Origin of the sequence: Hallella mizrahii (assembly GCF_009695775.1) — a bacterium.
Taxonomy (GTDB): domain Bacteria; phylum Bacteroidota; class Bacteroidia; order Bacteroidales; family Bacteroidaceae; genus Prevotella; species Prevotella mizrahii.
In genome coordinates this window covers 1-42,043 of the sequence record NZ_VUNG01000036.1, presented here as the reverse complement: position 1 = coordinate 42,043, position 42,043 = coordinate 1, and the positions used below count along the sequence as shown (strand labels likewise).

At 50.6% G+C, this 42,043-nt stretch carries 21 protein-coding genes and 1 pseudogene; 13 read left to right on the top strand and 9 right to left on the bottom strand.

Annotated elements, in window-relative coordinates:
- Window positions 1–441: 441 nt before the first annotated feature.
- Window positions 442–3,021: a xylan 1,4-beta-xylosidase gene (gene xyl3A / locus FYJ73_RS12120; protein WP_154534986.1), complete on the bottom strand. Its 2,580-nt coding sequence runs from the start codon at window positions 3,019–3,021 to the stop codon at window positions 442–444.
- 399 nt (window positions 3,022–3,420) lie between these two features.
- Window positions 3,421–4,608: an ATP-binding protein gene (locus FYJ73_RS12115; protein WP_154534985.1), complete on the bottom strand. Its 1,188-nt coding sequence runs from the start codon at window positions 4,606–4,608 to the stop codon at window positions 3,421–3,423.
- A gap of 546 nt (window positions 4,609–5,154) precedes the next feature.
- Between FYJ73_RS12115 and FYJ73_RS12110 the strand changes: the two are divergent.
- Window positions 5,155–5,313: pseudogene (locus FYJ73_RS12110) on the top strand (glycoside hydrolase family 97 C-terminal domain-containing protein); the annotation flags it as partial.
- 241 nt (window positions 5,314–5,554) lie between these two features.
- Here the strand turns inward: FYJ73_RS12110 and FYJ73_RS12105 are convergent.
- The 5 genes from FYJ73_RS12105 to FYJ73_RS12085 all read right to left on the bottom strand — a co-directional run bounded on the left by FYJ73_RS12105 (window position 5,555) and on the right by FYJ73_RS12085 (window position 13,620).
- Window positions 5,555–6,145 (bottom strand): DUF4840 domain-containing protein, encoded by a 591-nt coding sequence (locus tag FYJ73_RS12105; protein WP_154534983.1) that lies wholly within the window; start codon window positions 6,143–6,145, stop codon window positions 5,555–5,557.
- Window positions 6,146–6,147: 2 nt separating this feature from the next.
- Entirely contained in the window at window positions 6,148–7,818 is a 1,671-nt protein-coding gene (locus FYJ73_RS12100) for a C10 family peptidase (RefSeq protein WP_154534982.1), read from the bottom strand.
- A 78-nt stretch (window positions 7,819–7,896) separates the two neighbouring features.
- Window positions 7,897–8,709, bottom strand: a complete 813-nt coding sequence (locus FYJ73_RS12095) for a hypothetical protein (RefSeq protein ID WP_154534981.1) — start codon at window positions 8,707–8,709, stop codon at window positions 7,897–7,899.
- Window positions 8,710–8,733: 24 nt separating this feature from the next.
- Entirely contained in the window at window positions 8,734–10,350 is a 1,617-nt protein-coding gene (locus tag FYJ73_RS12090; protein ID WP_154534980.1) for a RagB/SusD family nutrient uptake outer membrane protein, read from the bottom strand.
- Window positions 10,351–10,371: 21 nt separating this feature from the next.
- Window positions 10,372–13,620, bottom strand: a complete 3,249-nt coding sequence (locus tag FYJ73_RS12085) for a SusC/RagA family TonB-linked outer membrane protein (protein WP_154534979.1) — start codon at window positions 13,618–13,620, stop codon at window positions 10,372–10,374.
- A 271-nt stretch (window positions 13,621–13,891) separates the two neighbouring features.
- Between FYJ73_RS12085 and FYJ73_RS12080 the strand changes: the two genes are divergently transcribed.
- The 7 genes from FYJ73_RS12080 to FYJ73_RS12050 all read left to right on the top strand — a co-directional run bounded on the left by FYJ73_RS12080 (window position 13,892) and on the right by FYJ73_RS12050 (window position 24,455).
- Window positions 13,892–14,149 (top strand): hypothetical protein, encoded by a 258-nt coding sequence (locus tag FYJ73_RS12080; protein WP_154534978.1) that lies wholly within the window; start codon window positions 13,892–13,894, stop codon window positions 14,147–14,149.
- Window positions 14,146–14,562, top strand: coding sequence for a PIN domain-containing protein (locus FYJ73_RS12075; protein WP_154534977.1), 417 nt, complete (start codon window positions 14,146–14,148; stop codon window positions 14,560–14,562). The genes FYJ73_RS12080 and FYJ73_RS12075 overlap by 4 nt, the downstream gene beginning before the upstream one ends.
- 72 nt (window positions 14,563–14,634) lie before the next feature.
- A complete protein-coding gene (locus FYJ73_RS12070; protein ID WP_336509604.1) occupies window positions 14,635–15,567 on the top strand; it encodes a tyrosine-type recombinase/integrase in 933 nt (310 codons plus the stop codon).
- 441 nt (window positions 15,568–16,008) lie between these two features.
- Complete coding sequence (locus FYJ73_RS12065; RefSeq protein WP_154534975.1) at window positions 16,009–19,002, top strand: SusC/RagA family TonB-linked outer membrane protein; 2,994 nt, start codon at window positions 16,009–16,011, stop codon at window positions 19,000–19,002.
- Between the two features lie 30 nt (window positions 19,003–19,032).
- Window positions 19,033–20,592 carry a RagB/SusD family nutrient uptake outer membrane protein gene (locus tag FYJ73_RS12060; RefSeq protein ID WP_154534974.1) on the top strand — a complete coding sequence of 520 codons (1,560 nt, stop codon included), beginning with the start codon at window positions 19,033–19,035 and terminating at the stop codon, window positions 20,590–20,592.
- A gap of 79 nt (window positions 20,593–20,671) precedes the next feature.
- On the top strand, window positions 20,672–22,369 hold the full coding sequence (locus tag FYJ73_RS12055) for a C10 family peptidase (protein ID WP_154534973.1): 1,698 nt from the start codon (window positions 20,672–20,674) through the stop codon (window positions 22,367–22,369).
- A gap of 334 nt (window positions 22,370–22,703) precedes the next feature.
- A complete protein-coding gene (locus FYJ73_RS12050) occupies window positions 22,704–24,455 on the top strand; it encodes an AAA family ATPase (RefSeq protein ID WP_154534972.1) in 1,752 nt (583 codons plus the stop codon).
- Window positions 24,456–25,498: 1,043 nt separating this feature from the next.
- Here the strand turns inward: FYJ73_RS12050 and FYJ73_RS12045 are convergent.
- Window positions 25,499–29,623 (bottom strand): hybrid sensor histidine kinase/response regulator transcription factor, encoded by a 4,125-nt coding sequence (locus FYJ73_RS12045; protein WP_154534971.1) that lies wholly within the window; start codon window positions 29,621–29,623, stop codon window positions 25,499–25,501.
- A 166-nt stretch (window positions 29,624–29,789) separates the two neighbouring features.
- Between FYJ73_RS12045 and FYJ73_RS12040 the strand changes: the two genes are divergently transcribed.
- Window positions 29,790–31,469 carry a glycoside hydrolase family 5 protein gene (locus tag FYJ73_RS12040; RefSeq protein WP_154534970.1) on the top strand — a complete coding sequence of 560 codons (1,680 nt, stop codon included), beginning with the start codon at window positions 29,790–29,792 and terminating at the stop codon, window positions 31,467–31,469.
- Between the two features lie 286 nt (window positions 31,470–31,755).
- Here FYJ73_RS12040 and FYJ73_RS12035 read toward each other — a convergent pair whose 3' ends face one another.
- The gene (locus FYJ73_RS12035) at window positions 31,756–32,139 is read right to left on the bottom strand and encodes an Abi family protein (RefSeq protein WP_154534969.1); all 384 of its coding nucleotides are present in this window, start codon (window positions 32,137–32,139) and stop codon (window positions 31,756–31,758) included.
- A 489-nt stretch (window positions 32,140–32,628) separates the two neighbouring features.
- On the opposite strand from FYJ73_RS12035, the gene FYJ73_RS12030 reads away from it, so the two are divergent.
- From FYJ73_RS12030 to FYJ73_RS12015, 4 genes are all read left to right on the top strand, one after another.
- Window positions 32,629–35,808: a SusC/RagA family TonB-linked outer membrane protein gene (locus FYJ73_RS12030; protein WP_154534968.1), complete on the top strand. Its 3,180-nt coding sequence runs from the start codon at window positions 32,629–32,631 to the stop codon at window positions 35,806–35,808.
- Between the two features lie 49 nt (window positions 35,809–35,857).
- The gene (locus FYJ73_RS12025; RefSeq protein ID WP_154534967.1) at window positions 35,858–37,612 is read left to right on the top strand and encodes a SusD/RagB family nutrient-binding outer membrane lipoprotein; all 1,755 of its coding nucleotides are present in this window, start codon (window positions 35,858–35,860) and stop codon (window positions 37,610–37,612) included.
- A 79-nt stretch (window positions 37,613–37,691) separates the two neighbouring features.
- On the top strand, window positions 37,692–38,690 hold the full coding sequence (locus tag FYJ73_RS12020; RefSeq protein ID WP_154534966.1) for a hypothetical protein: 999 nt from the start codon (window positions 37,692–37,694) through the stop codon (window positions 38,688–38,690).
- A gap of 426 nt (window positions 38,691–39,116) precedes the next feature.
- Window positions 39,117–41,576, top strand: a complete 2,460-nt coding sequence (locus FYJ73_RS12015) for a glycoside hydrolase family 31 protein (RefSeq protein ID WP_154534965.1) — start codon at window positions 39,117–39,119, stop codon at window positions 41,574–41,576.
- Window positions 41,577–42,043: the final 467 nt, after the last annotated feature.

Here is a 42,043-nt window from a genome sequence, read left to right as displayed (position 1 = left end):
GTCATCAAATGTACATCCAACGTAGGGGTGGGGTTTATCCCCACCCTAACCCCGCAAAACATATGATTGGGTCGATATAGTCGCCTGTCTTGGAATTTGGTTGTCCTACTGACGAAAACAAGAAAGAGCACAAAAAGACTTCATGCCCCAAAATGGAGCATGAAGCCTAATTTGTCGTCTTGTTTAATCGCACTACATCGCCACTTGTTTCAGATTCTCCTGTTTTCGCCACTTTTTCGAGATCAAGAGATTAGTTATCATGCGGGGGGTAGGGTGGACGATTAGTTACCACCCTAACCCCGCAAAACATATAATTGGGTCGATATAGTCGCCTGTCTTGGAATTTGGTTGTCCTACTGGCGAAAACAAGAAAGAGCACAAAAAAGGCTTCATGCCCCAGAATGGAGCATGAAGCCTAATTTGTCGTCTTGTTTAATCGCACTACATCGCCACCTGTTTCAGGTCTTTCTCCATGGAGCTGGTGCCGCAGTAGATCGAGTAGTGGTGCTCAGGATTCCAGCGCATGGTATTCGTGGCGGCATCCCAGAGCTCGAAGGTACGCTCGTTGAGTGGGATGACGACCGTCTTCTTCTCCCCAGCTTTCAGGCTGACGCGCTGGAAGGCACGCAGACTCTTGATGGGGCCGTCGGTATCGTCGTTGTCACGAACGTAGACCTGTACGGTCTCGCCGCCGTCGCGCTGGCCCGTGTTCTCGACATCTACGATGAGCTTGCCGCCGATCTTACCCGACTTCTCCAGTCGTGGCTGTCCCAAACGGAACTGGGTGTAGCTCAGTCCGTAGCCGAAGGGATAGAGGGCGTCGCCCTTGAAGTAGCGATAGGTGCGGTCTTTCATGTCGTAGCTCTCGAAAGGCGGCAGCTGAGAAGTGCTGCGATAGAAGGTCACGGGGAGCTTGCCCGAAGGGTTCACCTTGCCGAAGAGCACGTCGGCCACTGCCGTGCCGCCCTCCTGGCCGGGGTACCATGCCTGGAGAATCGCCTGACAACGGTCGGCTTCGGGAGCCAGTGCGATGGCAGCGCCCGAGCAGTTGACCATGATGATCTGCTTGCCGGCATCGTGCAGGGCGGCGATCAGTCCGCGCTGTACTTTCGGCAGCTCGATATTTGTGCGGTCTCCACCGGTGAAGCCCTCGATGTGCACGGGCATCTCCTCGCCTTCGAGAGCCGGCGAGATGCCGCCGACGTAGATCACCTTGTCGATGCCCTTGAGTTGTTTGATCGTTGCGGTGTAGTCTACCGGCTTCTCGATACCGAAGTTGATCTTTAGGTCAGCGTTCCATGTCTTCACATAGTTGAAGTCCACACGGATGTCGTAGCTCTTGCCCGCCTCTACTTTCAGCACGGTATGGGTGGGCATCGTGCGCCAAGTGTGCATCTGTTGCTTGCGCTCGCCGTTGACATACACCTCGAAGTGACCACAGCCCTCAACGTCAAGCGCCACCTCGCCGCTCTGCTTAGGATAGAACGTCGTGGAGTAGCGGGCAGAGAAATCCTGGACTTTCACGCCCGGCGCAAAGTTGTGCATGCCCGCTGTGGTCACGGCGATGGGCTGAGTATAATACTGTGTGGAGACAGCTTTGCCCTCGCGCTCGGTGTTGTTCCAGAACTCGCCTTTGAGTCCTGTGGTCTTTCCGGCACGGCACTGGGTGAACAGCGGGTCGATGACCTTGTCGGCGGTGAGGTCACAGCCTTTGATATAGACCAGATTTTTATAGTGGCTGCGCAGTCCGTCGAGGATGTCGATGGTGTGTGTCGGCGTGCCATTGTAGTTGCCCCACATCATCGGGCGGTTGTCGGCGTTGGGTCCGATGACGGCGATGCGCTCATGGCTCTTTGGGTCGAGGGGCAGGATGTTGCCGCTGTTCTTCAACAGCACGAGCGACTGTCGTGCCATGTCGAGCGAGAGCTGGGCGTGCTGCTTGCTGGATACGACGGAGAAGGGGATGCGGCTCCACGAAACGAGTTTCTGATCGTCCATCTCACCGAGGTCGAAGCGTCCTTCGAGCAGGCGGATCACATGCTTGTCAACCTCCTTCTCGCTGATGAGTCCTCGGCGCACGGCGTCGGGCAGACTCTTGTAGGCATAGTTGTATCCGCACTCCACGTCGGTGCCAGCGAGTGTGGCGCGTGCCGAGGCGTGGGTGGCGTCGCTCGACACCTTATGGCTTGACCAGATGTCGCTCACGGCACCGCAGTCGCTCACCACGATGTGCTTGAATCCCCACTCATCGCGCAGGATCTGTTGCAGCAGGCGGTTGTTGGAGCAGCAGGGCTCGTCGTCGACGCTCTGATAAGCACACATCACCTCGCGCACGTCGGCATCCTGGACGAGCGACTTAAACGCGGGCAGATAGGTCTCCCACAGGTCGCGTGGTGAGACGTCGTTGATGTTGGCCGTGTGGCGTGTGCTTTCGGGACCGCTGTGTACGGCATAGTGCTTGGCGCACGCCCAGAGCTTGCGGTAGCGCGCCGAGTCGGGACCTTGCAGACCGCGCACGACAGCACAGCCCATCACGCTTGTCAGCCACGGATCCTCGCCGTAGGTCTCCTGACCACGGCCCCATCGTGGGTCGCGGAAAATGTTGACATTCGGTGTCCAGACCGAGAGACTGTGGAACTTCTCCACGTCGCCGCCCATGGCCAGCCGGTGATGATATTGTGCCCGCATCTCGTCGCTGGTGGCTGAGAAGACACGATAGAGCAAGTCGGGATTGAAAGATGAGGCCATGGCGACCGGTTCGGGAAAGACCGTCACGCCACCGAGGTTGGCGACACCGTGGAGTGCTTCGCTCCACCAATAAAACTTCTTGATGCCCAACCGCGGGATGGCGGGACTCTCGTCGAGCATCAGTGAGGCTTTCTCCTCAAGGGTCAGACGGCCACAGAGATCCACGGCACGCTGGTGGGCAGAGAGGCTGGGATCTTGATAAGGGAGCTTTTGGGCGCTCACGCTTGCCGCGCAGAGGCAAACGACTCCCAACAGAATGTGTTTTAGTGTCATGTCTTTAGTTGTTATGGTTATTTTTCTTGATTGCTTCTGCAAAGATAGCTGTTTTTTGCCAAACAGCTCTTGTCCCATGTAACCAATACTTTGCGCAGTGTTGCATGTAAGACAGATGTCTATGTGTTATGCAAGACCGTGTTATTATTCTTCCACAAGTCTGCACGAATGCGTAGCTATTCAGCTGCCATATCGCCCTTTGGCGATAACAAGTTGTTGATATAACTGGAGATTTTTAGTTATATAGAAGCGAATTCATTTCGGTGGTTGGTATCCACATCGTTTTGGTGTTATTATCCTGTTAATGGCGCGGCAGGCGGTGAAGCGTAGGGGCGGGGTTTATCCCCGCACTCTTTTGGTGAAGAACGAGGAGATAATGGAATATTAATTAGTAAAGGACTACCTAAACAGCTCTTGAAGGTCCATGCTTAGGAATGTCTCGGCAGGGATACCATTCTGTCCGACAATCACTGACTGCACTGGATGATACTTCTCTTGGAACATATGTAGTCCATGTGTGTCTGATTCGCTATTGCTTTTTACTTCTATTGCTACCGTCTTATCCAATTTTCTTAACACAAAATCAACCTCGTCAACACCATCTCGCCAGTAGTACAGGGACCATCGATGGCGGAAGGCTTCGTTCATCAACCAACTACCTACGGCTGATTCGAATATTCTTCCCCATAATTTCCTGTCCATTTGCACATCTTGGAAACTTTTGTCCACATAGATGTCCTTCAAGGCATTGTTGTACACCTGGTATTTGGGTATACTTGCACGCTTACGCGCTTTGTCCATGGCATATTTCTGCAAGCCACTGACCAGCCCACTTTGTGACAACAGGTTGATGTAACCTGCCAGTGTGGTTGTATTGCCTGCATCCTGCAATTGTCCCAACATTTTGGTTAGAGAGACCATCTCGCCCGAATAAGCCGCGCACAACTCAAAGGTCTGTCGGAGGAGGGCTGGCTTTGTAATGACTGTGTTCTGAAGGATGTCCTTGTTGATAGTTGCGTCAACAATAGAGGAGAGAATATAGTCGCGCCAGCGGAGCTCGTCGCCAATGAGAAGAGCACTCCCCGGATACCCGCCATAGAAGATATATTGTTCAAGACTCCAACCAAACGCATCGCGCATTTCTGTATAGCCCCAATGACTCATGCGTATCTCTTCATATCGTCCGGCCATGGAATCAGCCAATCCGCGTTCAAGCAGCACACGAGAAGAACCAAGGAGTAATACTTTGACGGGCAAATCATGGTATGTGTCTGAATCCCATTCTTTCTTCACGGTCTCGCTCCATCCAGACAGTTTCTGTATCTCGTCGATGACGAGCACCAATTGACTGAGTGCTTGTCCCTTCACTATCAGTCGGGCTTGTGCCCAACAATCACTAATCCATTTGCTCTGGCTTGTGGGAACATCATCTGCTGCATAAAAAAGATGAGGGATAGGCAAATCCTTCAACACTTGCTTGACCAACGTAGATTTTCCTATCTGGCGTGGACCCATCAAGACCTGAATAAAGTGGCGCGGCTCTTCCAAGCGCTGCTTCAGTAAGACATATTCCTTTCTCGTATACATACTATTTTATCAATCTGATGTATTATCTATGCGATTTAAAATAAACTGAATATCAGTATATTATCTACACATTATGGATTTTGCTCAACGCCCTGCGTAAAATTACTCAATGCATTGAGTAAATTTACTCAGGGCACTGAGTAAATTCAGAATCCACCTGCAAAGTTAGTGAAAACGAGTGGAATAGGAAATAAAATCTTGCTTTATTTGCTATTCCTAAGTGTATACGCCTTACGCTACATAATTGCAGCCCATGCTCCACAGCACGCAGCTCCGCCCATCGGACCTCAGATCAAAGGCTACGGCTTGGTGAACTACAAGGAAGTAAAGGTATAATATTAGCTTCGTATGATGCACTTACCAGCATTGCATTCTATCGAAGTTTTGCTAATTTCTTATTGTGCATTCAATACAATATTACCACAACTTCCTCAGACCAGATAGCTGGGGGCATAGCGTAGACCTGCTGCTGATCACCATTGCCAATGAAGAGCAACTGACAGTTAAAGGACATTCGATAAACGTGATGCCGGCAGGTTTCTCAAGAAAGGCAAGAAGTATGTCGCGGAGCTATATACCGACGATCCCACGATGAAACCCCGCACCAACGTCAGAACACAAACACTGAAGGTGAAGGGCGGCAAGCAGCTGAGACTGACGTTGCTGCCCTCCGGCGGCGCAGCCATGAGGATACACCAGCAATAGCTATTGGCTTATGAACCGACGAGAGCAGCAAGCAATCTTCTTTTCGGTGTTTAACTTGTGGAGAGTATAAGAGGGCTGACCGATTCTGCTTCCATAGTTCTTTGACAGTAATAATGTGACGAGACGGTTGGTGACAGTGCAGCAGGGGAGGACTTCATGACCTCCCCCGCACTGGAATTTTTGGCAAGCCTGTCAAACTTAGTCTTGGAAAGTAACAATAAGGAGAAGTTCTCAGCAGTGATCAGCCATGGACATGTATCATTTGCTCCTTGTCAGCACTATTGGAAAAATAGAAAACCTGTGACTCCTTGAGCAGATTCTCGCCATTTGCTCCCAAGGAAGCTGACTTTACTTTAACTTGAATCATGAATATGTTTGTCGTAAAGTCATATGCTAAGAAGTTCTCAGAGCTGGTGTTGTCGAAGCGGATGGTCAGCGTCGTACTCTTGCCTTGAGACGAAACAGGAAGACTGATGTCATCAACAGCAATATGATAGAGGTTTGGATTGGAATGATACAGTGACAAGGTTCCCTGTAGTGGAACATAAGCGAGCTGTTCGAGCTGTTCTTTGATTTCAGCATCAATCCTTTGGCCTGCTATCCAGGCTGGCCGAAAAGATGCTATTCGAAGTATGTTCTGTGACAAAGACCAGTTAGAAGAGACGGTATCATTCTTGGCTTCCACATTGTTGTAGTATATCATCCAACCCTGATAATCGCCGTTCAAATCGGCCGACGCACTTTCTTTGGAATCGCTGTCGCCACAGGCACTCAAGCCGAACAAAGCGACAACGATCCACAAGCCTGCTAAACGAAAGATGATCTTGTTCATGATTATTTGACCACTTTATAGGTTTTCTGTCCGTCTTTGACAATCAACAATCCCTTTGCCGGGATATCTTCAAGGCGGAAAGCAGCTGCCGAAGACACGTAAATACGTCTGCCAAGACTATTGTATACTGAAATCAAATCGGAGAGACATGAAGACCGGAACACCGACGAAATGCCTGTCCAAGTATCTGATGTCTCTGGAGTGACGGTAATATGATTGTCTTGATCGACGGTGACCTGATAAGCGGAGCAGACAGACGAATTGCTCACATTGTCGTTTCGAACCAATTGCCAATTTTTCTCACGGTCTGCTTTTGAGACAAGGTAAACGCGATAAGTCACCCCAGGAGTTTTCACCCAATTGGACTGGAATGATAGATTACTGCTCGAGTAGGTGCGGCCGTTCTTGTATTCCTGTAGTGACAATCGTGTTGCTTTCATGACCACGGAATCACAGGTGGACAGATTAACCCACGTCATGCCAATGAGGCCGTCGAACTGAGTAGTGCCCATATTGATAAAGCTGCCGGAAAGTGTGATACGGGTGCTTGTGGCGTTCATCTTTAAATCAGAAGACGTAATCTGTGACTGATATTCATTCCCGATATCTTCAGACGTCAGTCCTACTATCATCCCTTGTTGCAAGGAGAATGCATAGTTTGCGGGATTGAGTTTGGCAATGTCGTAGTAGCCGTCTTCCGAACCGTTCCATCCCCAGTTGATATGTACCAACCCATCGCTATCGTAACCATCGAGCACGAAAGCATGACCGCCGTTGGTCGCATCCACGCCCGTATAGAGTATAGGACGCTGGGCGTCGATCTCCTGGTAGACCATCTTCATCCACGATTCCTCGGAATAATAGTCACGGTTGTAGAGCTGAGCGTCCTTATATCCGAAATTGTTATTGAAGGCTTTGCAGGCTTCTACGTCAAAAGCACCACTGCCCGTGGCGGTATACTGCATATTGATGGCAGCACCGCAATGCCACATCAGAGTAGCTACCGCCGTTGCCTGCGCATCGGTATAGCTTTTGGAGTAGTTGTCGATCATATTGTCCCAGTCGTAGGTAGTCTGGCTGAAGTCTGCCTTATAAATCTCGCCGTTGAAGGAATACTGATTGGAGCCTGTGCCCTTTGTGGGATATTTCCAGTGGTACATAATCTGCGCCATGGCGGTAGCCTGACAGCCAGTGGGATAATGGCCGGATCCCATGCCAGGGCAATCATTATTAAAAGGTGAGCCTTGTCCCCAAGTAGAGGTGATCATCGGCTCCACCGACTTGCCGTTCTCAGGCTTGACGACGCGCTTCAACGTGGCATTGCCCTTTGCTTTCTCTGCTTCCAGTACTCGCGTCATGGTGTTGAGCCACCATTTAAACTGAGGATTGTCTGAGGAAGAGGAACGAAACGAGTAGCCAAGCACAGCATCGGTGGCATCGTCGTTGCTGATGACCACCAAACCAGCTTGTTGCGATCCCATCACAGTGAGCACGTCGTTTTGTGACAGTAGCTCGACCTGCAAGGAAGTCGTCTTGCCTTGTGCCTTTGCCTGGCTCACCTTCGAGGAAAGCACGGAGGCGGCAATCTGCCTCATCTCCTCCAGGCTGCGCTCAGCGGCATTCACGCCATAGGCGCCGAACACGCATAGTAGTAAGAGTATAACCTTTTTCATCTTCTATAAAAAATAAAAGCCATATCCCCTCCCTCGAAATGAAAGAGAGGAAATATGGCTGTCTTACGTATTGTCTAATTACTCATCAGGAAGGGTGATGGTCCAATCATCATACCAGCCCGGTGTGAGTTGTCCATCTTCGATAATACATAGATATCCCTTCATCGTTATCACATTGTCCTCTTGTGAAATAGATTTGCAATAATGGTATGTTTTACCATATTTCTTATCGACATATCCTGAATAAGCGGTAGCAAAAGCACCGCCCTTCTTCAAAGAAGGATCCACGAGGATCTCATAGTCATTCTCTCCAGCCTCATCAAGATTATTTTCTGCAACAACAGAGTGGAATGGACTATAGAGCTTGTAAAGCCCTGGCTTCTCCTTGGCTTGCGCAATCACGATTGGCGCATTTTCCGGACCGAAGTACGAATTAGTGAACAATGCCTTGTCCTTGAACTTCACCCAAGTATAGTCACGAAGGATGGAGATCCTCAAACTGTCCACGCCATACTGATAGGCGTTTTCCGGTGCCAAGACGATGCAAACGTCCTGTGAGGTACCTATCTCCATGTCGAAGGTCATGTCCACCGTCTTAGTTCCCTCACCGGCTGCGAAGGAAACGGTAGAAGGAACTTTGAACTTGCTGTTGTCGCAGCTCAGGGTGATCGTTGCTGCCTGTGTGGAATCAGGACGCCCCACCTTAATGGTCAGCTTCTGTTCCATGTCCGGCAGATAGGTATAAGAACTTTCTCCATCTGCTGTGTTCAGGAAAGCCTGGTTGGAAGTAGCATCCTTCACTGCCGGATCATAGCTATAGTCATCGGTACAGGACGTAAACCCTGCAACCACGACCATGGCGAGGAAAGCAAAATGAAATATCTTTTTCATATTTTCTTCTTCTTTTGATGTGAATTATTTACCTGTCCAAGGTGTATAGGTATCAGATGGATCAGGGTTGTTATACTCAGTGACGGCCTTGTTGTTATTACCCTCTGTCTGGACGATACAGTAGTTCATCCAAGCTGGGCGGCCATTGGTATTGAAACGCTGCACGTCGCGCCAATTGGTGTCTGCATAGCCACGGGTCACGGAATAGTTGAGTCGCTTGATATCGAAGAACGTCTGGCCTTCGCCAAAGAGCTCCACACGCTTCTGGAAGACAATCTCCTCAATGATATCTGCTTGCGAGGTTGCTTTGCAGGTATAGCTGGGGTTGCGATATTTCTTCATGAACTCCTCCAAAAGTTGTTTGCCTTTGTTGGCGTCCTGATGGGCAGCTGCTTCTGCCTCAATGAAATACATCTCTTCCACACGCATGATCGGATAAGCGGTAGCTGCACCGGTGTTAGGGTCGTCGCTATTGCCTTCGCCTGGACGGAACTTTAGTGAAGTATAGGGAGGGAAAATCGCGCCGTTGGCGTCACTCACATAGAGATTCTTGCCATCTAAGGCAGATCCTTTAGGTGCTTTGAACCAGAGCTTGCGCCAGTCGTTGTTGCTGATACGGTCATACATGTTCTTGTCGATCTCATTATAAGTGCCGGTTCCCGTACCGCAGTAGCCGAAACTTGACTCGTCACTGACGAAAGACGTCCAGTTAATGATACCGGAAGTAACAGTTCTGTTCTCTGAAGTCTGCTGTGCGCCCCACATCCAAGGGTCAACGACATTGAAGCCTGTCTTGGTGTTCAGAGCCTGTGTTTCCGTCATCGGTGACAGATGTGACTCATTAATGGCCAATCGGGCATATTTCTCTGCGTTGGCATAGTCTTCGTTCCACATATAGAGACGGGCCTTCAAACCGTAGACACAAGCCAAGTTAGGCAGGGTCTTGCCATTCGTATTGGTCAGATGGACGATATACTTCTCGGCGTTGTCCAAGTCACCAAGGATGAAAGCGGCCATGGTCTTATGGTCTACACGTGGGTTGGAGCGTGCGCTGTCCTGACTCATGCCTGCCTTGATGATAGGAACAGTGAGGCCAGTCACGTCATGACCATAGCTGTTGATCGCACTGGTCTTGTCATTGGGAAGGAACTCAAAGCTGCGTGCCAGATCGAGATACAGCATCGCACGGAAAGCATAACCGGCTCCTAAATAGCCTAACTGAGTGTCAGTGGCGTTGTCGGCATTCACGCCGCTGATCATATTGTTAGCCGTGTTGATGAAACCATAGTAAAAGTTCCAGATAAACTGTGGGTAGATATACTTGTCGCCCTGGTATTTGTTCTGTCCCCAATTCTCGAACTGGTTATAAGAGTCTGAAGACTTCAGAAGGTCACCGGTCTGTACGTCGCGGATATGCATGAGGGCTCCATATCCAAAGGACCAGTGACGGTCCTCGCTCCAGATCGTGTTGAAATAAGCCGGCATGGCACTCAGTAAGGCTTCGGCTGCTGAAGAAGACTGCTGAACCTGGTTTTGTGTCGCATATGACGTGGGCTCAGTCTCATCAATACAGCCAGTGAGCGAGGTCAGTGACATTGTCAGAAGACCTGCTACATATATATAACGATTGATTTTTTTCATAAACATGATATCTTTAAACGTTTAGAAGTTAACGGTGATACCTCCGGAGATGGTGCGTACTGCAGAATAGTAGGCACTGGAAGCTCCACCACTGATCGACTGACGAGGATCCAAGCCCTGACGCTTTGACCATACCCAAATATTGTCAGCCACACCATAGATGCGGATGCTGCCGATACCAAGATGGCGTACCCATTGTGTAGGCAACGTATAACCCAACGTAATATTCTGAAGGCTCAGGTAAGAAGCACTGGTCAGGAAACGGTCTGAACCGGCGGCGGTATAGCTGTCGCCATACTGAATACGTGGAATATTGCTTGTCGTGTTATCTTTTGACCAAGCGTTGAGCAAGTCGGTGTGCATGCCAAAGCCGGCATCATTGCCACTCATCAATCCTGCATATGTGCCATCGTACACCTTGCCACCCAACTGATAGGTAAAGTCAATGGAGAAGTCGATGCCTTTCCAGTTGACACTTGTGCCAAAACCGCCGTAGACATCCGGCATCACGTCACCTACGTTGTAGGTATCTGCGCTACTGTAGTTGGAAGTTGTTTCAAGTCCATCCACTACATTATGACCATTCGCATCCTTGAGGATGTTGCCATTCTCGTCTTTCTTGTAGGTTGTCTTGTACCAAAGCGACTCACCAGTATTCGGATCTACGCCTGCATACTTCTTGGTATAGTAGGAATAGATGGAGGATCCCTGTGTGTAGAAATAGCTGGAAGAGGAGTAACCATCCTGGTTCTCATAGTCAAGGTGCTGTGTACGGCGCTCTGCCGGCAACTTTGTGATCTCGTTGTGGTTGGTGGTCAAGTTGGCATTCATGGTCCAGGTCAAGTCCTTCGTACGGATGATGTCTCCGTGAAGGTCGATCTCGACACCGTCATTGAGCACGTTGCCGACGTTGCTGTAATAGCCCGTATAACCGAAGGAAGCCGGGAGCGGGAACCACATCAGCATGTCGCGGGTCTTGTTGGCATAGTACTCAATGCTACCATAGAGACGACGATTGAAGAGCGAGAAGTCTGCACCCACATTGAACTTGGCATTCTTTTCCCAGGAGATATCCTCATTACCCAAAGAACGCGGTACCAGAGAAACTTTGTCGTTGCTGTTAGTAATACTGTAAGTGGTGATATAGCGATAAGAGCCAATCTGGTCGTTACCATTCTCACCATAAGAAGCCTTCAGTTTCAGTTCGTCCACCCAAGAAGCATTGAACCATTTCTCCTTATTGATCATCCAACCTAAGCCTAAAGCCCAGAAGGAACCCCAGCGGTTCTTCGGCGCAAAGTTTGAAGAAGCCTCACGTGTCCACGATCCTGACAGGAAATAGATGCCGTCGTAGTCGTAGTTTACACGACCCAAGTAGCGCTCGTCGTTATAGTCGGTCGTGTAAGAGTTGGCAGAGCCTTTGACCACAGCACCGGCAAGTTCCTTGTTGAAGACTGAGTATTGATTGGACTTACTACCATAGAGCTCATAGCCACGAGTGCGGTAATACTCATGACCAAACGTGGCAGAGATATTGTGCTTGCCATAGGAGTGTGTCCAATCAAGCAACTGCTGATAGTTGTAAGCCCATGTCCGCCATGTCTCTTTATCCACCTGACCATTAGAAGACTTGTACTGTCCAAAGAAAGGATTGGTAGTCTCTGTAGTGCGGTATTCGTTCAAGTACACACTGTTGATAGATGTGATCTTGAAGCCGTAGGGCAGACGAACCTCGATCGTTCCCACGCCATTGAAGGAGTTTCCTTCTGTGTTGTGCGTGTCGAGCTGATTGGACGACAAGGGATTGGTCTGGGTCATATAAGGACGAGTCAGGCCATATCCTACCTCTTGCGTCTGATCACCGTAGTCGTACATGTTCAGACGCGAGTTGGTGTCATAGATAATATTTCCCTTACCATCTCGTATATAGAGTGGATAGATAGGAGCCATATAGGTCATGGCAAAAACATTACCAGAGCTTGCTGAAGAACCGTCGTCACCTAAGTAATTCTGATTATAATGGACATAGTTGCCATTACCACCGATCTTCAACCAAGGCTTAAGTTGATAGTCAGCCTTCATACGACCTGTGAAGCGCTTATAGTCTGAAGCCGTGGTGATACCTTCATTATCAAGATAGTTGCCTGATATATAGAATGTGGAACGGTCGGTGGAGCCATTGGCAGTCACTGTATATTCCTGACGGAGTGCATTGCTGTACAAGGCGTCGTCCCAATTGTCTGGAGTCAGATAATAAGAAGCACCATTACGGGTCATGTACCTGCCTAACGTTGCATAGGGGTTCAGCTTGCCATTCTTGCCGATCATCATTTGGCCATCAGGCATAGTGTACACATTATAATGCAAGCTGTAGGAATTCTCTGCACTGGGATCTACCATGTTGGCATTGGCAAATTTCCATGCTTCATCGGCAGAGTATCCCAGTTTATTCATGCCGTAGTTGTACAATCCCTGGTACCACATCTCATAATACTTCGCAGGGCTGTCGATCACGTTGTAATAAGGAACGCCACGGGAGTTGGATCCCCATTTGGCATCTACCGTAATATTGGTAGCCTGACCGCGGCGTCCGCTCTTGGTGGTGATCAGCACAACACCATTGCCACCGCGCGCACCATAAAGTGCAGTAGAGGCTGCATCCTTCAGAACGGTCAGCGACTCTACGTCGGCAGGGTTGATATTGTTCAGGGAACCATCGTATGGAGAACCATCAACGACAATCAGCGGGTCGCTTCCGGCGTTGATGGAGTTGATACCGCGAATACGGATCGTTGGCGTGCTGCCCGGCATACCGGAAGCTGTGTTGATCTGGATACCGGCGGCCTTTCCTTTAAGAGCATCGACAGCATTTGTGACTTCTACCTTAGCAATGTCTTTGGAATTGACAACTGCTGCTGATCCTGTAAAGGTAGACTTCTTCTGTGTACCGTAAGCCACGACCATCACCTCGTCGAGGGTCTTATTGTCGTTCTGCAACACCACCTTCATGTTGCCGCCGGCCTTCACGGTCTGTGGCTTCATGCCAAGGTAGGTGACAACCAGCTTAGCGCCTGCGGGGGCATTGAGCTGGAAGTGACCGTTCACGTCGGTGACGGTACCTGTGTTTGTACCTTCCACCTTCACGGCAGCGCCAACTACTGGCTCACCGTCGTCTCCGGAGGTTACGGTACCACTAACATTCGTCTGAGCCATCACGCTTCCCGCGAAGAGGAAGGTTCCGGCCAAAAGCGTCATTAGTCTTTTTTCCATAAATTCTCTCTTTAGTTAATATATAATGTTATTGTATTATCTATGTATGTTATGTGTGATGTCGTTGTTCCTGTGTGTGTTCTCTCTATTTGTCCACACCTTATTATATATGTATCTTTTCTCTGTCTCCTTGTTCCTCCTCTCTTCTACTGTGTCCTCCTCCACGCGGGAGGGGGCAAAAAAACGATTGCATTCTTGCTTGTTTGCAATATATTTCGTATCTTTGCCAATGTGATATAGAACTCTTAGCATTATCCTTATAGTTTAGATTATGGCTACAACATACAACATATCAGGTCAGATTCCTTATTGGAACTTACTAAAAGGATTGAGTAAGGAAATAAAAGTCGCTCTAATATCAAAGCTGAGCGATTCGATAGCAATGTCCACAACTGTATCAAAAAAGAAAAATCCAGAAACTCTCCGTAAGTTCTATGGCTGTCTGAAAGATGAAGACTTCCCATCATCTGAAGAAATAGAGAAGGTTATGGAAGATAGTGACAAAAACATTGAAGGATTTCTACTATGAGTCAATATCTTCTTGACACTAATGTGTGTATAGAGGTGCTGCGTGGAAATCCTATGATCAAGCAACAGATCCTTAATATCGGGACTGATTCCTGTTATATTTCTGAGATTACAGTTATAGAGCTTAAAGTTGGACAAGAACTTGCCCGCAAAAAAGCAAAGCAGGGACAATTTAAGAAGCAGTTCGTAGAAGAATTCATCCAAAGTCTCAATATTATACCAATCAGTTGTGCAATTGATTTCTTTGCACATGAGAAGGTAAGACTTCAACTTGAAGGAACTCCAGCACACAATAATTTCGATTTGCTAATTGGCTGTACTGCAGCTGTCTGCAATATGACTATGGTGACGGAGAACATAAAAGACTTTAAGAGAATAGATGGTATAAATATAGAGAACTGGATGACGAGATAATCATTTCGTATATCACATCTATATTTATGTTCCACTTCTCTTACCACTTCTCATTAACTCTCCACCGCCTTCATATTTCGCTGGCTGGAGGGTCAAGACACAAGAGCAAAACACCTTTCTTTTTATGCGCTGAACAAGAAGCAAAGCACTGCGAGGAAGCACAGCAGTTCAGTACTGCAAAAAAACTACCGGACCGCTATCCGCTCACTTCATTATTTCTTGCAACATCAGGAGCTCATGGTCCAAGATCTCTCACCGGAGTTGATGGCAGGCTACTCACAATGGCTCCGGCAGCATGGCATCAGCATGAACACGGTGTCGTGCTACCTTCGCTCCTTGCGCGCTATATATAATAAGGTGGTAAAGCAATATAGATTAGAAGACCGCAAACCGTTTAATGACTTGTTCACCGGTCACGCCAAGACCGTGAAGCGGGCGGCCACTGATGACGACATCAAACGTTTGCAGACAATGATTCTCCTCAAGCAGTCAGCATTGCAGCTCTCGCGCGACATTTTTCTTTTCAGTCTCTATGCCCAAGGCATGCCATTCGTGGATATCGCTTTTCTGCACAAGGAACAGATACAGGATGGCATGATCATCTATGAGCGCCACAAGACCGGCCAGCAGATCATCGTACAGATAGAGGGCTGCATGCAAGAAATCATCGACCGCTATAGCAAAGCTGACTCTGATTTTGTTTTTCCCATCATCACCACTCACAACCCCGCGCAAGCCTACAAGCAATATCAAAGCAGTCTAAGAACCTATAACCGCAATCTACACAAATTGGAAAAGGTGGCTGAACTCAAGCGCAGCTTAACTTCGTATGTAGTCCGGCACACATGGGCAAGCATCGCTTACGATACCAATATAGATCTTGCTGTCATTGCCAGTGCGCTCGGCCACACCAACACCAACACTACACGCATCTACATCCGTGACATCAATAACCGACGCCTTGCTGAAGCCAATAAAAAAGTGCTCGGAAGGATTCGACCGTAGGAAGACATAATACCTTTCCACATTTCTGTTCATCGATGATCCTTTACGAGTTTAAAGACAAAAGCAACCTTTATAATAGATATATCGGTGCCTATAGTTGTTAAGCATTTGTTACCTCTCTTCGATAAAAGCAACGGATTATTAAGTAAAACGAAACAAAAATGTAACTTTTATATAAAAATATTTGCTTAGTTTGGAAATATTATTTAAATTTGCAGTCTGATATAATTATATAAAATTAGAATAGGTAAATAAAACTTGACTTATCCCCCTCCCGCGTGGAGGAGGACACAGCAGAAGAGAGGAGGAACAAGGAGACAGAGAAAAGATACATATATAATAAGGTGTGGACAAATAGAGAGAACACACTGGAACAAAGACATCACACATAACATACATAGATAATACAATAACATTATATATTAACTAAAGAGAGAATTTATGGAAAAAAGACTAATGACGCTTTTGGCCGGAACCTTCCTCTACGCGGGAAGCGTGATGGCTCAGACGAATGTTAGTGGTACCGTAACCTCCGGAGACGACGGCGAGCCAGTAGTAGGCGCTGCCGTGAAGGTGGAAGGTACAAACACAGGTACCGTCACCGACGTGAACGGTCACTTCCAGCTCAATGCCCCCGCCGGTGCTAAGCTGGTTGTCACCTACCTTGGCATGAAGTCACAGACCGTGAAGGCCGGCGGCAACATAAAGGTGGTGTTGCAGAACGACAGCAAGACACTTGACGAGCTGGTAGTCGTTGGTTATGGTTCTGCACGTAAGCTTGGAACCATCACTGGTACAGTAGGCAATGTGAAGGCTGAAAAGGTCAACAATGCACCCTCTTCTTCTGTACTCGACAACCTGCAGGGTCAGGTGGCCGGTCTGAATGTTCTGACATCCTCCGGTGAGGCTGGCGACAACGCTGTGAGCATCAACATCCATGGTATTGGCTCACTGGGCGCAAGTTCTACGCCTTTGTACGTCATCGACGGTATTCCCTCAACCTCTACTGCCGTGATGGCCATGAACCCTAACGACATCAAGAGCGTTACCGTGTTGAAGGACGCTTCCTCTACCTCTATCTATGGATCTCAGGCTGCCAACGGTGTCATCTATGTCACTACCAAAGGTGGAGATTACAACTCTAAGGCCAGTATCACATTCCGCACGCAGTATGGTTGGAACACCTTGGCCAACAAGGGCTTCTATGAGGATATGATGAACAGTACCGACCTGTATAACTTCTGGCTCAACAGCGGACTGTCTACAGAAAAGAGCCTTCAGAAAAAATATGCAGGCTATCTCGATGAAAACGGTCTGCCGAAGTACAGCACCAAGTGGTACAACATCTTCCAGAACTTCAACACGCCGCAGACCCAGAACGACGTCACCTTCCAGGGTGGAAGCGATCGCATGGCTTACTTGGTCAGTGGATCACAGTTCCATCAGAAAGGAACTGAGGTCGGCAACTACTACGACAAGTTCAACCTCCGTACCAAGATCGACACCAAGCCGTTTAAATGGTTGAGCTTCGGTATCAACAGCAATGTAAGTTACAGTAAGCAGACCTCTAATCCAAACTGGGGCAACTCGTCAGGATCTGCCAATTACACCTCAGGCGGTCTGTCATATATACTGAACCCTATCTACACAGACTTTGACCCTGAGACTGGCGAGACCTACGAACAGCGCTATCCGTTTGGACTCTACAATCCAAACTATGTAGCTGAGAACACACCAGACATTTACTCTCGCTATGGCCTCAACGGCAACGCATACATCGATATCAACCCGATCAGAAACTTGCACATCAAGTCTGTCGTGGGTACCGATCTGTATTTCTATCGTGAGAACTACTTGCGCTATCCTTCTTATGCGTCCTCCAATGGCTCAGGCGCAAGAGCAAAGGCTACCACATACGCTTACTCCCACATCAATACCAACACCATTGAGTACAGTTTCGATGTGGCTCAGGATCACCATATCACCGTCTTGGGCGGTGAGGAAGGCCGTATCATCGACAGCGACTACTACACAGCAAGCTCCACCGGTCAGTACGATGATCGTCTGATGAACCTGCAGAACGGCCGCCAGAGCTCCTATAGCATGAGCGAGTCAGCCTCTACGAGCAAGTTCCTCTCGTTCTTCGGTCGTGTAGACTACAACTATGGCGACCGCTACTTCCTCGACGCTTCGCTGCGCAACGATGCCAGCTCTCGCTTCGGTAAGAACCACCGCAATGCTACCTTCTGGTCTGTCGGTGGACTGTGGAAGATCAAGAACGAAGCTTTCATGGCACCTGTGAAGTGGGTCAACAGCCTTGACTTCAAAGTCAACTATGGTACGCAGGGCAACGCCGGTATCGGCAACTACGCTTCTCTGGCACTTGTCTCCCCAACAACATTCTATAATGAGGGTGCAGCCCTCGCGTTCTCTCAGCCAGAGAACAACAATTTGACTTGGGAGAAGCAGAAGACCTTCACTATCGGTGTGGCCGGCAGACTGTGGGACCGCTTCAACTTCGATGTGTCCTACTATGTGCGTAAGACGTCCGACATGTTGATGAGCGTGCCTTATCCCTACACCACCGGTTTCTCTTCTGTCGCTACCAATGTGGGTGGCCTGCAGAACAAGGGTATCGACCTGACGTTCGGCGTTGACATCCTTAAGCACAAGGACTATTACCTGAACTTCAATACCACATTCAACTACAACTCACAGAAGATCACCGAGCTCTTCCAGGGCCGCAACCGCTATGTCATTGCCAACACGTTGGTGGCCTATGTCGTCGGCAGCCCTGTTGAGTACTATCTGCCTATCTACGCCGGTGTGGATCCTGCCGATGGTGCACCGATGTGGTACAAGGCGGGTGACGATGTCGACAAGACAACAAAGAAAGAAACTACTAAGGTTTTCTCAGAAGCAGCATTGACACAAAACTCCGGTAAGAAGCGCTTTGCTCCTGTCAACGGTGGTTTCAGTATCAACGGCGGATGGAAAGGTATCTACCTCAATGCAGACTTTTCCTACACGCTTGGCAAGTACATGGTCAACAACGATGCTTTCTTCTATGATAACCCCAATGTTGTAGGAACATCCTACAACCAGCGCAAGGACGTGCAGGACTTCTGGACTGCCGAGAACCCCAACGCCAAATACCCAGCATGGGGAAAGGGATACCAACTCGAGTTTGATACTCACTTGCTCGAGAATGCTTCCTTCCTGCGCTTGAAGAATCTGGTCATCGGTTACAACCTGCCCAAGAAGTGGCTCGCCTTCCAGAATGTGCTCCACGGCGTGAACATTTCTTTCACTGCCCGTAACCTCTTCACCATTACCAATTATACGGGTATCGATCCGGAGGTTGACTCCAACGTGACCTATGGTGTTGCGGGCAACACCAAGCAGTATCTCTTTGGCCTGTCTCTGACATTCTAATCACTCACAGTTAGTAAATTTAGGATTCATATGAAAAATATATTTAAATATATCATGTTTGCCGGTGTGGGTATCTTCAGCCTCTCATCCTGCAACATGGACGAGGAACCGACGACTTCCATCACGGTTAAAGACGGTGAGAAGATGATCACCACCGATAACCTGTTGCAGTACTATCGCAACGGTATCGCTACTTCATTCCGCTCTACCCTCTACGGCAACAACTCTATGATCGACGAGGTGATGTGCGATGGTTTCAACGCCACGATCGATTATGGCAACAACTATGGTCCGGTGCACCGAACCGACAAGGGCTTCACCGACAGCAATGACGATATAGCCAGCTACTGGTCCAAAGAATATTCTGCCATCAGTGACTACGACATCTTCATCGACGAGGCCAACAAGTACTATCCTACAGCTGCATCCAGCATCGCTGCCAAGAATACAGCCAAGGGCGAAGCCTTCTTCTATCGTGCCTTTGCTTATCTGCAGCTGGCCCGTCACTTCGGCAAGGATTATAATCCATCCACAGCCTCTTCTGATCTTTGCGTACCTTTGGTGCTGCACTACGATCAGGAAGCCAAGCCTGCCCGTGCCACTGTAGCAGAGGTGTACAAGCAGATCAAGGAAGACCTCGACTCTGCCTCTACGCTTTTGGCTGGTACCACCGGTAAAATTCGTTCTCAGCGTCCTACCATCGATGCCGTCAATGCCCTCTATGCCCGCTACTATCTCGACACAGAGGACTATGCCAACGCTGCCGCCAGTGCCATCAAGGTGTTGAACTCTGCTGCCGGCTACAAGCTCTCTTCTACCATGAAAGAGATGAAAGACGAGTGGCAGGATGACAAAGGCACCGAGCCTATCATGCAGATGCCGGGCTCTCTGACAGAGAACGGTACGGGTACCAACTCCTACTATACACGCTGCGACAGCTATGCTGCACTGACACAGTACAAAATCAGCGCGATCTATCTCGATCCTTATTTCCTGCCTTCCCAGAAAGTGTTGAATCTCTATGGCGACAAGGATCTGCGTGGCATGTGGTTCTCTGATGGCTATTGGTATCTTGACAACGATTATCATGCATGCCTTATTGGCAGTGGTTTGCAATTTCAGCACTTCTATACTTTCAACAAGTACTTGGGCAACCCAAGCCTGACATCATCCTATGCCAATGCGCGCCAGCTTCCCAAGCCGCTGCTTATCAGCGAGATGTACCTGATCGCTGCTGAGGCAGAGTTTGACCTTGGCAAGACAGCAGAGGCCAAGGAGATCCTCAACGAACTCCAGACTTCGCGTGGCGCCGAGGCCACAGAGGCTACAGCCGAGAATATCCACAACGAGTGGTTCAAGGAAACTATCGGCGAGGGTCTGCGCTTCTCTTGTCTGAAGCGTTGGCACACGGGCTTCAATGGCCGTGCCGCACAGCCGGGAGCTTTGAAGGATGAAGTCATCTACACATCAGGTGACGGATCTACATACACGGGCAAGAACTTCCCTGCTGACGATCCCCACTGGCAGTGGCCTATCCCATCTCATGAGATTCAGCTGAACAGCAACCTCGTACAGAATACGGGTTATTAAATAAATTTATAACTCCACTATAAAGGGCACGCAGCAGGCCAATCGTCTCTGCGTGCCTTTTTTTATCACATATCAATTTATGAGAAAGATCTATTTCCTGTTGCTCTTCCTCTGTCTGGCCGTCAACATGCAGGCCAGGAAACGTACGGTGCAAGAGATGAAGAGTATCGCGCTGAACCAATTGGGGCTGTATTCTTCTTCGACGCGCGGCAATGCTACCACGGAAGTGAGAAAGATGTACGATGCCGACATGCTCGCTGTCTACGGCACTGAGAGCGCCTTCGTCGTCGTGAGCAAGAACACAGAGTTCGCACCGGTACTTGGCTACTCCGACGCACCTTTTGTGGCCGACAATATGCCCACAGATTTCCTTTGGTGGATGGCCCAGATCACGGCTTCCATGAAGCGTGGCTATCAGTCCAATTATTCACCGGCGACACGCAGCACGGGCGACAGCTCCTACCTTGTCACGGCACGCTGGGGACAGACATCACCCTACAGCGATGCCTGCCCGTCATATACTGGGTGTGTGGCTACGGCAATGAGCCAGATCATGTACTATTACAAATATCCTGCTCAGGGAGAAGGAACGGACTGCGCTTATACCGTCAACGGCACCGACAACGCGCGCAGCTTCTCAACCACCTATGCCTGGGACAAGATGGTGGATGATTATTACAACTCCACCCTATTTATTAGCAAGGCACGTAAGAATGCTGTTGCCGACCTGATGTTTGATGCCGGCTCTGCCGTTCACATGCAATACACAAATACAGGAAGCGGTGCCTATACAAATGATGCCGCAGCGGCGTTTGTGAAGAACTTCCACTACGATTCACTCTCAGTCAACCTCCTCTCTCGCTTCCTCTATAGCGACCAGGAGTGGATGAACATTATCAGCAACGAAATTCAAAACAAGCGTCCTATTCTCTATGCTGCTTCCGACACGGTGGCAGGCGGACATGCCTTCATCTTCGACGGTATTGACGACAATGGTCTGGTACATATCAACTGGGGATGGGACGGTTCTGCCAACGGCTTCTACAACATTGCCGATCTGAGCCCCAACGACACCATCTTGTCGACCGACGATCACTATCACTTCAATCTGGGACAACAGATGATCATCGGACTCAAAGCACATGCCAACGCCGATACAGAGGACAGTTATCACTCTCAGTGGTGCTCTGACAGTATCGTGGCTTACTCTACACCGGGCAAAGACTCGTTAGGCGTGGAGATTGCCAACCTCTATAACATGGACTATCAGGACTTCTCGGGCGAGATCTTACTGCTCCTCATCAGTCAGGCGCAGAAGGACACGACAGCCGTGAACCTCATAGACATTCCCAAAGGCACAAAGTCTACGGTTCCCTACGGCTCAGGCTTCACTTTCCGAAATAATGAAGGAAAGGTAGAGGTTAACTATTTCGACTTGAAAAAAGACTTGGGGATGAAAGCCGGAAGCTATAAGGTGTGCTTAGCATCCCAGTCCGACCGTCAAGCAGTGCCTACTGTGCTGCGGGTCATGGGTGGAGAGAGCAGTAGCCTGTTTACGTATTCCGCCGATGGTATGATTACCTTCAATACGTCTACCGGTATCAACAACGTACTGCAAACATCGCCTACGTCGAAGGACAACAGTGTCCGTGTTTATGATGAAACAGGAAAACTTGTCTATGTCTCGTCACCAGAGACGTTCCGTATTGACAATATACGGGGACATGGCTTGTTCATCATTAAACAAGGTACAAGAACAAGAAAAGTAATCAGATAAAACTCTTCTATATAGGGGGAAGATAGAAAACGCTTCTATCTTTTCCCCTTATATTTTTTTTGAGAATCACTTCAAATAAGTAGCTATTCAGCGATTTTTCGGTGGATAGCATCCACATCGTTTTGGTGGTATTACCCTGTTAACGGCGCGGCATGCGGTGAGGTCGTAGTTAGGGCGGGGATAAGCCCGCCCTAACTACGGTGGCAATATTACATTTGGTTGTATTTCAATAGACATGGACTGCAGAGAAGAAGGTGGAAAATAAAACGGCGGTTTCCTTTCACGTTCCACTCCTTTTCGTTATATTTGCACTTGAATATAACAAGGTGGCATCATGAGCACGAATTTCAAGCATATACCTTACGGCATTGCCGATTTCAAGCAGGTAAGAAATGAGCATCTATATCTGGTCGACAAGACGATATTCTTCGAGAAGATGGAGAAAGCTGGACACTTCCTCTTCCTCGTCCGTCCGCGCCGCTTCGGCAAGAGTCTGTTCCTGGACATGCTGGAGACCTACTACGACATCAACGAGAAGGACAACTTCCAAGAGTTGTTCAACGGACTTTATGTCGCCGATCATCCTACACCGGAGCAGGGCGAGTTTCAGGTGCTGCACCTCGACTTCTCCTTGGTGGGCAGTGACCTGGATAACCTTTACGAGAACTTCAATCGCTATCTGAGCCAGCGCTGTCTGTTGTTTGCCAAGAAATACGCCGCCTACTATCCCGATGACTTCCTGGAGTATATGGAAAAGGAAAAGACGGGTATGGGTATGCTCAACCTGATCCATGGTGTCTCGCATGATCTGGACCTCAAACTCTATCTCATTGTCGACGAGTATGACAACTTCACCAACAACGTGCTCAACGTCAAGGGTCAGCAGGCTTATCATGAGCTCACCCACGGCACGGGCTTCTACCGCGACATCTTCAAGCTCTTCAAGCCAATGTTCGACCGCATCATCATGCTCGGCGTGTCGCCCATCACCCTTGACGACCTTACCAGCGGCTACAACATCGCCTTGAACATGAGCCTTGACGCGCGCTTCAACCAGATGCTCGGCTTCTCGGAGAAAGACGTGCGGGAGATGATCCGTTATTACAAAGCGGTGGGAGCCATCGGGGAGGACAAGACCGAGGACGACATCATCACCGACATAAAGCCGTGGTACGACAACTACTGCTTTTCAAGACGGAGCTTCGCTACTGACCCAAAGATGTTCAACTGCGACATGGTGTGCTACTACATGAGCACGCTTGTGGATACCGGCTATCGCCCCGATGATCTTGTCGATCCCAACACCATGACGGACTACGGCAAGCTGAAACGGCTCATAGAGATCGATAACATGGAGGAGAGCCGCCTTCAGATCATCCATGAGATCGCCGAGAAAGGTTTTATCTACGGTACCCTTGTCAGTCATTTCCCAGCCGAACGCATCATGGACTACGACAACTTCGTCAGTCTGCTCTACTACTATGGTATGCTGACCATTGGTGGCGTGCGTGGTGAAAGTCTGAAGCTGATCATTCCCAACAACAATGTGCGCATACAGTACTATCATTATATGTTGGATGAGTACCAGACGATCAACGCGCTTCCGGTTACCGACCTGCGTAATGCCTATGACAGTGCGGCACTTGACGGCGACTGGCGCCCGCTTATCGAGTTCATCTGCAAGGCTTATCACGACACCACGGCGGTAAGGCAGCTCATCGAGGGCGAGCGCAACCTTCAGGGCTTCATGAACGCTTACCTCACACTGACCAATTATTATCAGGTGGCTCCGGAGATGGAGTTCGCGCACGGTTATTGCGACTTCTTCCTCCTGCCCAACTATCTCACCTATCCCATGGTGGCGCACAGCTACATCCTTGAGCTGAAATATCTCAAAACCGATGCCACCGAGGCAGAAGCTGCGAAACAGTGGGATGGAGCTGTAGAGCAGATCAAGACTTATGCTGCCGACCGAAAGCTCCAGAGCATGCTTCACGGCACACAGCTCCACGCCATCGTGATACAGATCAAAGGATATGACTTGGTGAAGTATGATGAGATAAGGAACTGTCAAAAGACTAAGTAAACAGTTCTTGAAGATCCATGCTCAGGAATATCTTGGCAGGGAAGTCACTTTGCCCGACATTTGGTATGCTTGCCCACTTACTCTCATTGGACAATCTCTACAATTTGGACTATCGCAGACCATCGCTCCTTTGAAAATAGATACTGTTGAGAAAACTGACAAAAAACCGGCTTTATCTTGGAGATTTTCTGTGCGAGAGGTTACTTTGCTCTCAATTTCGCGAAAATTTCGCTGTTTTTGTAATTCGCTGACAATAAGCATGTTGTAAAGATCTTGGTTTCTAGGGGAAAGAAAAAGCCAAGTGAATAGTGGCAAAAAAGCCTTTCTGAGCACAAATTCTCTAGAGAATTTGTGATCATCTCAGTTGTTTGTGCTGAAGAAACAAGTGTTTTGATCGGCACAAACAACTGAGATGATCGGATGAAACAACTGTTTTGTCACCGAAAAATGGCAAAGGGTGGGGTGAAACGCCTCTTTTTCTTGCTGCAGAACAGGAAAGGAGGTCTCTGTACTCTCTAGTTTGCGAGCGTTGACAGAAGGTGTTTTGTCAAAACAATTGCAGTGGCGTGTAGACCTGTCCACCCCGTAATTACTGTTTGGAGATTCCCGTTTCACTTTCTTTACGGCATTTTCTCTTCTTTGTAAGTATTCACCGAATACAGGCCGAAAGGCAGGAAAATAAAAAGAAAACGCAGCAAAAGTCTACTTCTAACGAATATACGGCGAATGTCAGCAATGTCGGCTTGGGGAGGTTCGTAGGGGCGGGGTTCATCCCCGCCCTAACCCCCTTGGCGGTAATCATTCCATGCCCCTTGGCGGTAATCATTCCATCAACCGTGCCACATGGCTTTTATATCTTTTGCGGGGGTTAGGGCGGGGATGAACCCCGCCCCTACTCACCGCCTGCCGCGCCGTTAACAGGGTAATACCAGCAAGACGATGTGGATACTATCCACCGAAAGGAATTCGCTTCTATATAACTAAAAATCTCCAGTTATATCAACAACTTGTTATCGCCAAAGGGCGTTATGGCAGCTGAATAATTACTCTTCTTTGTATCTGCTCGGTGGCATACCGAAATGCTTCTTAAATACCGTGCTGAAATATTTCGAGTTTTGGAATCCGCAGCGTGTGGCCACATCGAGCACCGGCACGTCTTTCAGTAGCAGTGCGGCAGCCTGTTCCAGCCGGATGAGTCGCATGAACTCCTGCGGTGCCTTGCCGGTGAGCGTCTTCAGTCGTCCGTAGAACAGCGTACGGCTCATGGCCATCTCTCTGCAAAGGTGGTTCACGTCAAAGTCCTCCTCGCTCAGATGGTCGAGCACCGTTTGAGTGGCCTGGTCGACGAAGGCTTGGTCGGCAGCGTTGAGAGTTACCGGCTGTTCTTCGGACAATGGCTCTTGACAGCTACGGCCTTGTGGAGTAGGGTGGGGCGCCCCACCCGTGTGCACCGGTGACGGTTCTTTGGTATGGTGTGACACGGTTTGTGTATCCCCGTCGTGAACCAATTGCAGGGCACGACGCAGATAGTATTTGCTCAAGCGGCGCCGGTTGTCGATGACGTTGCGGATTTTCTTTGCCAGAATATCCATGTCGAAAGGCTTGGAGATATAGTCGTCGGCTCCCTTGTCCAAGCCTTCGATCATAAAGTCCTTACCGACTTTTGCCGTAAGCAGAATGACCGGCAACCATGCCGTATCGGCATTTTCCTTCAGCCGACGGCAAAGTTCGTCGCCATCCATACCGTCCATCATCACGTCGGAAACCACGATGTCGCATGTGCCGTCACGCAGATAGTCCAAAGCCGCTTCCGCGCTCTCCTTTGTAATAATATGGTAGTCGCTGGAAAAAGACATACGCAAGTATCGCAACAACTCGATGTTGTCGTCGACAAAAAGAATGGTATCCTTGTCATTCTCGCCGTTTTCCTCATCCTGCGGCAGGCTTTCTCTGGTTTCCACCTTCTGTTTGTCTTCAGCAAAATCGTCCTTGAGTGCATTCCGGTTTACAGAGTCGAGGGGAGCCTCTGTCACCGAATCTTTGAGCGACAAGCCTGTTTGCGCTGTCACGTCTTCTCTCCCCTGCTGCTCCTCCTGCTCCGCGGCCTGCGGGAAATAGCGGCTGCCGTCAGCAGGGAGATGTACAAAGAAGGTGGTCCCCACCTTTTCCTTGCTTGTAAACGTCAGTTTTCCGTGGTGCATCTCCACCAGTTTGCGACAGAGCATCAGCCCGAGTCCACTTCCCATCTGCTTGGAATTGACGCCATTGGAAGCACGATAGAAGCTGCGGAAGATATGTCTTTGATCGCTTTCGGGAATGCCCATGCCATCGTCAGCCACACTGATGACGGTCTCACCGTGCTGTTGCCATGCCTTGAGATGGATGTGACCGCCCTCACTCGTGTATTTGATGGCGTTGGAGATGAGGTTGTCGAAGAGCTTGTCGGCCATCATCGGGTCGAGCCAGACCAAGGCCTCGCCCGGACAATCATCGAGCGCGAGCGTGATCTTCTTTTCCTGGGCAAGCAAGGCGAAGCGTGCGACTTGCTGTTCGAGCAGTGGTTTCAGTGCTATCTTCCTGACGTTTGGCTCGCTGCTCTGCTGGTCGATCTTTTGGAAATCGAGCAAGCCTGTGATCATCTTCAACAGTTTTGCACCATTTCGGCGCGCGATGGAGAGATAGCGTGCCGTCGGCTCGCTGAGCGTGCTGTCCTTGGCCATGTCGTCAAGAGGAGCCAGCACCAGGCTGAGTGGCGTGCGGATGTCGTGTGCCGTGTTGACAAAGAACGAGATCTTCTCGTTGTAGTATCTCGACTCCAGTCGGTCGCGGTACCGGCGCCAGACCAGATAGACGATCGCCAACACAAAGAGCAGATAGACTGTCCAAGCCATGAAGGAGTTCCACCAAGGACGCTGGATGACAAGCGGAATATCCTTAGCGTCGATGACGCGGCCGTCGGTACGACTGAGCGCACGTATGTGGAGAGTATAGCTTCCCGACGGTACATTGGTATATCTGAGGCTTTGCAGATGCGGCATCGCGATCCATTGCTTGTCATAGCCCTCAAGGAAATACTCGTAGCGGATGTCGTGTTGAAAGCGATAGTTGATGCATTCAAAGTTGACCGTGAAGGAATTTTGCGCATAGGGCAGACTGATGCGTCCCTCGCACAGCATGTCGAAGATACACCGTCGCACGACACTGTCGCCTGCCAGCTTAGTGTCGAGAGGCAGTATCGAGGTCACCCTGAGCTGTGCCGTATAGTGAGAGGGCAGCACGGCAGCCGGGGAGAGCAGTACACCGCCATCGTTGCCACCGAACAGCAGTTTACCTTTGGGCAGTTGCCAGCAGGCCATGCGGTTGTATTCCTGATCGAGTCCCTCATAGGTGCTGAGCTGACGCACGCGCCGTGTGCGGCCGTCGAAGGTACAGAGTCCACGGTCTGTACTGACCATCAGCAATCCTTGGGCACCATGGCAAATGCCCGCTATGGAGTTTGAGGGCAAGCCTTGGCGTGTGGAGATCTGCCAATATTTCTTGGTAAACGTATCGTAGTGATAAATGCCGCCGCCGTCTGTTCCCAGCCAGAAAGCCCCGTTGCCGTCGGCAATGATGGCGTTGATGAAGCAACAGATGTCCTTATCGCCGAAGTCGCTGGGGGTGAAGTAGCGCTCGTAGAGCCACGAGCGGGTATCGACAATGCAGAAGCCTGCCGTGGTACCCACCGCCATTTTACCGCCGATCGCCGTCAGACATTCCGCTTCCCGTATGGGCAGATCGTGAGCCTTGCCATTGACAATGCAGGACAGAGGACCGTCGATAGCCCCCACCCACAGATGTCCAAGGTGGTCACAAGCCAGACTGGTAATATACTCTGCCGACAGATTTCCTAACGACCGGCTATAGGTGGCTGTTGCTGTCCCCGCCACGTTGACGGCAAAGACGCCGTTGCCGTAGGTACCAGCCCACACGCCACCATTTCCCGACGGGCACAGAGCCACCACCACACGCCCTTGCAGACTGTGAGTCCAGCGTCCGGAAGCGGGATGATAAGCCGACAGTCCGAGGTTGGTACCAAACCACAGCGTACCGTCGGAAGTGGCACAGACAGCGTTCACGCTGTTGTCGATCAGTGAGTTGCCGTCCTTGTACTCATGTCGGAACAACTGATAGCCTGGCCAACGTGGCATGGCCAAGTCCACGCCACCCGTGTAGCTGCCCACCCAAATGTTGTGTTGGCGGTCCACGACGACGGCGTAGATACCGTTACCGCCCAGTGCGTTGCGCGTATCGTCCGACACATTGAACAGCAGTCTGCCCTGTAGTTTCCGACGGTCAAAAGCGTAGACGCCTTCTCCGTCGACACCCACGAGCATCGTCTCTTGTCCCAAAGGTGTGATGGCTCTGACGGGATGCTGTATCTGGGGTTGCGTTGATACCACGTCGACACGATGTGTTTTGAGGTCGTAAACGCGGATGCCCTGCACCAATGAGCCTACCCACAGCCGCTGTGCGGGCGCGTCGAAATAGAGCGACTGCGCTTCCATTCCTTCCAGTCCAGACAATGTTTTCCATCTCTTGCCAAACTGGACAAGCACTGCCGAGGCGGTGGCGATGAAGAGACGGCCGCGGTTGTCGGCCGTGATCACGTTGACTTCCTGTGTAGGTCCGGCGAGCGACACGTGGCCATGGTCATAGCAATAGAGACCGTCGCGGGTCGCCAGCCACAACCTGTGGTGCCGGTCGATATACAGATCATTGAGTTTGAGATAGTCACGAAACCATTTGCTCAGACTCACCACATGCTCAAAGTGGTCCCAAGCCGAGCTATACCTATATATATTACCCTTGTTGTCGTAGGCATAGAGCGTGTCGCCGTCTTGCCGCAGCGAAAAGATGCGGCCGGCGGCATTGCTGTAGACACGGTCGCTGCTGAGCCGGTAGACCTTCATCACGCTGCCGTTGTAGCGGTTGACACCATTCTTGGTAGCGATCCACATCACGTCGTTGCGGTCCTGCAGAATAGAGAACACGCGCATATTGTCCAACCCCTCGGCAAGTCCTATGTGGCGGACCTGATAGGCGGGAGCAGGCATTGGAGTACTCTGTGCTGCTAAGGCTGTCAGCAGAAAACTCACTAATAATAATAGGTGTCGCAACTGTTTCATGTGGCAAATTTAATAAATAAGCGTTAATATTGTACCTTTTTCATGGTAAAAATGTCAGAAAAGAAACCTTTTTTGGCGGTGCTCGGTATCATTTCTATGAATATCATCGTAACTTTGCCAGCGTTATCACAACATCAGCTATTCATATCTTTATCAATTCATACCTATGACAAGAAGCAAAAACATACTGTTATTACTGGCCTGCTGGCTGTGCTCAACATGGCTGACCATACCCGCGGGAGCCGCTACAACGGCCGAAGAGATGAACATCGACGCCAAGACATGGGCTTCGTCTGTCGTGCTCGGATGGAACCTCGGCAACAGTCTCGAAAGCAAAGGCAACGACGAGACGGCATGGGGCAACCCAATGACAACGCGCGAGATGATCAAGGCTGTGAAGGCACAGGGCTTCAACTGTGTGCGCATCCCCGTGCAGTGGGGCTGCCATCTCACCGACGAGAAGACGATGACCATCGACAGCAAGTGGATGAATCGCGTGGAGGAGGTGGTCAACTACTGCTTGGACGAGAAGATGAAAGTCATCATCAATACCCATCACGAAGTGTGGTTGGAGCAGCATCCTTTCTTTGCACAGCAGAAAGAAAACAACGAGAAGCTTGCCGCGCTGTGGAAGCAGATCGCCACACACTTCAAGGATTATGGTCCAGACCTGGCCTTTGCCGGCATCAACGAGACGCAGGTCAACTGGCAGGCACCGACTCAGGAGCAGGCCGACGTGGAGAACAGCTACAACCAAACGTTCATCAACGCTGTGCGCGCCACGGGTGGCAACAACGCCGAGCGCGTGCTCATCGTGCAGACCTACTCCTGCAATCCCGACTACGGCTTTCAGCATTTCGTCATCCCCAACGATCCGGCCAAAGACCGGCTGTGCGTTGAGTTCCACTACTACAATCCCTACAACTATTGCAGTGGCAAAGAGGGATGCTACTACTATTGGGGACAGGCTTTCAAAGACAAAGGCAAGATTTCTCCCGACGACGAGAGCCAGCTGACAAACACCTTCGACAAGGCCAAGACGCTATGGGCCGACAAGGGGCTCGGTGTGATCATCGGTGAGTTGGGTGTCTCTACTCACTTCACCAGCGACGATCGCGCTACACAACTCGACAATGAGAAATACTATCTCCAGCAGCTCGTCAAGGAGGCTCGCAAGCGTGGCTTTGCCCCCATCGTGTGGGACAACAACACGTTTGGCAACGGCAGTGAAATCTACGGCATCTTCAACCGTAATAATCATATGAGTGTCGACGCACCGTGGCTCTTGCAGGGCTTGCAGCTGGGAGCCGGGCTGGAGCCCTATAAGGAAAAGGCAGAGAACGGCGTCTTCTGGGAAGGTGATGCGCTGCTCAACTGGAGCGAGGGCCTGCAACTGAAGATCCCGGCTAATAAGTTCAACGGCTTCACTGCCAAGGGACGGCTGATGCTGACCATAGAGCAAGTACCTTCGGCCGACTATGAGCAGTTGCAACTGATGTATGGCGACTGGAGCGGTAAAGTCAACTTCAAAATAAACGGCAAAAACTATAAGGGCAGTTATGATCCCAAAGCTGCTCAGGGCACCAATGACAGAACCTATTCGCTGAGCCTGAGCTTCGATGCCGCCACATTGGCAAAGCTACAAACCAAAGGCCTCATCATGCAGGGCTACGGCGTAAGACTGAAGAATGTGATCATCATGCCAGAGGGCATGACCACCGCCATCTTTAATCTGGCAATGACCGGCAACGGTCAGCAGAGGTGCTACGACCTTACCGGCAGAACCGTTCCCGACAGCTTTCGCGGTCTGATCATCAAGGACCGTCAGCTCTGTCTCGCAAGATAAGATTGCTTCGTTCAACAATTGATACATATAAAAGGTTTCTTAGATTTCGGGATAACAGCTTCATCCCTCCTGCTCCCAACATAGAGTCAGGAGGGATGCTTGCGCTATACGCGAATATATATCGCACTAACTATCAGCAAAAAAAATCTCAAATTCTTGATAACCTTCCTCATCCTGTATTCCCTAAAGAAAGATGTAGCAGACCACTTCTATCTATCTAATAGGATTCCTTGACGTAATGGCTGTAAAGATTAATTAGGGCGTAAATAGGGCTACTTTAAAATCTCTAATTCTGCCAAATTGGTTCTTGCTCCCAGTTAGATGGGAATCCCATGGCTTGGATGTCTATATTAGGAAATTGTGCAAGTAAATCAAGAAGATTCTTCTTCATATGATTATTTTGCGAAATAACATCAACGAAATACTTAATGATACATAGATTAAAGTATATTCTTAAAGAATCTGTAGGCAGTGTAATCCATGGACGTAACATTGTGTTTGGTATCATTGCCCTAATGGTATTTCGTTTGTTCCATACATGTGCATGATGACAGCATGCATTTCGAGTGAGCGTAATGATGGTCAGCCATGATTCAAAAGGCTTAATCTGTAGATCAAAATATTGGGAGATACGAGGGCTACTATAATGTTTGTTGAACGGCCTCGTCATATTAAAAAAACGACCCGCTCATTTGAGCATCGTTGAGAGGCTTGGCGGGTTCTAGTGATTGCAAAGGTAAGAAATAAATTCTGAATTAGCAAATTATTAGTTGACTTTTATTTATTCTTGTACTTTTCCTTCGTCAAATGTCAGCAGAGGTGCTACGACCTTACCGGCAGAACCGTTCCCGACAGCTTTCGCGGTCTGATCATCAAGGACCGTCAGCTCTGTCTCGCAAGATAAGATTGCTTCGTTCAACAATTGATACATATAAAAGGTTTCTTAGATTTCGGGATAACAGCTTCATCCCTCCTGCTCCCAACGTGTCTCACGCCATAGAGCCGGAGGGATGTTTGCGTTGTATCGGTGTATGGATCAGCAAGTTTGTCAGCTACGAAACCTTCATTGTCAGTATTCTAACCTCTGTCAGACATATAAAACCTAACTTTGCAACCAGCTTAATAACACCGAAATAAGTAAAACCTAAGTATACAGACAATGAAGAAAAGTAATCGGAATCTTCTGTGCATGACCAGCGTCTGCGCCGCTCTTCTTGCTCTCAACGTCCAGCCTGCTTTCAGTGCTGAGACTCCGGGAGTGAGCACCACGCAACAGAGCCATGCCATCCAGGGTACCGTCACCGACGGCAATGAACCCATCATCGGCGCCAGCGTGATGGTGAAAGGTAAAAACCAAGGTGCTGTCACCGACATGGACGGACACTTCTCCATCGACGTGTCACCCGGCACAGAACTCGTCATCTCTTATCTGGGTTATCAGCCCAAGACCGTGAAAGCCGCAGCAGGCATGAAGGTCACCCTCAGCGAGGACAGCAAAAACCTCAAGGAGATTGTCGTCACCGCGCTTGGCATCAAGCGCGACCGCAAGGCACTGGGCTACGGTCTCAGTGAGATCAAAGGCGAAGAACTCACGAAAGCAAAGGAGACCAATGTCATCAACTCGCTCGCCGGTAAGGTCGCCGGCCTCGTGGTGCAGAACACGGCTGGTGGTGCCAGCGGTTCCACACGCGTGCTGCTCCGTGGCAACACCGAGATGACGGGCAACAACCAGCCGCTCTATGTCGTCGACGGCGTGCCTTTGGACAATACCAACTTCGGCAGTGCAGGACAGGCAGGCGGTTACGACCTCGGTGACGGCATCTCGGCTATCAACCCCGACGACATCGAGACGATGACCGTCCTTAAAGGTCCTGCTGCCTCAGCACTCTACGGCAGCCGCGCCTCCCATGGTGTAATCCTCATCACCACAAAGAAAGCTGCCAAGGACAAGGTAAGCGTGGAGTACAACGGTAGCATCACCATGGACAAGCAGCTGGCAAAATGGGACAACATCCAGCAGGTCTATGGTATGGGCAACGGCGGACAGTATCTCGAAACAACCACTTCCGGTACCAACATGAGCTGGGGACCGAAGGCCGACGACTACCTTGTGAAGTACTTCGACGGTCAGCAGCGTCCTTTCCAGATCTGGCCCAACAACACCTCGAACTTCTTCCGCACGGGTCTCACCGCACAAAACACCGCCGTGCTCTCCGTCAGTTCGGGTAAGACAGGCGTGCGCTTCTCCATGACCGACATGCGCAACAAGGACATCCTGCCCAACACCCACATGAACCGCGACAACTTCAACCTGCGTGCCACCACATCGGCCGGACCCGTAGACTTTGACTTCACCGCCAACTACACACGCGAGAATGTGAAGAACCGTCCGGCACTCGGCGACTCACAGAGCAATGTCGGCAAGAACCTGATGACGCTCGCCTCCACCTACAACCAGGCGTGGTTGCGCACCTATCAGAACGCCGACGGCACCTACGCCAACTGGAACGGACTCGACCAATACAACAAGAACCCGTACTGGGACCTGTACAAGAACAAGAATACTTCCGCCAAGGATGTATTCCGCTTTACCGGTAAGGCTATCTGGAACATTGCCGAAGGACTGAAACTCCAGGGAACTGTGGGTACAGACATCAACAACATGACCTTCGACGACTTCGTGGCAAAGACCACGCCGGGCCAAGCTGCCGGTTCACTGACCAATCAGGTGTTCCACAACCGCACGCTCAACGCCGAGCTCCTCATGCTCTACAACCATAGCTGGGGCGACTTTGACCTCAACGCTACACTGGGCGGCAACATCTTCAAGGTCGACAACAAGACCTACACCATGAAGGGGCTCAACCAGCAGATGATGAACTTGGAGACGATCATGAACTACTCCGAGCAACATGTACAGCAAGACACTTATAAGAAGCAGATCAACTCACTCTACGGCAGTGCCTCGCTGGGATATAAGCATACCTATTATCTCGAGGGCACGCTGCGTGGCGACAAGAGTTCTACCCTGCCTCTTGACCACAACACCTACGTCTATCCTTCTGTATCGGGCAGCATGGTGTTCTCGGAATTCATCAAGAACAAGCACATCATCAGCTTTGGTAAGGTGCGCGCCTCTTGGGCAAAGGTGGGTAGCGACACCGATCCTTATCAGCTCGCGCTGAACTACGCTACGGCAAAGTACAGTTATCCGGGCTTTACCATCGGCATGATCAACAACTACACGCAGCCCAACAAGGACCTCAAGCCTACGATGACCAGCTCCTATGAGCTCGGTTTGGAGATGAAGTTCTTCAACTATCGCATGGGACTCGACGTCACTTACTACAATCAGAACTCGCGCGATCAGATCATCCGTCTGGCTTCCTCTTCCACCAGCGGCTATGCCAACCGACTCATCAACGCCGGTGAGATTCAGAACCGCGGCGTGGAGATTGCCCTCAACGGACGTGCACTGCAACTCAAGGACTTCGCTTGGGACTTGGGCGTGAACTTCTCCAAAAATAATAATAAGGTGAAGAAGCTCGTCGACGGCATGGACTATTTCGAGCTTGAGAAGGCCACCTGGTGCGGCGTGAGCGTCGGTGCTGAGGTCGGACAGAACTATGGTTCCATCGTCGGCAAGGACTTCAAGCGCACCGCTGACGGTCAGGTCATCATCAACTCTGAGACCGGTATGCCGATCATCGACGACAAGACCCACGTGCTCGGCAACGCTTCTTGGGACTGGACAGGCGGTTGGTACACCACCTTCTCCTACAAGAACTTCCGTCTTTCGGCTTCCTTCGACGTAAAGGTTGGCGCTGATCTCTTCTCCATGTCCATGCGCTCGGCCTACCAGACCGGTAAGGCCAAGGAGACACTCGCCGGACGTGAGGAGTGGTATCAGTCCGAGGAAGCACGTCTCGCCGCCGGAAAGACCATTGCAGAGTGGCGCGCTGAGGGCAAGGCCCGCGGCTATGTTGTTCCAGGTGTCATCGAGCAGGCCGACGGCAGCTTCAAGGCTAACGACATCCCCGTCAACCCCGAAGCCTATTGGAAGAGTGCTGCCGACAACGCTCCTTCGATGTTTATCTATGACAACTCCTATGTCAAGTGCCGTGAGATCACCTTCGGCTATACCTTCCCCGAGAAGATGCTGGGCAGCTTCGTCAAAGGACTCACCGTTAGCTTCGTAGCCCGCAACCCGTTCATCGTGTGGAAAAATATCCCCAACATCGACCCCGACTCCGGCTACAACACCTCCGGACTCGGACTGGAGTATGGCTCTCTGCCCTCCCGCCGCAGCTACGGCCTCAACGTCAACGTGAAGTTCTAAACAACGAATGGCAGCCACAACGGCTCCATTCCTAAAATATCAAGCTATCATGAAATCACTCATCAAGAAACATACAGCTAAGGGTCTGCTCTCTCTGGCCTTCGCATTGCCTCTGGCGTGCGGCGTGATGACATCGTGCTCCGATGATCACATGGCTTCTGTCAACACCGATGACAGCAAGAGCGAGACCATCGACCCCAACAACCAGCTGACTACGGCACTGCTGCAGACCTACGGCGACTTTAGCCTCATGGACACCTACCGAAGCTATATCACTGGGTTCACACAGCACTTCGCCGGTGCCTGGAACGTGACTAACTATGCCGGAAGTGTACACGCCAACGACGACCAGAGTCGTCTGCTCTGGGATCGCTACTACTCCGTGGCCATCAAAAACCTCGTCGACGCCATCAACGCCACACAGGAAGGCCAGCCCGCCCTCAACGCTGCACTGCGCATCCACCGTGTCTACCTGATGTCGGTGCTCACCGACACCTATGGCGACATCCCCTGCTCGGAAGCCGGACTGGGATATATCAAAGGCATCTCCAACCCCGTCTATGACAAGCAGGAGGATATCTACAACGCGTTCTTCACAGAGCTCAAGGCTTGTGTCGACCAACTCGACAATGCCAACGACCGCATCACGGGCGACGTGACCAGTCTCAAGGGTGACCGCCAGGCTTGGCAACGCTATGCCAACAGTCTGCGCCTGCGCTTTGCCATGCGCATCTCCGACGTCAATCCCGAGAAAGCAAAGCAGGAGTTCGAGGCAGCGCTCAATGATCCGCACGGCTACATCACCGACGCCTCGCAAAACGCTTACGTCATCTATGCCAACGAGCCCTTTACGCTCTATAAGGGCGCTGAGGAGTATGACTTCCGCGTCAACGCGCTCGGCGAGATCCTCTACGGCCAGGATCCTACGTCCCCGACGTTCATTAGTTCCACTTTCTTTGATTTGATGCAACAGACTGGCGATCCACGCCTGTACCGTATCTGCCGCCACTACATCAACACGAAGCGCTCTGAGATTACGCCCGACCGCGAGGGCAACCACGATCTCACCGACGAGGTGGTCGCTTACCTCAAGCGCAGCAATACCGCAGAGGCACCCTGTGATCCGGGAGCTGCATGGTGGAACAACTGGATCAACGCTCCGGCCAACTCCGAGATTCCTACTTTGGATAAGCTGGTCAAGGACGATCCTGCTGCAGGATATGACCAAAGCAATTTCAATGCACGCATGATGCGACCCGCGCTCAACATCGACTTCGAGATGCCTGACCGTCCCGGCATTCTCATCACCTCGGCCGAAGTCGACTTCCTCAAGGCGGAGGCCAAGACCAAAGGATGGAATGTCAGTGGCGACGCCGAACAGCTCTACGACGACGGCGTGCGCGCCTCGATGAAGATGCTCAACGATTACTATCTCACGGCATCGGAGAAGATCTCCGACGAAGAAATCAGCAAGTTCATAGCTGCCAACCCGCTCGGCAACAATCCTAAGGAAACCATCAACACGCAGGCTTGGATCCTGCACATGATGAACCCCGCCGAGGCTTGGGCAAACCTGCGCCGCAGCGACTATCCGGTGCTCAAGGATCGCTCAAAACTGGCTAAGTTCGAGAGCGACTTCACCTACGACGACAAGAATCTCACCACGCCGGTACGCCTGAAGTACCCGATGCTCGAGTCGAAATACAACAGCAAGCACTACGACGAGGCACTGCAGCGTATGGGCGGCAACGACGACTGGCACCACCGCCTGTGGTGGGACACCAAGGACATCAATGTCAAATAGACTTCATCGACCTGGTCCGACAGCGCCATGCAGCCTGCCGGGCCAATAGAACAACAAACAATTCAAGACAACGACAACCATGAAAACAATCAAGCATATCGCTCTGCGTGCTTTCGGACTGCTGATGATGGCCTGTGCCGCCACAGCGTTCACAGCCTGCTCTTCCGACGATGATCCGTTCTTCACTGCCGAGGAGACCGACGCACCGCGCATCCTCAACACCAACATCCCTGAGTGGAAGGATGGTCAGCCACAGGCACTCGTCACGCAAAGCCGTACCAGTAATTTCGTGTTTAACATCATCGCTACGCCACGCGACTACACGACGATATCGTGGTACCTCGACGGACAGCTTATCCACGAGGGCGACTCTATCGACCAGCCGTTGCTCGCCGGTGACCATGAACTGAAGATCGTGGCCACAACGACCAAGGGACTCTCCACCTCACGCACGACACGTGTGGTGATCACGCCCGCCGACGGCGATCCTGTGTTGGGTACCAAGGCCAAGGATCTGTGGGTGGCACCGGGAGCCAAGACCACGATCCACGGCTGCACCCACCTCGACAAGGTGGCCAAAGTGTTCATCGGTGGCAAAGAGGCTGCCATCGTCAGTGCCGTAAACGGCAATCTGACGCTCACCGTGCCGGCCGATCTGGCTGAGGGCGACTACCGTGTGGTGCTCCAGGACGCTGCCGGACAGCAGTATGGCGGCGGCACGATCAAAATCACCAACGAGCCGTATCCTGACAAGAGCGAGACGCTGTGGGAAGGCAGCTTCAACGTCACGTGGGGTACACCGTTCGACGCGCTCAAGGACGACTTCATCAACCATGTCCACGCTGGTACAATCCTGAAAGTCTATGTCAACGGCGATGGTCAGGGTACAGCAACCACAGCATGGTGGAACAACCTGCTCACGGGCAAGGGAGATCCCGAGCGTGGTGACATCACGATCAGTGGCAGTCAGGTACTCGAGTACGAGCTCACCGACCTCTCCATCCAACTTCTCAAGGATCAAAACGGTTTCCTGATGGTTGGTAACGGATACACCATCACTAAGGTGACGGTGGAATAAACCTACAAAAAAACGACTTATCCCTCACAACGCATAGTGGTTGTGAGGGATTTTTGTTTATTTCCCTATATCACATTATTTATTTACGTGCCCCCCAAAATCCTTTTTTATCAAATGGATGACCAGGAATGAACGATGAATTTCTCAAAAAAATCAATACTAAATAAATAGTTTGCGGGAAATTCATGTGTGGGGATTCAATTCCACTTAGCAGATTGAATGTCTATGAATAATATTGGGTACGAACTTATTTGTTATGCCTAAAACTTCATAAAATATCTCTTGCTTTGTTACTTTGCTTTTTTATCATTACTTCCTATCAAATAAAGCCCTGTTTGCCATACATTTTCTTGCTTTTCTTTGGCTTATTGAAGGAAATGCCTTATCTTTGCGATCGAGAAGACTATTCCTAAACAAATCAATGATATGACAAAACAAAAGACTATCCTTTTGGTGCTCTTGCTGGCACTGTTGCTGCCGCTTCATGCTGCCAAACGTAAAAACCTTACCGGCATCTGCCGTGTAGTCGACGGACACGCCACCGAGTTGAGCTTCTGCTCACCATCGATCGTGCGCGTGAGAGTATTTCCAGGTACGGACACAAACATTCAGAAAAAGAGTTACTCAGTGCTGCTGAAACCCGGGCAGAACGTCGTCGGGACCATCACCGAGGAAGAGCGTGACGGCAAGCTCACGCTTCGCTCGTCGATGCTCAATGCCACCCTCGACCTACGGACGGGCTATATCACCTTTGCCGACAACAAAGGCAAGGAACTGCTGCAAGCCACCGGTAGTCTCTTCACACCTTGCACCCACGAGGTGGACCACGGAAAGTACCAGGTCAGACAAGGTTTCCGACTGGCAGACGATGAGGCCGTATACGGACTCGGACAACTTCGTGACACGCTCATGAGCCACCGCGGACAGAAGGTGGAGATGTGGAACCACAACACATATATATCTATTCCTTTCTTCCTCAGCGGCAAAGGCTACGGTCTCTATTGGGACAATGCCGGACGATCGCTGTTCGACGACACTGCTGCGGAGACAACGATGAGCAGTGAGGTGGCACCGTTTATCGACTACTACTTCCTCTATCGCGACGGCACGGCCGACGGCGTCATCGCTTCCATACGTGAACTCTCAGGACAGGCTACACTGCCGCCACTGTGGGCCATGGGCTTCTGGCAGTGTCGCGAACGCTATAAGACCAGTGACGAACTCGTCGGTGTGCTCGACAAATACCGTGAGCTGAAGATTCCTGTCGACGCGATGGTACAGGACTGGCAATACTGGGGATGCGATTCCAACTGGAATGCCATGCGCTTCATGAACCCTTACTATATTAATAAGGTGGGTGATCCTGCCTGGCAACGCTATTTGCCCGGTGACATGAAAAACTTGAAGCCTCAGCAGCCACGCATCAAGAGTCCGCAGGAAATGGTAGACTATGTTCACCGCAACAACGGCCATCTGATGATCTCCATCTGGGCCAACTTCGGTCCGTGGACCGAGCAATACAAAGAGCTCAACGCCATCGGTGCCCTCTATCCCTTCGACACGTGGCCGAGAAATCAGGGTGTGAAGGTCTACGATGCCTTTAATCCGAAAGCTCGCGACATCTATTGGAGGTATCTGTCCCACTTGCAGAAGATGGGATTTGACGCTTGGTGGACCGACTCCTCAGAGCCCGACCACTTCGAAAAGCCCGGTGACGACGACTGGATGACGGCCGACGGATCGTGGAGAAGCGTGAAGAATGCTTTCCCACTCGTGCACAACAAGGGCATCTACGACCATCAGCGTGCCACCAAAGAGGGCAACGCTAAACGTGCGCTGATGATGACACGCAGTGCTTCCTTCGGCATCCAGCACTACGGCACATTCTCGTGGAGCGGCGACATCCTCGCCTCGTGGCAGGAGATGAAGCAACAGATTCCATCAGGACTGAACTATTCACTCTGCGGCATTCCCTATTGGAATACAGACCTCGGTGGTTTCTTCTATTGGGAGTTTGAGCAGGATCCCCACAATCCTGCCTTGCAGGAACTGCAAACACGTTGGATGGAATGGGGTGCCTTCATGCCGCTGATGCGCAACCACTGCTCGTCGCCGATGGTCAGCGAGCTCTATCGTTTTGGAAAAGCCGGCGACTGGTGCTACGACGCTATCGTGAAATACATCCGTCTGCGCTACCGCCTGCTGCCCTATACCTACAGTTCAGCTGCAGACTGTGTGCTCCACAGCGGTACAATGATGCGTGCGCTTGTCATGGACTTTGCCAACGACCGCCATGCCGCAACGCTCAACAACGAGTATCTCTTCGGCCGAAGCCTGCTCGTCAAGCCGGTCACCGACCCGATGTACACATGGAAGGACAGCTTGAAACGCGGACATCTGATCTATCCCGACGTCAGCAAGGCCGCAGCGCCAACGACGGTCTATCTGCCAAAAGGCACGCTGTGGTATGACTTCTGGGACGACCAGCCTCATGCCGGCGGCAAGACGATCCAGCGCCTCTGCCCGATCGACATCATGCCGGTATATGTCAAGGCGGGTGCCATCTTGCCTTTCGGACCCGACGTGCAATACAGCACGGAGAAGCCGTGGGACGATTTGGAAGTAAAAGTCTACTGTGGAGCCAACGGCCACTTTGAACTCTATGAGGACGAGGGTAACAACTACAATTATGAGCGGGGGCGCTACACGCTCATCCCCTTTGACTATGACGAAGCCACGCACACGCTGACCATTGGCAACCGCAAGGGAGCTTACAAGGGCATGCTCACTCGCCGTCACTTCCGCATCACCGCTGTCACCGCCAACGGCAAAAAGGCAGAGCAGGCCGTGGAATACACGGGCAAGAAATGCGAGGTAAAGATCTGAGAAGAAGAAGAAGGAGTAGCCCCTCTCTAGCTCTCCCTAAAAGGGAGAGAAGAACCTCATCCTAACAGCCTCACCCCCCCAGCCTCTCTCCAAACAGCCTAATCCTTGGTACCTTCCTATGGTAGTTTGGTATAGCCAGAGTAATCACTCCCCTCTCCTTTGGAGAGGGGTACGGGGGTGAGGCTGGTGAGGCTGTCTCCACTCTTTCTGTCTTCTACGTATATCGAGGAAGGTTTTAACGCCCCACCAGATCATGATGACGGTAAGAAGAAACAGTACGGCGATGATAATGTATAATTCTGTTTTCATAAAAATATCAGTTTAGAACAGTGATACTTAGGTAAGCGTCCAAAAATGACGTATTGCTTAAAGCCTTAAAATCTGTTACTTTTGTCCTCGACTTAAATTCATACAATTTATGGAGAGAACATCAGATTTTGAACAGCTGCTCTTCCTATATAAGACGG

What these genes read in the sequence shown, in the direction of transcription:
- FYJ73_RS12040 (WP_154534970.1), top strand. Translation starts at nt 29,790, where the DNA reads ATGACAAGAAGCAAAAACATACTGTTATTACTGGCCTGCTGGCTGTGC.
- FYJ73_RS12090 (WP_154534980.1), bottom strand. Translation starts at nt 10,350, where the DNA reads ATGAAAAAAATCAATCGTTATATATATGTAGCAGGTCTTCTGACAATG.
- FYJ73_RS12105 (WP_154534983.1), bottom strand. Translation starts at nt 6,145, where the DNA reads ATGAACAAGATCATCTTTCGTTTAGCAGGCTTGTGGATCGTTGTCGCT.
- FYJ73_RS12035 (WP_154534969.1), bottom strand. Translation starts at nt 32,139, where the DNA reads ATGACGAGGCCGTTCAACAAACATTATAGTAGCCCTCGTATCTCCCAA.
- FYJ73_RS12020 (WP_154534966.1), top strand. Translation starts at nt 37,692, where the DNA reads ATGAAAACAATCAAGCATATCGCTCTGCGTGCTTTCGGACTGCTGATG.
- FYJ73_RS12085 (WP_154534979.1), bottom strand. Translation starts at nt 13,620, where the DNA reads ATGGAAAAAAGACTAATGACGCTTTTGGCCGGAACCTTCCTCTTCGCG.
- FYJ73_RS12115 (WP_154534985.1), bottom strand. Translation starts at nt 4,608, where the DNA reads ATGTATACGAGAAAGGAATATGTCTTACTGAAGCAGCGCTTGGAAGAG.
- FYJ73_RS12055 (WP_154534973.1), top strand. Translation starts at nt 20,672, where the DNA reads ATGAGAAAGATCTATTTCCTGTTGCTCTTCCTCTGTCTGGCCGTCAAC.
- FYJ73_RS12045 (WP_154534971.1), bottom strand. Translation starts at nt 29,623, where the DNA reads ATGAAACAGTTGCGACACCTATTATTATTAGTGAGTTTTCTGCTGACA.
- FYJ73_RS12015 (WP_154534965.1), top strand. Translation starts at nt 39,117, where the DNA reads ATGACAAAACAAAAGACTATCCTTTTGGTGCTCTTGCTGGCACTGTTG.
- FYJ73_RS12025 (WP_154534967.1), top strand. Translation starts at nt 35,858, where the DNA reads ATGAAATCACTCATCAAGAAACATACAGCTAAGGGTCTGCTCTCTCTG.
- FYJ73_RS12065 (WP_154534975.1), top strand. Translation starts at nt 16,009, where the DNA reads ATGGAAAAAAGACTAATGACGCTTTTGGCCGGAACCTTCCTCTACGCG.
- FYJ73_RS12075 (WP_154534977.1), top strand. Translation starts at nt 14,146, where the DNA reads ATGAGTCAATATCTTCTTGACACTAATGTGTGTATAGAGGTGCTGCGT.
- FYJ73_RS12080 (WP_154534978.1), top strand. Translation starts at nt 13,892, where the DNA reads ATGGCTACAACATACAACATATCAGGTCAGATTCCTTATTGGAACTTA.
- FYJ73_RS12060 (WP_154534974.1), top strand. Translation starts at nt 19,033, where the DNA reads ATGAAAAATATATTTAAATATATCATGTTTGCCGGTGTGGGTATCTTC.
- xyl3A (WP_154534986.1), bottom strand. Translation starts at nt 3,021, where the DNA reads ATGACACTAAAACACATTCTGTTGGGAGTCGTTTGCCTCTGCGCGGCA.
- FYJ73_RS12030 (WP_154534968.1), top strand. Translation starts at nt 32,629, where the DNA reads ATGAAGAAAAGTAATCGGAATCTTCTGTGCATGACCAGCGTCTGCGCC.
- FYJ73_RS12050 (WP_154534972.1), top strand. Translation starts at nt 22,704, where the DNA reads ATGAGCACGAATTTCAAGCATATACCTTACGGCATTGCCGATTTCAAG.
- FYJ73_RS12100 (WP_154534982.1), bottom strand. Translation starts at nt 7,818, where the DNA reads ATGAAAAAGGTTATACTCTTACTACTATGCGTGTTCGGCGCCTATGGC.
- FYJ73_RS12095 (WP_154534981.1), bottom strand. Translation starts at nt 8,709, where the DNA reads ATGAAAAAGATATTTCATTTTGCTTTCCTCGCCATGGTCGTGGTTGCA.